Genomic DNA, 41,438 nt, shown 5'->3' with positions numbered 1-41,438 from the left:
CCCCTCGCATCTGGCACCCTTTCTTCTGCTTCTGCCCCTCCCCCCCCCCCCCCCCCCCCCCCCCCCCCCCCCCCCCCCCCCACCACCTAGACGTTCGGGGAGTAGTGCTCGGGTTTGCCCCGCTCCGAAAGCGGCGGAAGGTTCCTCGCGGGAGTCTCGACCAATGGCGCGTCCGGGGCCAGTTCGCCACGCTCCCGGCGCCAGCCCGCCCTGGCACGCGGGTGGTAGCGGCGGTCGCGCGGGACGAGTTTGAACGCCGCGTCGATCAGTTTCCCGAGCCGGCGGTGCCGCCGCTCGTCACGTTCGGTCCAGGTGTAGCCGAGCCGTTCGCGGATCGGCGGGTCGTAGAGGCCGACGGTCAGCCAGACGAAGTTCCGCGCCACGTGCCCGCGGACGAGGTGCCAGGCGAAGTCCGGCAACCAGGGCAGGAAATGCGGTTTGGCGATGTCCTGGATCTCGAGGACGTCGCGAGTAGCCTTGTTGTCCTCCAGCACGTCCTCGCACATGCGCTTCCAGTACAGCTGGAAGTCCTCCCACGACTCCGGCACGGGTCGCATGCTCATGCCGTACATCTCGTACCACTGGACGTGCTCGTCGAACAGCTTCCGCTTCTCGACCTCACCGATCCCGCCGCAGAAGTTGTCGGCGATGAGGATCGCGCTCACGAAGAACGTCGAATGCGCCCAGTAGAAGGTATCCGGGTTGAGCGCGTGATAGCGCCGCCCGCGTTCGTCGACACCCTTGATCCGATCGTGGTAGCCGCGCACCTCCAGCGCGGTCTGCCGGGCGCGTGGGCCGTCGTAGATCACTCCCCCGATCGGGTACAGCGAGCGGAACAGCCGTTGCCAGCGCTCCTCGAAGAACCGCGAATGCTCCTCGACGCCCGCGCCCAGCTCGGGGTGCATGTTCTGCATCGATCCGGCCCAGAGCGCGATGAGCAGCCCGCGCCAGTCGCCGAAGTACTTCCAGGTCAGCGAATCCGGTCCGAGCGGCCGCGGCTGTGTCATCCCCGGTCTCCTCACTGAGCTGGTTAAATTGACCACAACTGTTGTCAGGTTAAAGTTGACAACGGCCGTAGTCAACAAGAGGAGCCGATCATGGCCGGCCGGAGCTGGGCAGGCACGACCCTGGACGACCGCAAGGCCGCGCGGCGGGAACAACTCGTCGACGCGGGCCTCGACCTGCTCGGCACCCAAGGCAGCGCCGGGGTGAGCGTCCGCGCGGTGTGCCGCCACGCCAAGCTGACGGAGCGGTACTTCTACGAGAGCTTCACCGACCGCGAGGAACTGGTCGTCGCGGTCTACGAGCACATCGGCGAGCAGGCGCGGCAAGCCCTCGTCGACGCCGTCAGCGACACGGCCGAACCCGCCGAACGAGCGAAAGCCGCCGTCCGCGCCTTCGTCGAATTGATGCTCGACGATCCGCGCAAAGGCCGCGTGCTCCTGCTCGCGCCGATCACCGATCCCGCGCTGACCACACGCGGGATCGCGCTCCTCCCCTCCTTCGCCGAACTGGTCAGCGGGCAGCTGTCCCACGGTGACGCGGCCGAACGGCAGATGACGTCGATCGGGCTGGTCGGCGCGCTGAGCAACGTGTTCATCGCCTACCTCGACGGCTCGCTCAAGGTGAGCCGCGAGCGCCTGATCGACCACTGCGTCCGCCTCGTCCTCGGGGCCGACCGTCAACCCTGACCGCGTTCGGCGACCAGCTGCAGGGCGATGTCGATGATCATGTCCTCCTGACCGCCCACGTATTTCGCGGCGCCGACGCGATAGAGGATTTCGTGTGCGGGGACGTCGTATCGCTCGGCGGCGCGTTCCGCGTGCAAAAGGAAACTCGAGTACACCCCGGCGAATCCCTGCACGATCGACGAGCGGTCCATCACCGGCAGCCGCGTGATGTAGGGCTTCACGACGTTCTCGGCCGCGTCCATCAGCACGTCCTTGTCGACGCCCGTACGGATCCCGAGCCGCTCGAACGTCGCCGCGAGGACCTCGGTCGGCGAGTTTCCCGCACCAGCGCCGAGCGCCACGAGCGAACCGTCGATCTGCCGCGCGCCCGCCCGGTAGGCGAGCATCGAGTTCGCGACGCCGAAGCTCAAGTTCTGGTGTCCGTGATAGCCGACCTGCGCCTGGTCCCCGAATTCCGCCACCAGCGCGGCGACGCGTTCGCCCGCGTCCTCCAGGATCAAGGCCCCGGCCGAGTCGACGACATAGACGCACTGGCAGCCGGCGTCGACCATGATCCGGCCCTGTTTCGCCAGTGCCTCGGGCGTGGACATATGGGACAGCATCAGAAATCCGACCGTTTCCAGCCCGAGGTCGCGTGCCGCGCCGAAATGCTGGACGGACACGTCGGCCTCGGTGCAATGGGTCGCGATCCGGACCGCGCCCGCGCCGAGGTCGGCCGCCACCCTCAGGTCACCGACCGTGCCGAGGCCGGGCAGCAGCAGTACCGCGATCTTCGCGTGGCTTGCCTCGTTGACCGCCGCGGCGATCAGCTTCCGTTCGTCCACAAGGGAGAAGCCGTAGTTGAACGTCGAGCCGCCGAGACCGTCGCCGTGGCTGACCTCGATCAGCGAGACCCCGGCGCCGTCCAGTGCCCGGACGGTGTCGCGTACGTTCTTCTCGGTGAACTGATGCGCCATCGCGTGGCTGCCGTCGCGCAGGCTCGTGTCGACCAGCCGGACCTCACGGTTCACGTCGTCCCAGCTCATGCCGCCACCTCCTGAGTGGCCAGCAGATCGCCGACCCGGGCGGCCGCGGCCGTCATGATGTCGAGGTTCCCGGCGTACTTCGGCAGGAAGTCACCGTTCCCGGCGACCTCGAGGAACACCGCGACCCGCGCCCGCCCGCTCCAGCCCGGCCGAGGAGGGTCGTATTGGGGATCCGCCTTGAGCGTGTAACCCGGCACGTAACCCTGAACGGTCTCGACCATGCGGTGGATGGATTCGCTCACCACGTCGAAGTCGGCGTCCGGGTCGATCGCGCAGAACACCGTGTCGCGCATGATCATCGGCGGTTCGACCGGATTGATGATGATGATCGCCTTGCCGCGGCTCGCTCCTCCGACGAGTTCGATCCCGCGCGCCGTCGTCGCGGTGAACTCGTCGATGTTCGCCCGAGTGCCCGGCCCGGCCGAACGCGACGAAACGGACGCGACGATCTCTGCGTAGGGCACCGGCGTCACCCGGGACACCGCGTGCACGATCGGGATCGTGGCCTGACCACCGCAGGTGATGAGGTTGACGTTCGGCACGTCCAGCCGTTCGGGCAGGCCAACCGCGGGGCAGGTGAACGGGCCGATCGCGGCCGGCGTCAGGTCGATCGCGCGGATCCCGGCGGTGGCGTAGCGCGGCGCGTTGGCCAGATGTGCCTTCGCCGAGGTCGCTTCGAAGACCAGGTCCGGCAGTTCGTCGCGCGACAGCAGCCAGTCGACGCCACCGGCGGAGGTCTCCAATCCCAGCTCGGCGGCCTTGGCCAGCCCGTCCGAGTCCGGGTCCACGCCGACCATGTACCGCACCTCGACGTGTTCGCTGCGCCTGAGCTTCGCGAGCAGGTCGGTGCCGATGTTCCCGGGACCGACGATCGCGGCCACCGCTTTCCGTTGCGCCATACCAGGTGACGCTCCCCGAGCGGATAGGGCACACTCAACCCATGCGTGCCGCTGGGCGGAACGACGACCCGGAACGAACCGGAACGGACGGCCTCGTCGCCGCCCGGATCTCCGCGCTGCTGTCGGCCTTCCGTCCCGGCGACGACGCGCTCGGCGTTTCCGAACTGGCGCGGCGGACCGGACTGGCGAAGTCGACCGTCCACCGGCTCACCGGGCATCTGGTCGCGACCGGCCTGCTCGAACGCGAGGACACGACACTGCGGCTCGGGCTAAAACTGTTCGAGATAGGCCAGCTGGCGGTCCGGCGCCGCGGGCTGGTCGAGGCGGCGCGGCCGTATCTCGCCGATCTCCGCGAGGCGACCAGGAACACCGTGCACCTGGCGGTCCTGGAAGGCAACGAAGTCGTCTATCTCGACATCCTGCGAGGACCCGACGCGCCGTCACTGCCGTCGCGGATCGGCGGTCGTTTTCCCGCGCACGCCACCGGTGTCGGCAAGGCGATCCTCGCGTTCTCGCCGGAATCCGTGGTGACACAAGTGATCGACGCCGGGTTGCCGCGGATCAGCGTGCGGACGATCACCGCCGCCGGCCTGCTGCGCCGTCAGCTCACCAAGATCCACGCTGAAGGAATCGCGTTCGAACGCGAGGAATCCGGCGTCGGTGTCGTGTGCGCGGCGAGCCCGCTGCTCGACGCGCAGGGGGTGGCGGTGGCGGCGTTGTCGATCTCCGGCTGGGCGAATCGCATGCACACCAACCGGGTCGCGCCCGCGGTGCGGACCGCCGCTTTGGCGTTGTCGCGCACGCTCTGAAGGCTTAGGCGAGAAGCCCTCGCCCGACCAGTTCCGGCCGCACGCCTTCGCCGAACCAGTACGCCTCCGCCAGAAGCGCCGGTGGCTCGCCTCCCGCGCATTTAGCCCCGGCGCATTTAGTCCTCTGAACGCGGAAACGGTGGCGCGGTGGAGGTAGGTCCAGGCGGGCGGTAGGTCCGGCTCAGGGCTTCCGATGAGCGTGCCCACGGCGGGGTCGTGAGTGGCGATTCGGGTTAGAACACGATTTGCCACTCACGACCCCCGTGCCACTCCCCGCATTCAGAGGACTAAATGCGGCGATGGGGAAGGCTCAGCCGCCGAACATCAGCCGCCATTCCTCCAGCGACTTGGGCCGGTACACGAAGTTCGTGTCCTTCACCCGCGAAAGGTTCGCCGACGGCTCGGCCGAGTACTGGTGACCCGGGTAGACGACCGGATCCCCGTCCAGCCCCGCCAGCCATTGCAGGCTCCGGTAGATCGCGTCCGCGTCACCGCCGGGGAAATCGGTCCGGCCGCAGCCTTCGAGGAACAGCGTGTCACCGGAGACCAGCCGCCCGTCGACCAGGAAGCACTGGCTGCCGGGCGTGTGTCCCGGCGTGTGCAGCAGCCGGATCGGCACGGCGCCGACCTCGAGGACCTCGTCGTGTTCGTGCGAGCGCAGATCGGTCTCCGAGACGCCGGTGATCCGGCGGACCCATTCGGCTTCGGCGGTATTGACGTGGATCGGTACCTGGACGCGCTCCAGCAGCTCCGCGATCCCCGGCAGCGAGAAGCCCATCATCTCGCCGCCGACGTGGTCTGGGTGATGATGGGTCGCGAGCACGCCGGTCAGCCGCATACCGTCGGCTTCCAGCAGGTCGAGCAGATCGCCGACGGCGTACGCCGGGTCGACGATGACGGCCTCGTTCGTCTCCCGGTCGCCGATCAGATAGGCGAAGTTGACCATCTGTGTCGCGACCGGATCCCCCACCGCGAAGTCACGGCCCGCGAGCAATTGCCGGAAGTACAGCCTGTCAGCCATGCGCACACCTTACGGCGCTACTCGCCCGTGGTTCCGTCGGCCAGCTCCCGCAGGATGTCCAGATGCCCGACGTGCCGCGCGGTCTCCTGAACGACGTGCGCGAGCACCCAGCGGACGGTGAACTCCCCCGAGCGGCGCGCCCGGTCGTCCGGCGAGACCCCGGCCAGCGACGACTCCGAGAGCGCCCACTCGGCGCGGTACGCCTCGACGACCGAACGCGGGTCGTCGTCCTCGGTCAGGTTCCAGCTCGGATCCGGTGAGCCGTCCCACAGCGAAGGCAGCTCGGCGCCGCCCGCTTCGATCGAGAGCCACCAGCGCTCCACGGCGGTCAAATGCTTGAGCAGTCCCAGCGCGCTCATCCGCTGGGACGCCGGCAGCGGCGTCGCGGCCGCCTGCTCCCTGGTCAGCCCGGCGACCTTGTTCACCGCGGTGGCGCGGAGGAAGCGCAGGAAGTCCCACTGGATCCCGGCTTCGTCCTCGGCGATCCCGTCCGGCCAGGCTCGCGCCACCGGCTCGGCGGCACTCGAACTCGTGTTCGACATATGGCCACTGTACACAGCGGAACGGGTCTAGGCTGATGATCCATGTGGTGGGGATTGGTTTGCGCGTTCTTCGCGGCCTGTGCGTACGGCGTCGCTTCGGTGATGCAAGCGATCGCCGCGAAAGCGACCTCGGGCACCGAGGACCGCGTCGATCCCCGGCTGCTCATGCGGGTGTTGCGGCAGTGGAAGTTCGTCGCGGGTCTGGCGCTGGACGTGATCGGGTTCGTCGCCCAACTCGCCGCCCTGCGGGTGCTGCCGCTGTTCGTGGTCCAGGCGGCGTTGGCGGGAAGCCTCGCCGTGACCGCGGTCGCGGCGAGGACGCTCGGTGTCCGGTTGGGACGTCGCGAGTGGACGGCGGTCGCGGTCGTCTGCGCCGGGCTCGCGTTGCTCGGCATGTCGGCGGAGAGCGAGGGCTCGTCGGCGACCGGCCCGGGTTTCCGGCTCGTGCTGATCGGCGCGGTGGTCGTACTCGGCACGGCGGGGATGTTCGCCGGCCGCGCGCCGCGGCGGATCCGGACACCGGCGCTGGGCCTGATCGCGGGACTGTGCTTCGGCGTGGTCGCCCTTTCCGGCCGCGTGCTCACCAGCCTCGCCCCGCTGGAGCTGCTGACCGACCCCGCCGTCTACACCTTGGTCGTGGCGGGCGCGCTGGCGATGTTGTTCTACGCCACCGCGTTGCAACGCGGCAGTGTCACCACCTCGACCGCGATGATGGTGATCGGCGAGACCGTCTTCCCTTCCCTGATCGGAATTCTCGTGCTGGGCGACACCACGCGACCGGGGTTCGCGGCCCTGGCGGCGGTCGGGTTCGTGCTCGCGGTGTCGGCGGCGCTGGCGCTGGCCCGCTTCGGCGAGCCCGCGCCGATCGAACCGGTCAGCGCGCAGCTCGGCTGATCCCGCGCCGGGACACCAGCAGCCAGGCCAGGTACAGCCCGCCGATCGCCCCGGTCACCAGGCCGACGGGCAGACCGGCGAGGAGCTGCTGGGTGATCAGATCGCTCGTCACCAGCAGGAGCATGCCCATCAGCGCGGCCGCGGCGAGCCCTGGTCCCGAAGACCGCGTCAGCCGCTTCGCCAGCTGAGGCGCGGCGAGCGCCAGGAACGCGATCGGGCCGGTGGCGGCCGTGGCGATGGAGCACAGCCCGACGCTGACCCCGAGGAGCACGATCCGGCTCCGCTGCACCGGCACGCCCAGTCCCTTGGCGGAGTCGTCACCCATCTCCAGCAGGGAAAGTCTTCTGCCGTAGACCAAGGCGGGCGGGAGCAGGACGGCGATGGCGATCGCGACCGGGACGACGTGCTCCCAGCCGCGTCCGTTGAGCCCGCCGACCAGCCATGCCTGCGCCGCCAGGCCGTCCTGCCAGGCGGCCCTGGTGATCAGGTACGAGTTGAAGGCGAGGAGCATCGCGTTCACCCCGATGCCGACGAGGATCAGCCGGAACGTGTGCACGCCGCCGTTCAGCGCGAGCAGCGCGATCAAGGCCGCGGTGACGACGCCGCCGACCAGCGCACCGAACGACACCTGAAGCATGCCGCCGTGCACCACGATGATCGTCAGCAGTGCCCCCGCGGCGGCGCCTTGGGTGAAGCCGATGAAATCGGGACTGCCCAAGGGATTCCCGGACAGGCTCTGCAGGATCGCGCCGCTGACCGCGAGCGCGCCGCCGACCAGCAACGCGGTCAGCAGCCGCGGCAGCCGCAGGGTGGTCACGATGAACTCGGTGCTCCGGTCGCCGAAGCCGAACAGCGTCTGGATGACCTCACCGACGGACAACGGGTAGTCGCCGGTGGTCATGCTGACCGCGCCGACGAAGAACACGGCCACGGCCAGCAGCGTGACGACGACCGCCGCCCGCGGGGTGACACGCAGGGACAGTCCGCCGCCCGGAGTGCGCAGGACGCGGGTGCTCATCGGTGGGCGCTCCTTGATCGCGGTCACAGGCGGGCCGGCTTCCGGCGGCGGCAGAGCGCGATGAACACCGGCGCGCCGAGGAACGCGACCACGATGCCGGCCTGCAGTTCCTCCGGCGGGTTCAGCACGCGGCCGACGACGTCGGCGCCGATCAGCGCGATCGGCGCGAGCAGCATCGAGTACGGCAGGACCCAGCGCTGGTCCGGACCGACCAGCATGCGCGCGGCGTGCGGCACGGCGAGCCCGAGGAACAGGACCGGCCCGATGGCCGCGGTACCCGCGCCGCAGAGCAGGGTCACCACGATGGCGCCCAGCACCCGGGTGCGGCCGACGTGGGCGCCGAGTGCCCTGCCGGTCTGGTCACCGAGCGCGAGGACGTTGAGCGGCCGGGCGAGCAGCAGCGCGATGACCGCGCCGACCGCCACGAACGGCGAGATCTGCCAGAACACATCCCATTTGCGGCCGCTGAGCGAACCGACGTTCCAGAAGCGGAACTGGTTGAACGTCTCCGGCATCAGCAGCAGGATCCCGACAATGTAGGCCTGGAGCACCGCCATCACGGCAGAACCCGCGAGCACGAGCCGGTCCGGGGTGGCGCTGCGGCCCGCCGAGCCGAGGACGTACACCACGACCGACGCGATCGCCGCCCCGGCGAAGGCGAACCAGATGTAGCCGAGTACACCGGTGACCCCGACGAACGCGATGCCCGACACGACCGCGGCCGAGGCACCGGTGTTGACCCCGAGCAGGCCGGGGTCGGCGAGCGGGTTCCGGGTGAGCGCCTGCATCACCGCGCCCGCCAGGCCCAGCGCCACGCCGACGACCACGCCCAGCAGGGTCCGCGGGATGCGGAGGTCGTGGATGATCACCGCTTCGGTCGAGCCGTCGTTGTGCCACAGCACCGTCCAGGTGGAGGTGAACGGGATGCTCTTCGACCCCACCCAGATACCGAGCAGGAACACCAGCGCCAGCAAGGCGAGCCCGAGCACCAGACCGCCCGCGCGGAACGTCCGGGCCGCCGCGCTGGGCGGGGACGACGTGGCGGGCGCGCGTTCGGTGACGACCACGAAACCTCCTTCGAGTGAGGCGAGGCTAACCGAACGCCGGAGTTCACCTCAATGAGCTACTTACTTAGACTAGCCTTACCTACCCCCGAACTACGGAGGCGCCGGTGTCCGCAACGGCCACCACCAGCCGGAGCGTCCTGCGCCAGGCCATCTCCGGGCAGCGGCGTCGAGTCACGCTCGCTGCCGTGCTCGCCGTCGGACACCAAGGCGGTGAAGCACTCGTCCCGGTGATCATCGGGGTGGTGATCGACCAGGCGGTCGCCGGCGGTTCCGTGGGCACGCTCGTGTTCTGGCTCGCCGTGCTCGGCGTGGTCTTCGCGGGACTGTCCTACAGCTACCGGTTCGCCGCGCGCGCGGCCGAAGGCGCCTCGCTGCGGGCGGCGCACGACCTCCGCATCGCGATCAGCCGTCGCGTCCTGCATCCCGGCGGCGGCGCCGAAAACGGCAAGCTGGCGGGTGAACTGGTCAACATCGGCACCAGCGACGCGCAGCGCGTCGGGGTGGTGAACGCGGCGCTGCCGTTCGGGGTCGCCGCGCTCGCCGGGGTACTGGTCAGCGCCGTGGCCCTGGTGCGCATCTCGCTTCCGCTGGGACTCCTCGTGCTCCTGGGCACGCCGCCGCTGCTGTACCTGGCGCATCTCATCGGCAAGCCGCTGGAACGCCGCAGCGAGGCCGAGCAGGAGCGTTCCGCGCACGCTTCGGGGGTCGCCACGGATCTGGTCTCCGGCCTGCGGGTGCTCAAGGGCATCGGCGCCGAACCGGCCGCCGTCGCCCGCTATCGCGACACCAGCCAGAACTCGCTCAAGGCGACCTTGCGCGCCGCGCGGGCGAAGGCCTGGCACGACGGCGCGGTGCTCGCGCTGACCGGCGTCTTCATCGCGGTCGTCGCCCTCGTCGGCGGGCGGCTCGCGGCGTCGGGATCGATCAGCGTCGGCGACCTCGTCGCCGCGGTGGGGCTCGCTCAATTCCTGCTTACCCCGTTCCTGATCTTCTCGTGGGTCAACGGAGAACTGGCGCAGGGCCGCGCGTCGGCGTCCCGGGTCGCCGACCTGCTGGCCATGCCGGTGACGGTCGAACCGGGTGACGGCGAACTCCCGTCCCCCGCCGGCGGGAACGTCAAGTTCACCGAGGTCTCGTACCGCGGCCTCCGCGGGGTCGACCTCGACATCCCGGCCGGACAGCTGATCGGTGTCGTCGCCGCCGATCCGGCCGCCGCGACCGATCTGCTCGACTGCCTCGGCCGGGCAAGCGATCCCGCCGAGGGCAAGGTCCACGTCGACGGTGTCGACCTGTCCACTGTGGACCCTGAACGGGTACGGGAGGTCGTCCTGGTCGCCGCGCACGACGCGGACCTGTTCGAAGGAACGCTGGCGGAGAACGTCCACGCCGGTGGCCGCGAATCCGGTGAGGCGCTGGCCGCGTCGGCGGCGGACGAGGTCGCGGCGGCACTGCCGGAGGGCACCGCGACCGCGGTCACCGAACGCGGGCGTTCCCTCTCCGGCGGGCAGCGGCAACGGGTCGCGCTCGCCCGTGCGCTCGCCGCGGACGCGCCGGTGCTCGTCGTCCACGACCCGACGACGGCGGTGGACACGGTGACCGAGGCGAAGATCGCCGCCGGGCTCGCCCGGCTACGACGAGGACGGACCACGATCCTGGTGACCACGAGCCCCGCCCTGCTCGCCGTGACGGACCGCGTCGTCGTCCTCGACGGCGGCCGGATCATCGGCGAGGGCGGCCACGCCGAACTCGCCCGCGACCGCGCCGACTACCGCGCGGCCGTGCTGTCATGACCCGCCAACTGCTCCCCACCGCCGACGGCAGGCGGATCCGCGCCGTCCTCGGTGAACTGCTCCGCACCTCGAAGGCCCGTGCCGCCGGCGCGCTGGCGATGCTCGTCGCCGCGACCGCGATCGGATTGCTCACCGCTCGCCTGCTCGGCCATATCGTCGACCTGGTCATCGAAAAACGGCCCGCGACCGAACTGACCACCCCCGTGGTGGCGCTGGTCCTGGTCGCCGTCGGGCAGGCGATCGCGACGGCGCTGGGTGTTTCGCTGACCGCGAAGCTCGGCGAAACGCTGCTGGCGGAACTGCGTGAGCGGTTCGTCGACCGAGCGCTCGGTCTCCCGCTGGAACAGGTCGAACGCGCGGGTTCCGGCGACCTGACCGCGCGCGTCACCAACGACGTCGCGGTGGTCGCGAGGGCGGTCCGCGAGGCCCTGCCCGAACTGGGCCGCTCGGTGCTCACCATCGTGCTGACCCTCGGCGCGCTCGCCGTCCTCGATTGGCGGTTCCTCCTGGCCGCGCTGCTGGCGACGCCGATCCAGCTGCACACCGTGCGCTGGTACGTCCGCAACGCCGTGCCGTTGTACGCGAAACAGCGGATCGCGACCGGTTCGCAGCAGCAGCAACTGCTCGACACGATCGGCGGCGCGAAGACCGTTCGGGCGTTCCGGCTCGCCGACGCCCATGTGGAGCGGGTCCGGCAGCGGTCCGAGGGTGCGATGGACCTGATGCTGCGCGGTGTCCGGCTGATGACGAAGTTCTTCGCCCGGCTCAACCTGGCCGAGTTCGTGGGGCTCTCGGCCGTGCTCGCGGCCGGTTTTCTACTGGTGGGCGCCGACGCGGTGACCGTCGGCGCGGCGACGGCGGCGGCGTTGTACTTCCACAGCCTGTTCGGTCCGATCAACAGCGCGCTGGCGCTGGTGGACGACGCGCAAGCGGCCGCCGCGAGCCTCGCCCGGTTGATCGGCGTCGCCGACCTGCCCGCCCCGCGCGAACCCGAGCTGCCCGCGAAACCCGTTGACGCGTCAGTGAAGGCGGCAGGCCTCTGTCATTCCTATGTCGACGGACACCCGGTGCTGCGGGACGTCGACCTCAGCCTCTCCCCCGGTGAACGGGTCGCGCTGGTCGGCGCGAGCGGGGCCGGGAAGACGACGCTGGCCAAGCTGATCGCCGGGATCCACACCCCGGACTCCGGGACGATCGCCGTCGGCGGGGTTCCGCTCGACGAGCTCGGGCCGTCCGCCACCCGGCAGGCCGTCGCGCTGATCAGCCAGGAGGTGCACGTCTTCGCCGGTTCGCTGGCGGACGACCTCCGGCTCGCCCGTCCCGGCGCGACCGACGCGGAGTTGTTGGCGGCATTGGAAAAAGTCGGCGCGCGCGGCTGGGCCGAGGCGCTGGACGAAGCTCTCGCGACCGTCGTCGGCGAAGGCGGGCACCAGCTGACCGTCACCCAATCCCAGCAGCTGGCGCTGGCCAGGCTGGTCCTCGCGGACCCGCTGATCGCGATCCTCGACGAAGCCACCGCCGAGGCCGGGAGCGCGGGCGCGAAAACCCTCGAAGCCGCCGCGGCCGCCGCATTGGAAGGCCGGACCGGTCTCGTCGTCGCGCACCGGCTGACGCAGGCCGCGGCGTCGGACCGTGTCGTCGTACTCGACGCGGGTGCGATCGTCGAAAGCGGGACACACGACGAACTCGTGGCCTCCGGTGGTCAGTACGCAACGCTTTGGGCGGCCTGGTCGGACAACCGTTCACGGACGTGACCCGGGACGCACCGTCACCGGTTGCAATCGGCCCATCGTCGTCTTAGGTTAGCCAAACCTGATTCTCGATCAACCCGGCCTTTCTCCGGACCGCTGATCACGAAGGACGGACGATGGCCCGAATCCCCACTCTCTCCGCCGTGCGCGGGCGCCTGAAGACCGCCGGCCTGCTGGCGTCCACTCTGGTGCTGGCCGCCTCGCTCACCGCGTGCGGAGGGGGCGGCGAGTCGGCCACGCCGGCCGCGCAGAACTCCGCCGGCTCCGCGGTGGACGCGAACGCGTTCCCGACGACGATCGAGCACAAGTACGGCAGCACCACCATCACCCAGGAGCCCAAGCGCGTCGTCACGGTCGGTCTGACCGAACAGGACGCGTTGCTCGCACTCGGCGTGGTCCCGGTCGGTGTCACCGAGTGGCTGGGCAAGTTCCCCGGGACCATCGGCCCGTGGGCGACCGACAAGCTCGCCGGCGCCGCGCTGCCCGAGGTCCTCAAGGACGTGGACGGGCCACAGTACGAGAAGATCGCCGCGCTCAAGCCGGATCTGATCATCGCGCTGTACTCCGGGCTCACCAAGGAGCAGTACGACAAGCTGAGCCGGCTCGGCGCCCCGGTCGTCGCGCAGCCCAAAGAGTACAACGACTACGGCATCCCCTGGAACGAGGCGACCAAGAAGGTCGGCCAGGCCGTCGGACGCGCCACGAAGGCGAACGAGCTGGTCAAGGGCGTCGAGGACAAGTTCGCCCAGGCTCGCAAGGAGCACCCGGAGTTCGCGGGCAAGTCGGCCCTGATGGCGTCGACCTACGAAGGCTATTTCGTCTACGGCAGCCAGGACGGGCGCTCGCACATCCTCGAATCGCTGGGCTTCAAGCTGCCCGCCGACCTCGACGCCGCCATCGGTGACAAGTTCGGCAAGAGCCTCAGCGCCGAGCGGACCGACCTGCTCGACCGCGACGCGCTCGTGTGGCTCATCGACACCCCGGCCAAGGCGCAGGAGATCCTCGGCAAGGACGCGCTCTACAGCGGCCTGAAGGTGTCGAAGGAAAAGCGCGAGGTCTTCATCGAGAACGAGGGCACCTATGGCAGCGCGGTCTCCTTCGTGACCGTGCTCAGCCTGCCGTACGTGATCGACCGGATCGTCCCGCAGCTCGCCGCCGCGGTCGACGGTGACCCGAAGTCCGAGGTCAAACCGACCGGCTGAGCCGTTCCCCGACGGAAAGGGACTTCTCTCGGCTGATCCGGGTACATGAAGGCCCCCTTCCTCGCGCCTGACGCAAGGAAGGGGGCCCTTCATGTACTTATCCCGTCACTAGCGGCGCTCACGAACCCCAAAAAGTGTGCAGCGGAACGGTGATCTGCTTCAGCCAGGTCTTCGTGGTGAAGTCCCGGGCCTTGACGACCACCGAGACCGGCGAGACCTCGACCTGCAGCCCCTGGTTGAACGCGCCGCCGAGGGACACTTCCCCGCCTTTGCCGTCATCCGTCCAGCCGGTCTGCACCGCGGCGGTGTTGACGACGGTGAACCCTTCGAGATTGCCGGTGCCCGGGACCACCCGGCGGACCACCCAGTCCGACAGATTGAGATCCCAGTGCGTGTGCCCGGAGAAGAGGAACACGTCCCGGTGGCGGCCGAGGATCGAAAGCAGCCTGTCGGGCTGGAGGTAATCGGACCGGTAAAGCTTGTTGTGCGTGCCGGAAACGGTGTTGGGCAGCGGATGATGCGTCAGCACCATCACCGGTTTGCGCCGGTTCGACCAGTACCGGAGGCGCTGTTCGAGCCAGGTGAACTGCCGGTCGCTGATCCAGACCTCGTCCCACAGTTTGGGGTCGTGGTACTTCGCGTACTGCTCGGTTCCGAGACAGAGCACCGGCACACCGCCGAACGACGTTTCGGAGTAGACGGTGTTGCGGCCCGCGAACCGGTAGAAGCTGCGGAAGAGGGAGTCCTCGGTCGTCCCGTTGGGCCAGGTCTCCTGGGCGAGGGTGTCGGGATCCCGCCATTTCGGGACGTAGAACTCGTGGTTGCCGATGGCCCACGCGACCTCGCGCGGATGCGGGTGCTTGTCGAAGGTCGAGCGAAGCTGGGCGTACTCGAAGTCGTAGCCGCGTGGGGTGAGATCCCCCGCGATACCGAGTCCCGCACTGCCCGGGTTGATCGCATGCAGGTCGTCGAGCGCCTTGCCGAAGTCGGTGAGGTCACCCTGGATGTCGCTGAGGACGTTGAAGCGGACGACTGGCCAGTGCGGCCCCCACTTCGCTTGCCCCTGGGGTTGCGCCTCCGCCTCGCCTGGCAGCATCGCTGCCCCTGCCGCCGCGCCACCGGCGGCCACCATGAACGCTCTTCGATCCATAACCCGAACGCTACTCACGTTTTATGGCCGAATTTCGTCGCGATTCTGAACATCGCAAGTCCGTGCAGGCCCCCTTGAGGCGAACTCGCGTGATTGGAGACCGCACACGCGTGACGGGAGACGGAACTCGCGTGCTTGGAGACGGAACTCGCGTGATGGGAAGGCGAACTCTCCACATCCGGCGGAGACACGCGAGATCCGGCTCCAGACACGCATGATCCGGCCGGAGACACGCGTGTTCCGGCTCCAGACACACGTGACCGCAGGACCGCGAACCGGCCAAGGGGCCTTCACGGACCGAAGCGGGTCAGGACTCCATGGCCTTGATGAGCGAAGCGGGGCGCAGGTCGGTCCAGTTGGTCTCGACGTACTCGAGGCACTCCGGGCGCGAGGCCGGGCCGAACTTCGTGGTCCAGCCGGCCGGGACCTCGACGAACTCGGGCCACAGGCTGTGCTGTCCCTCGTCGTTGACCAGCACCAGGTACGTGCCGTCGGGGTTCTCGAACGGGTTCGTCATTCCTTGTTCTCCTTCTGTACAGCCGGTGAATCCGCCCGGCGGTTGAGCGCGTCGAGCGCGAGGAACCAGCCCTCCGCCAGCTCCCGCACCGACTCTTCGGTCAGCACGGCCGCCGGCCAGGACCAGTGTGCGCCCAGTACGGGGCCGCCGGGGCGGTCCTCGGTCAGGACGTTGATCGTCAGCGCGTGCGAGACGGGCATCTCGTCGTCCGCGCCGAGTTCGGCGGCTTCGGCCTCCGCCGCGTACGACCAGTCGGTCGCCTCGGGGACGCCGATCCGGCCCAGGTAGTTGAACTCGATCTGCGGCTTCGCGAACTTGGCGAGTTCAGGACCGGTACGCGGGTCGAGATACCGGAGCAGACCGTGCCCGATCCCGCCGTCCGGCAGCCCGTCGAGGTGCTTCCGGACCCGAGCGAGCGCGGCATCGGCGGCGACTCCGCCCGCGAACGCGTCGTCCAGGTCGAGGTCGCCGAGGTCCAGGCACACCGGGACGACGGTGGTGAACCAGCCGACCGTCCGTGAAAGATCCGCGCCACCGGCGAGTTCCTCCTCGCGGCCGTGCCCCTCGACGTCGACCAGCACCGCCTGTCCCCCGTCCTGGCGCCACCGGGCGACGGCGAGCGCGAGGCCGGTGAGCAGGACGTCGTTGATGGTCGCACGGGACAGCAGCGGGGCCGTCCGTTCGGCGGGCAGGGTCAGCGACACCTTCTTCACGGTTTCCTGCACATCCCGCGCGGGGTCGAGCGGCCGGTCCAGCGGAAGCGGATCCCCACCGCCCAGTACGGACTTCCACCGGCCGAGTTCGCCCTTCCGGTCCTGCGTGGACAACGCTTGCGACCACCGCCGGAACGACCTGTCCACCGGGGACAGTCCAGGCGCCCCGCCGAGAGCGACCGCGTCCCACGCGGAAGCGAGATCCGGCAACAGGATCCGCCACGAAACACCGTCGACAGCCAGGTGATGGATCATCAGCAGCAACCGGCCGGGTCCCGACGCTCCCGCGTCGAACCAGGTCGCGCTCACCATCACGCCGGCGTCCGGCGAGAGCCTGGCGCGAGTCGCTGGACACCGGCCGGGTACAGCTCGCCCGCCACGCCGTCGGGCACCGGGCGGAGGCAGCCGTCGAGGACGTGCACCCGGGTGTTCCACACCGGACGTCCGATGGGGACGGACGCACCTTCGAAACCGCCGGCATCGAAGAAGGTCACGTCCACGGCGGCCTCGGTCGGGCCGTAGAGGTTGTGCAGCGGGACACCGGTGAGCGACCGCCAGCGGGTGGCGATCTCGCCGGTCAGCGCCTCGCCGCTGGAGAACACCTGACGCAACGAGCCGAGGTCGCCGGTGACCTCGTCGCTACCCAGGAACGCGGCGAGCATGGACGGCACGAAGTGCAACGTGGTGATCCCCTGCTCTCGGATCACCCGCGCGAGATACGCCGGGTCGCGGTGGCCGTCCGGTTCGGCCAGCACCACCGTCGCGCCTTCGCACAGCGCCCAGAAGAATTCCCACACGGACACGTCGAAACTCGACGGCGTCTTCTGCAGCACCCGGTCCGAGGCCGTGAGGCGGTACTCGTGCTGCATCCACGCGAGCCGGTTGACGATCGCGCGATGCGTGACGGCCACGCCCTTCGGCCGCCCGGTCGATCCGGAGGTGTAAATCAGGTACGCGGTGTTGTCGGGTCCGGCGGGCACACCCCGGACGTCGTCGGCGGCGGGTTCGCCGGTCACGGAAACCTGCGTCAGCCCGGCGACGACAGGGATCCGCGCGGCCGCCCCGGGTTCGGAGAGCACGAGCCGCGCACCGGAATCGGCCAGCATGTATTCGAGCCGGTCGGCCGGATAGTCGAGGTCGATCGGCAGGTACGCGGCCCCGGCCTTGAGGATCCCCAGCAGGGCGACCATCAGCTCGGCCGACCTCGGCACCGCCACGGCCACGACCTCTTCGGGACCGGCACCGAGGGAACGCAGCCTGCCTGCCAGGTTCTCCGCCTGGGAGTCGAGGTCGGCATAGGACAGTTCGGTGTCCTTGAACCGGACGGCCGTCGCGGACGGTGTCTTGGCGGCCTGCTCGGCGATGGCCTCGGCCAGCGTGCGCTCGGGCACCGGATGCGAGGTCGCGTTGAGTTCGGCCAGACGGCCGCGTTCGGCGGGCGAAAGGAGGTCGAGGGCGGCGACCGGCAGCCCCGGGTTCGCGGTCAGCGTCTCCAGCAGCCGGGCGAACCGTTCCGCGAGCTGCCCGGCCGCGACCGCGTCGACCCGGGCGGCGTCGAATTTGAGGCTGAACTCCAGGTCTTCACCCGGTGTCGCGATCACCGCGACCGGGAAGTGCACCGCGTCGGTCACTTCGATGCCGGTGAGGCGGACGGTTGCGGACACGCGTTCTTCGTCACGCGGGAAGTTCTCGACGACCACGAGGGTGTCGAACAATTCTTCCTGCCCGGCACCGGCGATCCGCTGCAGTTCGCCGAGGCCGAGATGCCGGTGCTCCAGCAACGCTGCCTGCTCGTCCTGCAGCCGCCGCAGCACGGCGGCGACGGTTTCGGAGGCGGACCAGCGCAGCCGCACCGGCACCGTGTTGATGTACAGGCCGACCGCCGACTCGAGACCGGCGGCACCGCTGTCGCGGCCGGAGACCGTGCTGCCGAACAGCACGTCGTCGCGGCCGGTGAGCCCGCCGAGCAGGAGTCCCCAGGCGCCGTGCAGGACGTTGCCGAGGGTGAGTCCGTGTGCGCGTGCCATGGCGGTCAGCTCCGCCGTCGCCCGCTCGCCGAGGCTCAGGTGCAGCCGCGACGGCTGTCGCTCAACCGTTTCCCGGCCTTCGCTCAGCCGGGTGGGTTCGTCCACTCCGGACAACGCCGCACGCCACGCTTCGCGCGAAGCCTCGTGATCGCGCGCCGAAAGCCGACGCAGGTGGTCCGTGCGGGTGCCGGGCTCCGGGAGCGGAGTGCCCGTTCCCGCGTATCCCGCCAGCAGTTCGCGGAGCAGCACCACGACCGACCAGCCGTCGGCGATGATGTGGTGGAAGGTGAGCGCCAGCTTGGCGCGATCTTCCCCGAGCCGGGTGAAGGTCGCCCGCAGCAGAGGTGGCCGGGCGAAGTCGAACCGGCGCGCGCGATCGGCCTGGAAGGCTTCCGCGGCGTCATCGGCGGCCACCTCCCGCCAGGGCAGTTCGGCGTGCCGGGTCACCGTCTGGACCACCTGACCGCCATCGAACTGCCGGAAGCCCGACCGCAGCGACGAGTACCGGTCCAGCAGCGACTGGGCCGATCGGCGCAGCGCGTCGGCGTCGACGTCCCCTCCGAGGTCGAGCACCTCCTGCACCGTGTAGATGTCGGCCGCCGTGCCGCCTTCGAACTCCGCGTGGAAGAAGAATCCTTCCTGCAACGGCGTGACCGGCAGGACGTCGGCGTACTCGGCGAGCGTCGTGCGTTCGGCGTCGGTCAGCTCCAGCAACGGCTTGTCGTCCACAGTGGACTCAATGGACTCGGCGGACACGGCGGACACGGCGGACACGGCTTCGGCGCAGGCGGCGAGTGCCTCGGGAGTCCGGTGCTGGAACACCTGGCGCGGCGTGATGGCGAGACCGTGTTCCGCCGCGCCCAGCACCAGCCGGATGGACAGAATGCTGTCGCCGCCGAGGGAGAAGAAGTCGTCATCCGCCCCGGCCGAGTCCAGCCCGAGAACCCGCGCGACGACGTCGCACAGGATCCGTTCCCGCTCGGTGCGCGGCGCGCGGCCGGTGGCGGCGGCACCGAAGTCCGGCAGGGGCAACGAGGTGCGGTCCAGCTTGCCGTTCGGCATGATCGGCAGCCGGTCGAGTCCCACGAAGGCCGACGGCACCATGTAGTGCGGCAGCGCCGATTCCGCGTGGCTCCGCAACTTCTTGAGCAGCGACGGCGACCTGTTCTCCTCCAGGACGACATAGGCCACCAGGCGCCGGTCCCCCGGCTTGACCTCGCGCGGCACGACGGCGATCCGCTCGACCCCGGCGTATTCGGCGAGCGCGGACTCGATCTCACCGGGTTCGATCCGGAACCCGCGGATCTTGACCTGATGATCGGTACGGCCGAGGAAGTCCAGGTTCCCGTCCGCACGCCAGCGGACCCGGTCACCGGTGCGGTACATGCGCTCGCCGCCGCCGGCGAAGGGATCCGCGACGAAACGTTCCGCCGTCAGCCCCGGACGTCCGGCGTATCCCCGCGCGAGACCGCGTCCACCGACGTACAACTCCCCTTCGACGCCGACCGGGACCGACCGCAACGCCGTGTCGAGGACGTAGCAGCGGGTGTTCGGGTCCGGTCTGCCGATCGGGATGGGCCCGGCCCAACCCGGATCGGCCGCCCACAAAGTCGAGTTCACCGTTGCCTCGGTCAGCCCATACGCGGCGACGACGGTCAGGTCTTCCGCCCAGCGCGCGATCAGTTCCGGCGGGACGGTCTCGGTGCCGACGATCAGCACCGCGCCCTTCGGCAGTTCGCACTCCGGCGGCAGCGCCGCGACCAGTGACGGCGGCAGGATCATGTGCGTCGCCGCTTTATCGGCGATGTAGCCGGTCAGTTCGACCCCCGCGACCCGGCGGTGCGACGGCACCACGATCAGCGTTCCGCCGACGCACAGGGACATGACCAGATCCCAGACCGTCACGTCGAATCCGGTCGAGGCGAACTGCACCACCCGGCTGTCCTGGCCGATGCCGATTCGCTCGGTGGCCGTGCTGATCAGACTGCCGATCCCGTCGTGGGACAGGACCACGCCTTTCGGCTTCCCCGTCGAACCCGAGGTGTAGATGACGTACGCGGCCTGGTTCAGCGAGATCCCGACGACGTCCACAGTGGACGCATCCAAGGCGGCGAGTTCGGCGGTGATCGCCGGATCGTCGAGAAGGACCCGCTCGACGTCCACACTGGACGGCAGCTGTGCGGATTCGTCCTTGGTGGACACGACGATCCTTGCGCTTGCGTGGGAAAGCATGTACGCGAGGCGATCCTCGGGATGATCGAGATCGAGCGGGAGGTACGCGGCCCCGGCCTTCATGACGGCGATGAGCGCGACGACGAGGTCGGCCGAACGCGGCATCGCCACGGCGACGACGTCCTCGTCACCGACACCGCGTCGCCGCAGCAGCCGGGCGAGCCGGTTGGCGGCGGCGTCGAGCTCGGCGTAGGTCAGCCGGACGACCTCGGCCTCCGGTTTCCGTGCCATCACCCGGTCGAACGCCTCGGGCCAGGACACCTCCGGCGAGTCCGCAAGGGCGGTCCCGAACTCCAGCACCCCGGCCCGTTCCTCCGCCGAGAGCAGATCGATCGCGGCCAACGGCAGTTCCGGGCCCTCCACCAGGGCGTCCAGTACCGCGGCGAACCGGCGGCGGTGCTCGGCGAGTTCGTCGTCGGACGAGACCGCCGCGTCGGCGTCGAAGTCGAAGCGGAGCCCACGTCCCTCGCCAGCGTCGTAAACGGCGATGGCGACGTCGCTGATCGGACCGAGTTCGAGGTTGTGCACGGTGGCGCTGGCGTCGCCGAACGTGAGTTCGCCGTCCACGGCCAGGTAGTTCACGCTCAGCCCGACGAGTTCGTGCACCCCGCCGCTCGCGCCGAGTTCGCGGGCGAGGTCCTCACCGCGGTATCGGCTGTGCTCCAGCAATGCGGAGACCTTTTCCGCGACCTGGGCGACCAGCCGCGCCGGTGTGGTCTCGGGCCGCACGGTCAGCCGCAGCGGCAGGACGTTGGACACCATGCCCGGCCGCTCACGCAGGGCGCGGGTAGTGCGCGCGGTGACCGGGAGACCGAGGACGAGGTCTTCGGCACCGGTCACCCGGTGGGCGTAGGCCGCCACCGCGGCGATCGCGACGCGGGACAGTCTCGTTCCGGCGTCCAACGCGAACTTCCGCACCGTCCCGGTCTTCGCCGCGGACAGCTCCCACGAGTGCCGTCGCAGCCGGACCTGCCCGGACGACGCGCGGCCGAGCAGCCGCACCGGATTCGGCCTGCCCGCGAGTTCGCCCAGCCAGTAGGCGCGGTCGGCTTGTCCGTCGTATTCTGCCTCGACGAACCCCGAAAGCGGCCAGGAAACTTCGTCGGCGGTGCCCGGATAGAGCGCCGCGGCGCGGCGGGTCAGGACGGCCTGCCCGTACGCGTCCATCACCAGATGGTGGTAACGCTGGAACCAGCGGACCCGGTCCCCGGCCAGCACCAGCAGCGTGTGCGCGGTCAGCGGCCCCCGGGTGAGATCGGCGACCACGGCCAGTTCGGCTCGCGCCCACTCGTCAGCCGCCCGCTCCGGATCCGGCTCACCGGTGAAGTCGAGGACGGCGACCTCACCGGGAGCGGCCGGGCGCTGGACCGGCGTGTCGCCCTCCAGCCCGACCGTGACATGCAGGCACTCCGCCTCCGCGACCGCCCGCCGAACGGCCTCACCCAGCCGGGCGATGTCGACGTCGCCGCGAAGCTCCGTGACCCAGCCGATCGTGTAGACCGGATCGGCCGGGTCGAGCTGCTGGGCGAGCCAGATCCCCTGCTGTGCCGGGGTCAGGGGAAAGCCGCGGTTCATCGGAGTTTGCCTCCACCGTTCAAGAGCGTGACGTCGTAAGCGAGTCAGGCTGGCCCGGACCCGCTGACCGCGTACTCGGGCCGGGAGGCGTCCGCGACTCGCCTGTCCACAATGGATTGGAGGATCTCCCCGACCCGGACGGCGGTGTTGGACAGTAGTGACGACGTGATGCCGTGCGTGTGCTCCGTGCCGCCCTGCAGGTAGATCCCACCGTCGAGCGGCGGTTCGGTGATGATCCGGTAGTCGCGTTCGACGCGGAGCCTGCCCTCGGCGTCACGCGTGCAGGCGGAGGCGAGCTCACCGAGCAACGGCGTCGGGTCCGCCTGGCTGTACCCGGTGGCGTACACGACGAAATCTGCGTCGATCGTGGTCCGCTCCCCGGTCTCCAGCGCCTCGATGGTGACCCGCACTTCGGAGCCCGTGTCGATGACCTCGGTGGGCCGGGAGACGTTGATCAGCTTCAGGCGTTCGATCCCCTGCACCTTCTCGCGGTAGACGCGGCGGTACAGCTCGTCGATCAGGTCGATGTCCACGGCCGAGTAGTTGGTCGCGCCGTGGTAGCGCATCAGGCGTTCCTTGACCTGTTCCGGCGCCGCGTAGAACCGCCCCACCGCTTCGGGGTCGAAGATGCGGTTGGCGAACGCGCTGTCGTCGGCCGGGCTGTAGCCGTAGCGCGCGAACACCGCGCACACCTCGGCCCGGGGGAAGCGGTCGTGCAGCAGCGCGCTGACCTCGGCCGCGCTCTGACCGGCGCCGACGACGACGAATCGGCGCGGCTCCTCGACGGCCATCGCCTCGAGCCGGTGCAGCAGTTCGCTGTTGTGCCAGATCCGTGTGCCCGGCGTCACACCTTCGGGAAGGTTCGGCCGCAGGCCGGTGCCCATCACCAGGTTGCGGGCGCGCAGGTTCACCAGTTCTCCGCCGGTGCGGGCGTGGACGTCGAAGAACACGATCTCGTCGCCGTCGACGATCGGCGTCACCGAAAGCACCTCGGTGCCGTAGGAAACCAGGTCGTCGACCTTTTCCGCCGCCCATTCGAAGTAGTCGTGGAACTCGATCCGCAACGGGAACAGGTTCTTGTGGTTGATGAAATCGACCAGCCGGTCCTTGCTGTGCAGGTACGACAGGAAGCTGAACGAACTCGTCGGGTTCCGCATCGTCGCCAGGTCCTTGAGGAAGGAGACCTGCATCGTGGCGTTGTCGATCAACATCCCGCGATGCCAGCCGAAACAAGGCTGCCGCTCGAGGAAGTGGGCAGTGACCGTCTCCGTTCCGGACGCGCCGTTGTGCTCGGTGACGGCGATGGCGAGCGCCAGGTTGGAAGGCCCGAACCCGATCCCGACCACGTCGTAGACCGGAACCCGTTCACCGACCACTGCTCGTGCCATCTTGAACCCCTAGCGCGGCTCAGCCGCATCTCGGTACTCGCAACAAAGACCAGGGAACCCTAACCTAAGTTAGGTGAGGCTCAACTAGTACTTTCAGTGGTGATGTTCATCCCTCGACCAGGAGGAGGCCGGTCCCATGCGGGTCGCCATGTTCGGATACCAGACCTGGGGACACCGCACCCTGCGGGCGTTGATCGACGCGGGTCACGATGTCGCCCTCGTCGTCACCCACCCGAAAAGTGATCACGCCTACGAGAAGATCTGGTCCGATTCGGTCGCGGATCTCGCCGAGGCCAACGGGATCCGCGCGCTGCTGCGCCAGCGTCCCGACGACGCCGAACTGCTGGCGGAGCTGAAGGAAGCCGATCTCGACCTGATCGTCGCCAACAACTGGCGCACCTGGCTGCCGCCCGAGATCTTCGAAATGCCGCGCCACGGCACGCTGAACGTCCACGACTCGCTGCTGCCCGCGTACGCCGGCTTCTCGCCGCTGATCTGGGCGCTCATCAACGGCGAGAAGGAAGTGGGCCTGACCGCCCACATGATGGACGCCGACCTCGACGCGGGCGACATCGTGCTGCAGCGGTCCGTTCCCGTCGGCCCGAAGGACACGACGACCGACCTCTTCCACCGGACGGTCGACCTCATCGCGCCGATCACCACCGAGGCGATCGAGCTCATCGCGAGCGGGGACTACACACCGGTCAAACAGGACAGGTCTAAGGCCAGCTTCTTCCACAAGCGCGCCCTCGAAGACAGTCTCATCGACTGGTCCTGGCCCGCCGACGAGATCGAGCGGCTGGTGCGCGCGCAGTCCGACCCGTACCCCAACGCCTTCACCTACCACCGCGGCAAGCAACTGCGCGTCGTGCGCTCCTCGGTGTCGGTAGGTCGCTACGGCGGAACCCCCGGGCGGATCTTCATCCGGGAGGGTGAAGGTGTCGTCATCGTCGCCGGGCCGGAAGCCCGCCGCGGCCGTTCGCACGGTCTCGTCATCGAGCGCGTCCGGACCGAGGACGGCACCGAACTGGCCGCGAACGACTACTTCCGCACCATGGGCGGATACCTCACCACCCGGCCCTGACCTCGTCGGGTCTCGGCGCGCGTGTCGTCCGTCCAGTCACGCGAACCCGCCGGTCGGTATAGATCCGGAACGCCACCTCGAGCCTGAGGAGCACCACCAGCCACGACAGCGCGTGAGGCCCCCGTCCCCACGTACATGAAGGCCCCCTTCCTTGCGCCTAGGTACAGGAAGGGGGCCTTCATGTACCTCACCCTGGCATCAGGCAAGTGAACGCCGCAGGTTACGCCACCCGATGTACCGCCGAGCGGGAGCCACTGGCCGCCGCCACCGTTCGGCGTCAGGATGGGCCCGTGACCGAGATCGTTTTCGACGAGAGCACCCGTTCCTGGCTCATCCGCATGGCGGCCACGAGCTACGCGCTCAGACTGACCGAGGACGACACCCCCGCCCACGTCCACTGGGGCCCCGCGCTCACGGCGGACCAGGTCGCCGACCTCCTCCCCCGGACCATGACGCGCTGGGATTCCTTCAACGATCCCAACGAGGGTCTGGACGAACTCGCCGTAGACGGCGGCACCCGGTACTGGACCCCCGCCCTCCAGGTCCGGTTCGCCGACGGGACCCGCGCCCTCGAATGGCGGTACGTCTCCCACGACATCGACGGCGGACGGCTGCTCGTCCATTTCCGCGATCGCCACTACCCCTTGCGCGTCACGCTCGGCTACCGCGTCCCGGACGGCACCGACGTCGTCGAACGCTGGACCGAACTCGCCCACGAAGACACCGAAGGCACCGAAGGCCCGATCGAGATCATCCGCGCCGACTCGGCGACATGGGCCGTGCCGGTCCGGCCGGACTACCGGATCAGCCACGTCGTCGGCGGGTGGGCCGCGGAGAGCCGGCTGCTCCGGGAGCCGGTGCCCCATGGCGAAACCACGTTCGGCAGCAGGCGCGGCATCACCAGCCACCATGCCAACCCGTGGGTGATGCTCGACGACGGCGAAGCGACCGAACGGCACGGTGAGGTCTACAGCACGGCGCTCGCGTGGAGCGGTTCGTGGCGGATCACCACCACCCGCTCGTCCGCCGGCCGCCTCACCGTGACCGGCGGCTCCGGCCAGGACGGCGTCGTCCCCCGGCTCGCCCCCGGCGACACGCTCACCACGCCGGTCTTCGCCGGGTTGTACACCGAAGGCGGATTCGGCGCCGCGAGCCGGGCCTGGCACGCGTACACACTCGGCCATGTCCTGCCGTATCCCGGCGAATTCCGGCCGGTGCTCTACAACTCCTGGGAGGCCACCGGTTTCGACGTCACCGAAGACGGACAGTGGAAGCTGGCGGAGAAAGCGGCGGCCCTCGGTGTCGAACTGTTCGTGATGGACGACGGCTGGTTCGGCGCCAGGAACGGCGACCACGCCGGTCTCGGCGACTGGCACGTCAACCGCCACAAGTTCCCGAACGGTCTGGAACCGCTGATCGGCGAAGTGCACCGGCTCGGCATGAAGTTCGGGCTCTGGGTCGAACCCGAGATGGTCAACCCGGACAGCGACCTGTACCGCGCGCATCCGGACTGGGTCCTGCACCATCCACAAAGGACTCGCTCGGAGCTGCGAAACCAGCTGGTGCTCAATTTCGCCCGCCCGGACGTCGCCGAATGGGCGTTCGGCACGCTCGACTCCCTCGTCGGCGTGCACGGGATCGACTTCCTGAAATGGGACATGAATCGCCCGTTCAGTGAAGCGGGCTGGCCCGCCGACGCCGATCCGGATCGGCTGTGGGTGGAGCACACCGAAGCGGTCTACGCGATCATGGACCGCCTTCGCGCCCGCCATCCCGGGCTGCGGATCGAAGCGTGCAGCGGTGGTGGTGGCCGGATCGATCTCGGGATCATGGCCAGGACGGACCAGGTCTGGACCTCCGACAACACCGACGCGCTCGACAGGCTCGTCATCCAGCACGGCTACGGGCAGGTGTACCCGGCGCGCGCGATGTCGGCGTGGGTCACCGACGACCCCAACTTCGTCACCCGCCGATCCACGCCGCTGCGCTTCCGATTCCACGTCGCGATGGCCGGCGTACTCGGTATCGGCGGCGACATCGTCAAGTGGTCCGAGGAGGAACTCGGGTACGCCCGTGGGCAGATCGCGTTGTACAAGGAGATCCGGCCGGTCGTCCAGCACGGCGAGCTCTACCGTCTCGTGCCGCCGACCGGTGACGGCGTCTCCGCGCTGCAGTACGTGGCGGCCGGCGGCGGGCGCGCGGTCGTGTTCGTGTTCCGGCAAGCGGCACATTTCCACATTCCCGAACGACCGGTCCGGCTCGACGGTCTCGACCCCGCCGCCCGCTACCGCGACGAGGACACCGGGAAGGTGTGGCACGGCGCCTCGCTCCTGGCACACGGCCTGTTCCCGGGTCTGCCGGACGGCGATTTCGCCAGTGTGGTGATTCGAATGACCAAGCTGTAAGCGGCCGATAGATCAGATGTATCGCCCATTTTGGGCAGCGTAAGGCACTGCTTGCTGCTTGACATCCCCTTAGACATCCGATCGAATGCCGTCGTATATGAGACGCCGTGCATTGCCGCAAGAAGGGTGACTGGGGCATGAGAAGGTCCTTCGCGTGGGGCGTGGCACTACTCCTCGCCGCGAGCCTGACCGGCTGCACCGTGGGTGGCGGCACGAGCGGTTCCGGCAGCGAGATCTCGTTCCTGACCTTCGAGACGCCGAACCTTCCACCGTCCTATTGGGACTCCGCCATCAAACGCGTCACGGACCGCAATCCGGGCCTCAGCGTGAAGAAGCTGGTCGCCCCGTCGACCGATCGCACCGGCTACGCCAAGCAACTGCTGCAGTCCGGCCAGTTCCCCGACGTCGCGATCGCCGTCGACTCGGCCGGTTTCGCCGAATCGGGCAACCTCTACGCGTGGACGCCCGGGGAACTCAAGGACTTCCAGTTCCCCGGCGCCAACCCGATCAAGGGCGGGCACCACCAGCTGCCCGCCAACACCCAGACCATCCCGCCGATCTACTACAACAAGAAGCTCTTCGCCGACGCCGGGATCACGTCGGCACCGAAGACCTGGGCGGAACTGCTCGGCGCGTCGGAGAAGCTGAAGGCGAACGGGATCACCCCGTTCACCATCGGCGGCGGCAAGGAAGGCTTCCCGTCCGCGATGCTGCTGGACGGCCTGGTCAGCGTCGAGGTCTACGGCAAGACACCGGACTGGCTTTCCCAGCGGCGGGCCGACAAGGTCAAGTTCAGCGACCCGGCCTTCCAGCAGGCGTTCGGCAAGTTCGCCGAGCTGGTGGCCAAGGCCTACATCGACAAGACGCAGGTCTCGCGGGACTACTCGGCGACCGAGGCGGCCTTCCTCAACGGCGAAGGCGCGATGTACCCGATGGGCAACTGGTTCGCCGCCAGTGCCGACACCAAGAAGCCGTCCTTCGAGATCGGTGTCTTCAACTTCCCTTCCGAGGACGGGAAACTCGTCGTGCCCGCCTATACCGGCGGCGGCATCATCGTCAACGCGAAGTCCCCGAAACTCGACGCGGCAAGGAAGTTCGCGCTCGCGTTCCAGCTCGACAAGGAACAGATCGACGCTTCGGTCAAAGCCGACGGGCTGTTCCCCGCGATCAAGGGTTACACGCCGCCCCCCGACGTCGGCCCGGTCTTCAAGGCGGGCTACGAACTCTACAAGGAAGCCGTCGCGAAGAACGCCGTCGTCAACGCGTTCAGCTGGGAAACGGCGGACGACGGGCTCCTGCCGGGGATGAAGGCCAAGGTCTACCAGGCCGCGCAGGACGTCATCACCGGCCGCAAGACGGTGTCCGACGCGTGCGCGTTCCTGGACACCGAGTGGGCGAAGGCGCGCTGACACCAAGATGGGGAGGAAACCGATCCTGCCGCGGATGTGGCATTTCGCCTCGTTCGGCGCACCTGGTGTCGTCATCTATCTCTGCTTCGTCATGGCGCCGATCCTCATCAGCTTCGGCTACAGCCTGACGAACCACAATCCGTTCGATCCGCCCTCGGAATTCGTGGGTCTCGAGAACTACCGGCTGCTGTTCCAGGACGAGCAGTTCCTGACCGCGCTCCGGGTCACCACGGTCCTGACCGTGATCGTCGTGTTCGTGCCGAACGTGCTCGGACTCGGCGTCGCCCTGCTGCTCGATCGGAAAGGCTGGCTGTACAACGCTTTGCGGAGCGTGTTCTTCACACCCGTGATCCTCAGCTCGGTCGTGGTCAGCGTCATCTGGACGAAGCTGCTCGACGACCGGGGGCCCGTCAACGACGCGCTCCGTGCCCTCGGCGTCGAGCATCCGCCTGGCTGGCTTTCGGACCCGGATCTCGCGCTGTACTCGCTCGCTTCGATCGTGTGCTGGCAGATGCTGGGGTTCTGCGTGGTCGTGTACCTCGCGGGGCTGCAAGGGGTGCCCGCCGAACTGCTGGAGGCGGCGGAAATCGACGGCGCCGGACCGGTCCGGCGGTTCCGCGCGGTGACCTGGCCGCTGCTCGCGCCGTCACTGACGATCAACACCGTCGTCCTGCTGATCTCGGCGTTCAAGACCTACGACCACGTCAAGGTGGTCACCAACGGCGGGCCGGGTTCGGGGACCACCGCCACCATCGCGTTCGACGTCCTCGCCACCGGCATCGACGCGAACCACGTCGGCTACGCGTCCGCGATGGCCGTGGTGATGCTGGTGATCGTGGCGACGCTGACCACGATCGTGCTGCGGTTCCTGCGGCGGCGGGAGGTCGATCTGTGACCACGAAGGCCGGTTCGTGGCTGCGGCCCGCCACGGCGATCCTGGTGAGCGCGATCTTCTTCGTGCCGCTGTACTACGTGCTCGTCAACGTGTTCAAACCCGGCGATCGGATCGCCGAGGAGCCGGCGTCGGTCCCGCTGCCACCGACGCCTGGCAACATCCACGCCGTGCTCACCCGGCCCGACGGCCTGTTCTGGGTGAGCCTGGCGAACAGCATGCTCGTCACGCTGCTGTCGATCCTCGTGCTGACCGTGCTTTCGGCGATGCTCGGGCACTACCTGGCGCGCTCGGACCGCCGATGGACCAAGGTGCTCACGCTGATCCTGTTGGCGGGTTTGATGATCCCGCCCCAGGTGATCCTGATCCCGGTCACCGAGGTGCTGCGGCTGACCGGTTTGATGGCGACGCTGCAAGGCTTGGTGCTGTTCAACGTCGGTTACTACGTGCCGTTCGGCGTCTTCGTGTTCACCGGGTTCATCCGCGGGGTGCCGGTGGAACTCGAGGAGGCCGCCCGGCTCGACGGGGCGAGCAGGACACAGGTGTTCTGGCGGATCGTGTTCCCGCTGCTGCGCCCGGCCACGGCGAGTGTGCTGATCTTCCTCGGGGTGTGGATCTGGAACGATTTCATCGACCCGTTGATCATCCTCGGTCCCAGCCAGGGCACCACGATCACCACCGGGATCTACCGCTCGATCGGGCAGTACCAGACGGATCTCGGCAGTGTGTTCGCGCTGATGTTCCTGGCCACGCTGCCGGTGCTGATCTTCTACCTGGCGTTGCAGAAGCAGTTCGTGAAGGGGCTCACCGGAGGGGCCACCAAGGGCTGACCCCGCCGCATTCAGTCCTCTGAATGCTCCACGGTGGCGCGTTCCCCCGGCGCCTGGGGCCGGTGCGCATGCCGCGAAAGCCACTTTCGGGACATCAGGCGTCGCGAAAGTGGCTTTCGCAACCTTCTACCACCGCATTCAGTCCTCTGAATGCTCAGAGCTCGGTGACCTTCCCGTCGGCCACTTCCAGCCGCCGCGTCGTCGCCACCGCGTCCAGCATCCGCCGGTCGTGTGTCACCAGCAGCAGCGTCCCCGGATACTCCGACAGCGCCGACTCCAGCTGCTCGATCGCGGGCAGGTCGAGGTGGTTCGTCGGCTCGTCAAGCACCAGCAGGTTCACCCCGCGCGCCTGCAGCAGCGCCAGCGCCGACCGGGTCCGCTCCCCCGGCGACAACGTGGCCGCCGACCGGAGGACGTGCGACGCCTTGAGCCCGAACTTCGCCAGCAGTGTCCGAACGTCGGCGTCGGCGAGTTCCGGTACCTCACGGGCGAACGCCTCGACGAGCGGAAGGTCGCCGAGGAACAGCTTCCGTGCCTGGTCGACCTCGCCGACCACGACACCGGAGCCGAGCGACGCGGCACCTTCGTCGACCTGCACCCGCCCCAGCAGGGCTGCGAGCAGCGTCGACTTCCCGGCGCCGTTGGCACCGGTGATCGCGACCTTGTCCGCCCAGTCGATCTGCAGGTCCACCGGGCCGAGGGTGAACCCGCCCCGCCGCACCACCGCGCCACGCAGGGTCGCCACGACCGCGCCCGCCCTGGGCGCCGCGGCGATCTCCATCCGCAGCTCCCATTCCTTGCGCGGTTCCTCGACGACGTCGAGCCGCTCGATCATGCGGTCGGTCTGGCGGGCCTTCGACGCCTGCTTCTCCGTTGCCTCGCTCCGGAACTTGCGGCCCACCTTGTCGTTGTCGGTGGCCTTGCGCCGGGCGTTCTTGACGCCCTTTTCCATCCACGAACGCTGCATCGCGCCTCGTGCTTCGAGTGAGGCCTTGGTGTTCGCGAACTCGTCGTACTCCTCACGGGCGTGCCGCCGAGCGACGGCGCGTTCCTCCAGATAGGACTCGTATCCGCCGCCGTAGGTCCGCACTTGCTGCTGCGCGTAGTCGAGTTCGACGACGCGGTCCACGGTGCGGGCGAGGAATTCCCGGTCGTGGCTGACCAGCACGGTCCCGGCGCGCAGCCCGGTCACGAACCGCTCGAGCCGTTCCAGGCCGTCGAGGTCGAGGTCGTTGGTCGGCTCGTCGAGCAGGAAGATGTCGTATCGGCTCAGCAGCAGCGAGGCCATCCCCGCCCGGGCCGCCTGCCCGCCGGACAGCGACAGCATCGGCTGGTCGAGGTTGACGGTGAGCCCGAGGTCCGCGACGACCTCGCCCGCACGGTCGTCCAGGTCGGCTCCGCCGAGCGCGAGCCAGCGGTCGAGGGCCAGACCGTAAGCGTCGTCCGCGCCGGGCGCGCCCGCGGTGAGCGCTTCGGTGGCGGCGTCGAGTTCGGCTTGCGCCGCGGTGACTCCGGTGCGGCGCGAGAGGAACGCGCGGACGGACTCACCCTCGCGGCGTTCCGGCTCCTGCGGGAGGTGGCCGACAGTGGCCGTCGGCGGGTTCAGCCGGACGCTGCCCTCCTCCGGCGGTACGAGGCCGCCGAGGGTCTTCAGCAGAGTCGACTTGCCCGCGCCGTTGACGCCGACGAGGCCGATCACTTCGCCCGGGGCGACGACCAGGTCGAGACCGGAGAACAGCAGGCGGTCGCCGTGGCCGGCGGCGAGATCCTTGGCAACGAGTGTGGCGCTCATGAGATCGGTAAGTCTACGGGGACCGATTGAACACCTCGTGGTCCCTCGGAAGAGTGGCAAGTATCCAAGCGATCACGGAACGTGGGTAACCTGGTTGTTCTTCTGGACCCGAACGAATTCCCGAGCATTGAGGTCGGTGACAGCCAATGGCGGATTCCGCCACCCAGGTCCCCGTCGTCCACCAGCAGAAAGGCGGTACCCGTAGGCCGACGTTGAGCAGGCGACGGGAAGTCAGTCATGCCAGCGCGCGATCCCTGTTGATGACGATCCTCGGCGAGTTCGTCCTGCCCCGTGACCGGCCGATCTGGACGTCGACGCTGGTCGAGGCGCTGCGGGTGCTGGACATCGAGGAGAAATCCGCACGACAGGCGCTCGCCCGTTCCTCCGCCGAGGGCTGGGTCGTCTCCGAACGCGTCGGACGAAGAGTGCGCTGGTCGCTCACTCCACCAGGCAGACGCCTCCTGACCGAAGGCGCGGAACGGATCTACGCCTTCGGCAACGAGGAGAAGGCCTGGGACGGCCGCTGGCTGATGTTGATCGTGTCGGTCCCCGAAGCGAAACGGGACCTCCGGCACCGGCTGCGCACGCGTCTGACGTGGGCGGGATTCGGCTCGCCGGTGGCGGGCGTCTGGGTCAGCCCGGATCTCAGCCGCCAGCGGGAAGCCCAGCAGATCGTGCAGGAACTCGGCCTCGACGCGCAGGCGATGTCGTTCACCGCCGCCTACGGCGACGTCGGCGACCAGGAGACGATGGTCGCGCGGTCCTGGGATCTCAGCGAACTGAAAGACCGCTACGAAGACTTCATCGACCGCTTCACCGGTTTGCGTCCTTCAGGTGAGCGTGGCGTCCTGCGCGCGCAGACCGAACTCGTCCACGAATGGCGCAGCTTCCCGTTCCTCGATCCGCGCCTTCCGCTGAAACTCCTTCCCGACGGTTGGAGTGGCGTGCGCGCGGCGGGCCTCTTCCACCGCAAACACGTCGAATGGCGACCAGAAGCACAGGCGCAATGGGACGAACTCGCGGACTCCTCCGGCTAGGGTCACGGAAAACGATCTAGCGGAGGGAACTCGTTTTGGCCACCTCGATCCGCCTCGACCGCGAGGGCGACATCGCCGTCCTGACCATCGCTTCGCCGCCGCTGAACCTCTACACCGCGGAACTCCAGCAGGAACTGGGCGAGGCGATCGGCGAACTGGAGGCCACGCCGCCGCGCGCGGCGCTGCTCCGGGCCGAGGGGAAGATCGTCAGCGGCGGCGTCGACGTCTCCCTGTTCGACGCCCAGGCGAGCGCGGCCGAAGCGAAGGTGCTCTTCGACGAGATGCTGGCGATCCCCGACCGGATCGCCGCCCTCCCGTTCCCCACCGTGTTCGCCGCCCACGGTCTGTGCTTGACCTGGGCCTTCGAGGTGGCTGTCGCCTGCGACATCATTCTCGCGAGCGAGAAGGCCAAGTTCGGCCTGGTCGAACGCGTCGTCGGCCTGACCCCGACCATGGGCGGCACGCAGCGGCTCGCCGCCCGCGCCGGCGTCGGCCGCGCCAAGGAGTTCGTGATGACCGGCGCGACCTACGACGCCGCGACGCTCGAACGCTGGAACGTGGTGAACCGGGTGTTCCCGATCGACGGCTTCGACGAGGCCGTGCGCGTCTTCACGACCGACCTCGCGCAGGGGCCGACAAAGGCGCACGCGGCCACCAAGAAGGTCCTCGAGCACTACGAGCACGGCGGCGTCGCCGAGGCGAACGAGCACATCACGACGATCGCCGCCGGTCTCTTCGACACCGAGGACCTGCGCGGCGCGGTGAAGTCGTTCCTCGCCGACGGCCCCGGCAAGGCGACCTTCACCGGCCGCTGATCCGCTACGGCCGTTGGCCGACCGCGTCCACCACGCCGGACGCGGTCACCGCCGTCCCATTCCCGCCCAGGTACAGGAACGTGTCAGTGGCGAAGACGATCATGTACGGTTTCGCCACCTTGGGGTCGTCCTCCGGCCTGAGCGGCCAGGTGATGCCCACACCGGGCCTGCCGGCCCCGTCCTTGGCGTGTTCGACGGCGCGCAGGCCGGGCACCTTGGCCGCCGCGCCGAACAGGGCCGCCCGAACGGCGGGCGGAAGGTGGTTTTCGTTCGCCAGCGCGAGGATGTCCTTGCCCATCGCGTTGTAGTCGCCCTTCTCACCGCTGTGGTCGGCGTTGTCGGCATTGAGGTAGGCGAACATCGCGTCCGCGTCGGTGGGAAGATCCGCCCGGTAGTGGGGCCGCGGCGTGCACGGCTCTGTGACGCCCTTGAGCGGCTCTTCGCCCTTGTACACCTGCGCTCGCCCGTTCCGGCAACCCGGAACCGGGAAAGTACTGCGGTCCGCCATCTTGATCAACCCGTCACGGGTGCCGTCCGCCGAAAGCCACGATTCCCGCTCACCGTCGGCCTGCTTGGTCTTCGTGTAGACGAACTGGTCCGGTTTCGGCGGCGTGTCCGGTGTTTTCAGCGCGGCCGCGGCGGCGCCGCGCAGCACGGCCACGGGATCCGCGGTGGCCGTGGGCGGTTCCAGTCCTGCGGGGGCGAGCGCCACGACGGCGGTGATGGCCGCGGCCAGGCCCGCCGCCCCCACCCCGGTCCAGACCCAGCGCCGCCGGTTCTTCAGCGGCACCACGTTTTCCGGCACGGCGGCGGCGATCTCGGTCATCAATCGCGTGCGCGCCGGGCTGAGTACACCGGATTCCGCGAGTGGCACCGAGCCGGTCCGCTCGGCGATCAGGTTCAGCTCATCCATGGTTGGCGATCTCCTTCGCAGTCGTGGTTTCCGGACGCCCCAGCGCCTCACGGACTTTCCGGCGGGCGCGGTTGAGCCGCGAGCGGACGGTGCCGAGCGGGATGGCCAGCGCCGCGGCCACCTCCTCGTAGCTCAGGCCTTCCCCCGCGAACAGCGTGAGGGTGTCCCTGTCGCCGTCGGCTAGTTCCGCCAGCGCGGAGTCCAGCAGCTTTCCCATCGCCTCGGCGGTCACCTGGTCGGCTACGCGCTCGGCATGCCCTTCTTGCTCGGGCGGCGGACCGAGGGCTTCCCGCAGTTTCAGCTCCCTGACCTCGTCCCGGCGCCGCTGTGCCACCAGGTTGGTCGCGATGCCGTAAAGCCACGGCCGGGCGTCGCGGCGCTCGGTGTCATATCCCTCACGCTTGCGGAAAGCCACCAGGAACGTCTCCCCCAGCGCGTCCTCCGCGGCGGCGGGACCGATGCGTCTGACCAGATAGCGGTGGATATGCGCCGCATGCCGGTCGAAGATCGCGGAAAACCACTCCGGCCGCGTCACCGACCTCGCGATCAGCTCCGCGTCTTCCGAATCCTCCGGATCCGCCCTGGATGAGTACATTTGCCACCCTTCACCGTTCGTCAGTGTCACTTGTTGTCCGCATCCGGTGCCGAATGGGTTCACGACCGACGAATCGGTCTAGACCTTTTATGCGAGCCGCGCTACATTCAAGTGTGGTCTAGACCACACCGCGCCAGTTCAGAGCAGGTCGATCTCGCCGCCTCTTTTGGAGAGAACCGCCATGAGACGCACCGGAAAACGCCTATTCAGCGCACTCACCGTGACACTCCTCGCCGCCGGGCTCCTGGTGGCCGCAGGCCAGCCGGCCTTGGCGGCGGGCCGCCTCCGCGCCGCCTTCACCTTGACCGGAACCACCGGTGAGTACACCGTCACCAACCCCAGCAGCGAAACCGTCGCCGACTGGTCCATCACCTTCACCGTCCCCGCCGGCGTCACCGCCACCAGCGGCTCACACGCCACCGTCTCCCAGTCGGGCAACCAGGTCACCCTCAGCCCGGCGTTCTACATCAAATCGCTCGCGCCGGGCCGCTCGACCTATCCCTACAGCCCGTCGTTCCGGCTCAGTTCGGCCGTCAACCCGACCACGTGCCGGATCGACGACGCGAACTGCGACGGTTCGGGCGACACACCGCCGTCGACCCCGGCCAACCTGCGCCTCGTGGCGAAGACGACCACGACCGCCGCATTGGCCTGGAACGCGTCGGCACCGGGCTCGCTGCCCGTCGCCGGCTACGACGTCTACCAAGGCGCCACGCTGGCGGCCTCGGTCACCGGCACCGAAGCGAGGATCACCGGGCTGACGCCGAACACGGCCTACAGCTTCACCGTCGTCGCCAAGGACCGGAAGGACGCCAAGTCGCCGCCCACCCCGGCGCTGGCGGTGACCACCAACAACCCGGGCGACGACACCCAGGCGCCGACCGCGCCGCCGAACCTCCGCTCGACCGCGGTCACGTCGAGCTCCGTCGCACTGGCGTGGAACGCGTCCACGGACAACACCGGCGTCGTCTCCTACGACGTCTACCGCGGTACGAGCCTCGCCACGACGGTGACCGGGACGACCGCGACGGTGAGCGGGCTTTCACCGTCCACTTCGTATTCTTTCACGGTCAAAGCCCGCGACGGGTACGACAACGTCTCCGCGGCGAGCGCCGCCGTCAGCGCTCGCACCGGTGACATCGTGAACGGGTACGCCCGGGTCGGCTACTTCGTCCAGTGGGGCATCTACGGCCGCCAGTTCTTCGTCAAGAACATGGTGACCAACGGATCGGCCGCCAAGCTGACCCATCTGCTCTACGCCTTCGGGAACATCGACCCGGTCAACCACACCTGCCTCTCCGGCGTCACCAAGGGAACGACGCCCAACCCGCAGGACCCGAACCAGGGTGACGGCGCGGGCGACGCGGAAGCCGACTACTCGCGGCCGATGTCCGCGGCCCAGTCCGTCGACGGTGTCGGCGACACCGGCTGGGAAACGCTGCGCGGCAACTTCAACCAGCTGAAGAAGCTCAAGGCCAAGTACCCCAACCTGAAGATACTCATCTCGTTGGGCGGGTGGACCTATTCGAAGTACTTCTCCGATGTCGCGGCCACCCCCGCGGCGCGGCAGAAGTTCGTCGCGTCGTGCATCGACACCTACCTGAAGGGCAACGTCAAGGCGTACGGCGGCGCGGGCGGTCCGGGAACGGCCGCGGGCATCTTCGACGGCATCGACATCGACTGGGAGTGGCCGGGCAGCCCCGACGGGCACCCCGGCAACCACTGGAGCGCCAACGACAAGACGAACCTGACCGCTCTGCTGGCCGAGTTCCGCACGCAGATGGACGCCTACGGCGCGACCACCGGCAAGCGGTACGAACTGCAGGCGTTCACCCCCGCCGACCCGGCGAAGGTGAAGGGCGGCTGGGAGATCCCGAAGATCTTCGACTACCTCGACGTCGCGAACGTGCAGGGTTACGACTTCCACGGCTCGGGCAGCGACAACTCGTGGGAGCCGAATCGCACCGGCCACCAGGGAAACCTCTACGCCGACGCGGACGATCCGTACAACTTCAAGTTCAGTGTCGAATCGGCGATCAACGCCTACACCGAGGCCGGGGCCAATCCACGGAAACTGACCCTCGGGCTCGCCTTCTACGGGAGAGGCTGGCAAGGGGTCGCGGACGGCGGCAAGAAGGGCGAATGGCAGAGCGCGACAGGAGCGGCGCCGGGCCAGTTCCCCGAGGAAGCAGGTACTCGTGGCTACGCGAATCTCTTGGCCAGTGTCCCCAATTGTGCCGTCCAGCACGACACCGCGGCAGTGGCCACGTCGTGCTACACCGGCAACGGCGGGCAATGGTGGACCTTCGACGACGCCTGGTCCATCCAGCAGAAGGTCGCCTGGCTCAAGACCAGAGGACTGCTCGGAGTCATGGCCTGGGAGATGTCGGGTGACACCGGATCCCTCATGACCACAGTGGACAACTCACTGAAGTGACGGTCCCCGGGGTGCCGGTGTTCGTCACCGGCACCCCGGCACCGCCCACGGCAACTGCTCTGGAGCCCTGGCACGGACCACACGTACGTCGCCTGGTCCGCGGTGCTGAAAGATCACACGAACAGCAACGCTCCTCCGCAGTCGGCGTGGGCGGCCTCCTCATGGCCGAGGCCGCCATCGCGAACTTCGCCGAGACCACCCGCATCCAGGGCCAGGATCTCTACCCCGAGATCGCCGACCGACTCCGCGAAGGCCTCGGCTCCCACGCGAAGTACCAGATGGGCGCGGCCGTCCCGTCGTGGCTGTGCGGCGGCAGCCTAAAGCTCGGCCTCGGACCGATCACCGAAGTCGGCTACAACCCCCACACCCGTCTCGGGCACACCATGAGCAACACCGAGGCCCTCACCCTGCGCCAGCGCCCGGCGGGCACCAACAACCTGTTCGCCTCCTGGCAGACCCTCACCCACGCCGGCAACCCACAGTGACCCCGTGCGGGCCGTCCGAATGCGGCAGGGCGGCCCGCACGGTCCGTTTTCCCAGCTCAGACACACAGTGACCCCTGGTTGAAAGCAGCTGTGTGTGACCCGCTAAAGTACTCACATCGCACTCCACGGAGCGCGGGTCCGGGCTGTGGCGCAGTTTGGTAGCGCACTTGACTGGGGGTCAAGGGGTCGCAGGTTCGAATCCTGTCAGCCCGACGGACGAAGCGGGTTTCCGCAGCTCACCAGCTGTGGAAACCCGCTTTTTCATGTGGTCAGAGGTGTCGTTCCGGTTCAGCACAGCGCTCGGTGACACCTAGACTGGAGGCTCTCCTCATGACCACGTATTTGACCAAACAGGGTTTACCACGCCCGAAGGACGACGTGTGGCGCTCCTACGTCGAGGAGTGGGATCGCAGTCTCCGCGCGGCGAACCGCCCGCACACCACCCGGTACAACTATCAGCTCGCCGTCACCCAGCTGTCGGACTTCCTCGGCGGACCGGAACTCCCGGAGTTCCTCACGAGGATGGACATGCCCGCCGACGACGACAGCGACGCCGCCCAGGACCCCACTGATGTGAGCCGTAAGCATGTCGAGTGGTACATCGCCCGGCTGATCGACACCCGCTCCGCCTCCACCGCGCTGAACAAGTACAAGGGTGTCCAGCTTCTTCAACTACCTCGTCGAAGGCGACGAGATGGACCGCCACCCCATGGACAAGCTCAGTCAGGTTGCCACACCCACGAAGCTCATCCCGGTTCTCTCCGGCGACGAGATAGCGAGCCTGTTGGAGACATGCCGGGGGAGACAACCTGGATCTTGAACGGACGGGATTCTTGTCCGCGGAAAGGGAGACCGACAGCGCTTCGTGCCCTTCGGTAAACGCGCAGGACAGGCTATAAGCCGTTATCTTCGCGCGAGGTCTCGCCATCCGGCGGCAGACCTTCCTGACTTGTTTCTCGCCGAGCGAGGGCGCAAAGCCTTCAAGCCTAATGACATCAAGATCATGTTACGCCGTCGCGGAAACGCAGCCAGCACCGCATCGACTCGCACGTGAACTGGCTGGCTCGGTCACATACCGGGCACCTGAAGTCCGCGGCCCGCTCCCCCCGATTGACCACCAGATTCCGCGCCTACCGCGCAGTCCACGCGCCGTCCGGGTTGCTCGTCATACCGAACCCGTGGACAACGCGACTGCCGACCGCTAATACAAAGAACACGTAGATCCTTTTCAACGTGACCGCGCGGTCCTCATGGAAGAAGTCACACGCCAGCATCATCGACGCCCGCACCCGAAGAAACTGCCGCCAGATCGTATCGATGCACTGCGTCGGCGCCGACGGATCCGCAGCTGCATCAAAACGCGGCAGACCGCGAAGCACCCACACGATGTCCGCCCCTGCGCAGCTCACCCTGAATCCTCATACCCTCAAGTGGGTGCTACCGGGCGGTCCGCTCGATCAACACCATAACAGCGTCATCCAGGGACGGGCGACGTTTCGGGTATGTCCACCTTTCTCGCCACGAGACGACGATGCCACCGCAGAACCGTGCCCGGCGTCAACAACCGGTGCACACCCCCATCTTCTTCGGCGACAACCGAATGAGCGCAGCGACACCACACGGTCTGCCCGGTCCACCCGAAGGCGCGGAACTGCTTCGTGTTCCCTTCCCGGCGGTTTCGGTACAAACGACCCAGCTCGACGGCGTCGCTCTTTGAATCACGCACCACCAATTAGGTTAAGTGAGCGTATTGGGGACGTTCTTATGCGGACCGAAGTAACCTATGCACACTTTTCCCGTCTCCCTCGACGGAAGGAAATAAATTCGCGGAGCGAGCATTCCGCCACCTTCGGCGACCTTCAAGTGAGCCTCCATGTAGATTCTTCCCAAAGGGTCCACCTCTCGGTCGACCGGGAATACCCTCTTGGCGCGCAGACGATCACTCCGATTCACCGATTCGCTTTCGACCATGGCCAGCTTCTTCGGACTCGCGGGCCACGCATAGGGGCTATGGGAGTTCACGCACCAAGTCCAAAAGGATCCTGGATGCTCCGCGCCTGTCAGCGCCTGTCCATACGCGTGAAGTGCCCGGAAGCCACGCCACGAGGTCTCGCCCCAAGCCCGCGCCTCGACTGCCGTGTCTATATCATCGAGATCCTTGCACGCATCGTCTGGGAAGCTTAGAAAATCGGTTAAGTACTCCTGTGCATACAAGGCGGCCTCGCTTGGCGATTCGGCGTTGCCCGGAAAGCGGTGGCTCTCCAGTTTCGCGACCGCAGCCGACTGGTCCTCCCACAGTTCGCGACCTACCAGCCTCAGCTTCTTCCGTGCCAGTTCGAGGTCCGCACGCAACCGGTTGTTCTCTTCTTCGAGCTGCTGCTGCTCTTCTACGACACTGAGGTACTTCTGGTCCAGCGCTACCAGACTCCCCCGCTGATCTGCGATCTCCGCTTCGGCCAGCTCCAGAAGCTCTTGCAGCTCCTTGGGTTTGCCTGAACGCGCCGAATCGAGAAGATCGGCTGCCGCGTCGTAGCTGTCCGGCGGCCGACGAGCCCCTGCGCGCAACGCGATGGCCCGGCTGACCAGTCTTCCGGCGGCGTACCGGTATCGCAGGAACCGGGCGGGCACCGTGTAACGATGCCGCCATCCTTCGTCGACAGCAGGATCCACACCGGGGAGATAGATCCGGAACGCTCCGTCACGAACCTCGTAGGTACTGCCGACGATTTCGTTGAAATACCGGGTTCCCTCCTCGTCGAGCCGGCACACGAGCGCGAGCCCCGCGGTCATCGTCGCGACCCGCGTGATCGCTTCGCTGAACCTCTCCGCCACGGACACACCCTGTGGCAGATCTCTGACCTGAAACCCGACAGGCAAAGCCGAGAAAACCACGAGCGGCACATCTCGCTCGATATCCGTAACCAGCTCGGCCAGCGCCTCCGCGCCAGGCTCGCCTGAGAAAGCGGCAGGCTCTGATGTCAGCGGCACCCCTTGACGGTGAGGGGCACAGCCACCGAGCAGGAGAGGCGGAACGAATTTCGGTGCCGCAATGGTGACGTTCTCAAGAAGGTCGTCGGCGACCGCTTCGACATCCAGCCATACCCAGCCGCTGACTTCCCTCCCCTTGGAAACTTCTTCCCAGCTGCGAACAGAGGTCGTCCAGCGCGAACCCTCCTTGTTCGTTTCGACAAACGTTGCCCGAAGGGCAGTACCGACCGGCGCCCCCGCGCCATCCACACGCTCCAAACGGACCCGCATGGCTCCGTCAGGTGTCGTCGCGTCGAGCTCCGTTCCCGAGAGTTGTTCACTACTTTTCTGTTTTACCCACACTGAGAAGGCGCTTTGAACACGTGAGACCAGCTCTGGTCCACGGTCATTCCAGATCGCACGATAGAGAATCGTCACCTGTTCACCTCCACCATCCGGCGCCTTG

General features: G+C 68.3%; 33 protein-coding genes and 1 tRNA gene (1 of these 34 only partly in view). 16 read left to right on the top strand and 18 right to left on the bottom strand.

Annotation, left to right across the window (positions count from 1 at the left end):
- Positions 1–86: 86 nt before the first annotated feature.
- Positions 87–1,007, bottom strand: coding sequence for an oxygenase MpaB family protein (locus tag ACZ6DT_RS21390; RefSeq protein ID WP_465597848.1), 921 nt, complete (start codon positions 1,005–1,007; stop codon positions 87–89).
- A 90-nt stretch (positions 1,008–1,097) separates the two neighbouring features.
- Between ACZ6DT_RS21390 and ACZ6DT_RS21385 the strand changes: the two genes are divergently transcribed.
- The gene (locus ACZ6DT_RS21385) at positions 1,098–1,691 is read left to right on the top strand and encodes a TetR/AcrR family transcriptional regulator (RefSeq protein WP_396561767.1); all 594 of its coding nucleotides are present in this window, start codon (positions 1,098–1,100) and stop codon (positions 1,689–1,691) included.
- Here ACZ6DT_RS21385 and dmpG read toward each other — a convergent pair.
- Positions 1,682–2,716 carry a 4-hydroxy-2-oxovalerate aldolase gene (dmpG, locus tag ACZ6DT_RS21380; RefSeq protein ID WP_465597845.1) on the bottom strand — a complete coding sequence of 345 codons (1,035 nt, stop codon included), beginning with the start codon at positions 2,714–2,716 and terminating at the stop codon, positions 1,682–1,684. The genes ACZ6DT_RS21385 and dmpG overlap by 10 nt on opposite strands.
- Positions 2,713–3,615, bottom strand: coding sequence for an acetaldehyde dehydrogenase (acetylating) (locus ACZ6DT_RS21375; RefSeq protein ID WP_465597842.1), 903 nt, complete (start codon positions 3,613–3,615; stop codon positions 2,713–2,715). The genes dmpG and ACZ6DT_RS21375 overlap by 4 nt, the downstream gene beginning before the upstream one ends.
- A gap of 41 nt (positions 3,616–3,656) precedes the next feature.
- Here ACZ6DT_RS21375 and ACZ6DT_RS21370 point away from each other — a divergent pair, with 41 nt between their 5' ends.
- Positions 3,657–4,424 (top strand): IclR family transcriptional regulator, encoded by a 768-nt coding sequence (locus ACZ6DT_RS21370; RefSeq protein ID WP_465597839.1) that lies wholly within the window; start codon positions 3,657–3,659, stop codon positions 4,422–4,424.
- 310 nt (positions 4,425–4,734) lie between these two features.
- On the opposite strand, the gene ACZ6DT_RS21365 is transcribed toward ACZ6DT_RS21370, so the two are convergent.
- Both ACZ6DT_RS21365 and ACZ6DT_RS21360 read right to left on the bottom strand, forming a co-directional pair.
- A complete protein-coding gene (locus ACZ6DT_RS21365) occupies positions 4,735–5,445 on the bottom strand; it encodes an MBL fold metallo-hydrolase (RefSeq protein ID WP_465597836.1) in 711 nt (236 codons plus the stop codon).
- Positions 5,446–5,462: 17 nt separating this feature from the next.
- Entirely contained in the window at positions 5,463–5,987 is a 525-nt protein-coding gene (locus tag ACZ6DT_RS21360; RefSeq protein WP_465597833.1) for a DinB family protein, read from the bottom strand.
- Positions 5,988–6,029: 42 nt separating this feature from the next.
- Here ACZ6DT_RS21360 and ACZ6DT_RS21355 point away from each other — a divergent pair, with 42 nt between their 5' ends.
- Complete coding sequence (locus tag ACZ6DT_RS21355; protein ID WP_465597830.1) at positions 6,030–6,881, top strand: DMT family transporter; 852 nt, start codon at positions 6,030–6,032, stop codon at positions 6,879–6,881.
- On the opposite strand, the gene ACZ6DT_RS21350 is transcribed toward ACZ6DT_RS21355, so the two are convergent.
- On the bottom strand, positions 6,862–7,899 hold the full coding sequence (locus ACZ6DT_RS21350) for a FecCD family ABC transporter permease (RefSeq protein ID WP_465597828.1): 1,038 nt from the start codon (positions 7,897–7,899) through the stop codon (positions 6,862–6,864). The genes ACZ6DT_RS21355 and ACZ6DT_RS21350 overlap by 20 nt on opposite strands.
- Positions 7,900–7,922: 23 nt before the next feature.
- Positions 7,923–8,966, bottom strand: coding sequence for a FecCD family ABC transporter permease (locus tag ACZ6DT_RS21345; protein WP_465597825.1), 1,044 nt, complete (start codon positions 8,964–8,966; stop codon positions 7,923–7,925).
- A 104-nt stretch (positions 8,967–9,070) separates the two neighbouring features.
- Here ACZ6DT_RS21345 and ACZ6DT_RS21340 point away from each other — a divergent pair, with 104 nt between their 5' ends.
- The 3 genes from ACZ6DT_RS21340 (at position 9,071) to ACZ6DT_RS21330 (ending at position 13,709) form a co-directional block, all read left to right on the top strand.
- Entirely contained in the window at positions 9,071–10,756 is a 1,686-nt protein-coding gene (locus ACZ6DT_RS21340; RefSeq protein WP_465597822.1) for an ABC transporter ATP-binding protein, read from the top strand.
- The gene (locus tag ACZ6DT_RS21335) at positions 10,753–12,510 is read left to right on the top strand and encodes an ABC transporter ATP-binding protein (RefSeq protein ID WP_465597819.1); all 1,758 of its coding nucleotides are present in this window, start codon (positions 10,753–10,755) and stop codon (positions 12,508–12,510) included. Before ACZ6DT_RS21340 ends, ACZ6DT_RS21335 begins: the two co-directional genes overlap by 4 nt.
- 113 nt (positions 12,511–12,623) lie before the next feature.
- Positions 12,624–13,709, top strand: a complete 1,086-nt coding sequence (locus tag ACZ6DT_RS21330) for an iron-siderophore ABC transporter substrate-binding protein (RefSeq protein ID WP_465597816.1) — start codon at positions 12,624–12,626, stop codon at positions 13,707–13,709.
- Between the two features lie 118 nt (positions 13,710–13,827).
- On the opposite strand, the gene ACZ6DT_RS21325 is transcribed toward ACZ6DT_RS21330, so the two are convergent.
- The 5 genes from ACZ6DT_RS21325 to ACZ6DT_RS21305 form a co-directional block, all read right to left on the bottom strand.
- Positions 13,828–14,859: a DUF4073 domain-containing protein gene (locus ACZ6DT_RS21325; protein ID WP_465597813.1), complete on the bottom strand. Its 1,032-nt coding sequence runs from the start codon at positions 14,857–14,859 to the stop codon at positions 13,828–13,830.
- A gap of 307 nt (positions 14,860–15,166) precedes the next feature.
- Complete coding sequence (locus tag ACZ6DT_RS21320) at positions 15,167–15,376, bottom strand: MbtH family protein (RefSeq protein WP_409495448.1); 210 nt, start codon at positions 15,374–15,376, stop codon at positions 15,167–15,169.
- Positions 15,373–16,401, bottom strand: coding sequence for a condensation domain-containing protein (locus ACZ6DT_RS21315; RefSeq protein WP_465597809.1), 1,029 nt, complete (start codon positions 16,399–16,401; stop codon positions 15,373–15,375). Before ACZ6DT_RS21315 ends, ACZ6DT_RS21320 begins: the two co-directional genes overlap by 4 nt.
- Positions 16,401–21,923: an amino acid adenylation domain-containing protein gene (locus ACZ6DT_RS21310; RefSeq protein WP_465597806.1), complete on the bottom strand. Its 5,523-nt coding sequence runs from the start codon at positions 21,921–21,923 to the stop codon at positions 16,401–16,403. Before ACZ6DT_RS21310 ends, ACZ6DT_RS21315 begins: the two co-directional genes overlap by 1 nt.
- A gap of 44 nt (positions 21,924–21,967) precedes the next feature.
- Positions 21,968–23,311, bottom strand: a complete 1,344-nt coding sequence (locus ACZ6DT_RS21305) for a lysine N(6)-hydroxylase/L-ornithine N(5)-oxygenase family protein (protein WP_465597803.1) — start codon at positions 23,309–23,311, stop codon at positions 21,968–21,970.
- Positions 23,312–23,447: 136 nt separating this feature from the next.
- On the opposite strand from ACZ6DT_RS21305, the gene ACZ6DT_RS21300 reads away from it, so the two are divergent.
- From ACZ6DT_RS21300 to ACZ6DT_RS21280, 5 genes are all read left to right on the top strand, one after another.
- On the top strand, positions 23,448–24,395 hold the full coding sequence (locus ACZ6DT_RS21300; RefSeq protein WP_465597800.1) for a methionyl-tRNA formyltransferase: 948 nt from the start codon (positions 23,448–23,450) through the stop codon (positions 24,393–24,395).
- A gap of 290 nt (positions 24,396–24,685) precedes the next feature.
- Positions 24,686–26,800: an alpha-galactosidase gene (locus ACZ6DT_RS21295; protein ID WP_465597797.1), complete on the top strand. Its 2,115-nt coding sequence runs from the start codon at positions 24,686–24,688 to the stop codon at positions 26,798–26,800.
- A gap of 137 nt (positions 26,801–26,937) precedes the next feature.
- Positions 26,938–28,209 carry an ABC transporter substrate-binding protein gene (locus ACZ6DT_RS21290; RefSeq protein ID WP_465597794.1) on the top strand — a complete coding sequence of 424 codons (1,272 nt, stop codon included), beginning with the start codon at positions 26,938–26,940 and terminating at the stop codon, positions 28,207–28,209.
- A gap of 7 nt (positions 28,210–28,216) precedes the next feature.
- Positions 28,217–29,104, top strand: a complete 888-nt coding sequence (locus tag ACZ6DT_RS21285; RefSeq protein ID WP_465597791.1) for a carbohydrate ABC transporter permease — start codon at positions 28,217–28,219, stop codon at positions 29,102–29,104.
- The gene (locus tag ACZ6DT_RS21280; protein ID WP_465597788.1) at positions 29,101–29,931 is read left to right on the top strand and encodes a carbohydrate ABC transporter permease; all 831 of its coding nucleotides are present in this window, start codon (positions 29,101–29,103) and stop codon (positions 29,929–29,931) included. Before ACZ6DT_RS21285 ends, ACZ6DT_RS21280 begins: the two co-directional genes overlap by 4 nt.
- Before the next feature lie 154 nt (positions 29,932–30,085).
- On the opposite strand, the gene ACZ6DT_RS21275 is transcribed toward ACZ6DT_RS21280, so the two are convergent.
- Positions 30,086–31,723, bottom strand: a complete 1,638-nt coding sequence (locus tag ACZ6DT_RS21275; RefSeq protein ID WP_465597785.1) for an ABC-F family ATP-binding cassette domain-containing protein — start codon at positions 31,721–31,723, stop codon at positions 30,086–30,088.
- A 146-nt stretch (positions 31,724–31,869) separates the two neighbouring features.
- Here ACZ6DT_RS21275 and ACZ6DT_RS21270 point away from each other — a divergent pair, with 146 nt between their 5' ends.
- On the top strand, positions 31,870–32,760 hold the full coding sequence (locus ACZ6DT_RS21270; protein ID WP_465597782.1) for a PaaX family transcriptional regulator: 891 nt from the start codon (positions 31,870–31,872) through the stop codon (positions 32,758–32,760).
- Positions 32,761–32,795: 35 nt separating this feature from the next.
- Positions 32,796–33,575 carry an enoyl-CoA hydratase/isomerase family protein gene (locus ACZ6DT_RS21265; protein WP_465597779.1) on the top strand — a complete coding sequence of 260 codons (780 nt, stop codon included), beginning with the start codon at positions 32,796–32,798 and terminating at the stop codon, positions 33,573–33,575.
- A gap of 4 nt (positions 33,576–33,579) precedes the next feature.
- Here the strand turns inward: ACZ6DT_RS21265 and ACZ6DT_RS21260 are convergent, their stop codons facing one another.
- Both ACZ6DT_RS21260 and ACZ6DT_RS21255 read right to left on the bottom strand, forming a co-directional pair.
- Complete coding sequence (locus tag ACZ6DT_RS21260; protein WP_465597776.1) at positions 33,580–34,488, bottom strand: CU044_5270 family protein; 909 nt, start codon at positions 34,486–34,488, stop codon at positions 33,580–33,582.
- On the bottom strand, positions 34,481–35,083 hold the full coding sequence (locus ACZ6DT_RS21255) for an RNA polymerase sigma factor (RefSeq protein ID WP_465597773.1): 603 nt from the start codon (positions 35,081–35,083) through the stop codon (positions 34,481–34,483). Before ACZ6DT_RS21255 ends, ACZ6DT_RS21260 begins: the two co-directional genes overlap by 8 nt.
- Positions 35,084–35,303: 220 nt before the next feature.
- Here ACZ6DT_RS21255 and ACZ6DT_RS21250 point away from each other — a divergent pair, with 220 nt between their 5' ends.
- The 3 genes from ACZ6DT_RS21250 (at position 35,304) to ACZ6DT_RS21240 (ending at position 38,218) form a co-directional block, all read left to right on the top strand.
- Positions 35,304–37,520 (top strand): glycosyl hydrolase family 18 protein, encoded by a 2,217-nt coding sequence (locus ACZ6DT_RS21250; RefSeq protein ID WP_465597927.1) that lies wholly within the window; start codon positions 35,304–35,306, stop codon positions 37,518–37,520.
- Between the two features lie 11 nt (positions 37,521–37,531).
- Entirely contained in the window at positions 37,532–38,005 is a 474-nt protein-coding gene (locus tag ACZ6DT_RS21245; protein ID WP_465597770.1) for a hypothetical protein, read from the top strand.
- Between the two features lie 139 nt (positions 38,006–38,144).
- Positions 38,145–38,218 (top strand) — tRNA-Pro (locus ACZ6DT_RS21240).
- Between the two features lie 144 nt (positions 38,219–38,362).
- Here ACZ6DT_RS21240 and ACZ6DT_RS21235 read toward each other — a convergent pair.
- The 3 genes from ACZ6DT_RS21235 to ACZ6DT_RS21225 all read right to left on the bottom strand — a co-directional run.
- Entirely contained in the window at positions 38,363–38,677 is a 315-nt protein-coding gene (locus ACZ6DT_RS21235) for a hypothetical protein (RefSeq protein WP_465597767.1), read from the bottom strand.
- 458 nt (positions 38,678–39,135) lie between these two features.
- Complete coding sequence (locus tag ACZ6DT_RS21230; protein ID WP_465597764.1) at positions 39,136–39,414, bottom strand: hypothetical protein; 279 nt, start codon at positions 39,412–39,414, stop codon at positions 39,136–39,138.
- Between the two features lie 328 nt (positions 39,415–39,742).
- Positions 39,743–41,438, bottom strand: the 3' portion of a protein-coding gene (locus ACZ6DT_RS21225; RefSeq protein ID WP_465597761.1) for a hypothetical protein. The gene runs 5 nt beyond the window's last position; 1,696 of the gene's 1,701 nt are visible here — the last part of the coding sequence; its start codon lies beyond the right edge, outside the window — the gene reads right to left on this strand; its stop codon occupies positions 39,743–39,745.

The organism is Amycolatopsis sp. NPDC041971, assembly GCF_055588925.1.
The sequence above is the reverse complement of the archived record's forward strand: the minus strand, read 5'-3'. Positions and strand labels throughout refer to the sequence as shown.

Bases quoted from the DNA above. Each gene is read 5' to 3' on its own strand.
- ACZ6DT_RS21390 (WP_465597848.1), bottom strand. From the start codon at position 1,007: ATGACACAGCCGCGGCCGCTCGGACCGGATTCGCTGACCTGGAAGTAC.
- ACZ6DT_RS21385 (WP_396561767.1), top strand. From the start codon at position 1,098: ATGGCCGGCCGGAGCTGGGCAGGCACGACCCTGGACGACCGCAAGGCC.
- dmpG (WP_465597845.1), bottom strand. From the start codon at position 2,716: ATGAGCTGGGACGACGTGAACCGTGAGGTCCGGCTGGTCGACACGAGC.
- ACZ6DT_RS21375 (WP_465597842.1), bottom strand. From the start codon at position 3,615: ATGGCGCAACGGAAAGCGGTGGCCGCGATCGTCGGTCCCGGGAACATC.
- ACZ6DT_RS21370 (WP_465597839.1), top strand. From the start codon at position 3,657: ATGCGTGCCGCTGGGCGGAACGACGACCCGGAACGAACCGGAACGGAC.
- ACZ6DT_RS21365 (WP_465597836.1), bottom strand. From the start codon at position 5,445: ATGGCTGACAGGCTGTACTTCCGGCAATTGCTCGCGGGCCGTGACTTC.
- ACZ6DT_RS21360 (WP_465597833.1), bottom strand. From the start codon at position 5,987: ATGTCGAACACGAGTTCGAGTGCCGCCGAGCCGGTGGCGCGAGCCTGG.
- ACZ6DT_RS21355 (WP_465597830.1), top strand. From the start codon at position 6,030: ATGTGGTGGGGATTGGTTTGCGCGTTCTTCGCGGCCTGTGCGTACGGC.
- ACZ6DT_RS21350 (WP_465597828.1), bottom strand. From the start codon at position 7,899: ATGAGCACCCGCGTCCTGCGCACTCCGGGCGGCGGACTGTCCCTGCGT.
- ACZ6DT_RS21335 (WP_465597819.1), top strand. From the start codon at position 10,753: ATGACCCGCCAACTGCTCCCCACCGCCGACGGCAGGCGGATCCGCGCC.
- ACZ6DT_RS21330 (WP_465597816.1), top strand. From the start codon at position 12,624: ATGGCCCGAATCCCCACTCTCTCCGCCGTGCGCGGGCGCCTGAAGACC.
- ACZ6DT_RS21325 (WP_465597813.1), bottom strand. From the start codon at position 14,859: ATGGATCGAAGAGCGTTCATGGTGGCCGCCGGTGGCGCGGCGGCAGGG.
- ACZ6DT_RS21320 (WP_409495448.1), bottom strand. From the start codon at position 15,376: ATGACGAACCCGTTCGAGAACCCCGACGGCACGTACCTGGTGCTGGTC.
- ACZ6DT_RS21315 (WP_465597809.1), bottom strand. From the start codon at position 16,401: ATGGTGAGCGCGACCTGGTTCGACGCGGGAGCGTCGGGACCCGGCCGG.
- ACZ6DT_RS21310 (WP_465597806.1), bottom strand. From the start codon at position 21,923: ATGAACCGCGGCTTTCCCCTGACCCCGGCACAGCAGGGGATCTGGCTC.
- ACZ6DT_RS21305 (WP_465597803.1), bottom strand. From the start codon at position 23,311: ATGGCACGAGCAGTGGTCGGTGAACGGGTTCCGGTCTACGACGTGGTC.
- ACZ6DT_RS21300 (WP_465597800.1), top strand. From the start codon at position 23,448: ATGCGGGTCGCCATGTTCGGATACCAGACCTGGGGACACCGCACCCTG.
- ACZ6DT_RS21290 (WP_465597794.1), top strand. From the start codon at position 26,938: ATGAGAAGGTCCTTCGCGTGGGGCGTGGCACTACTCCTCGCCGCGAGC.
- ACZ6DT_RS21285 (WP_465597791.1), top strand. From the start codon at position 28,217: ATGGGGAGGAAACCGATCCTGCCGCGGATGTGGCATTTCGCCTCGTTC.
- ACZ6DT_RS21275 (WP_465597785.1), bottom strand. From the start codon at position 31,723: ATGAGCGCCACACTCGTTGCCAAGGATCTCGCCGCCGGCCACGGCGAC.
- ACZ6DT_RS21270 (WP_465597782.1), top strand. From the start codon at position 31,870: ATGGCGGATTCCGCCACCCAGGTCCCCGTCGTCCACCAGCAGAAAGGC.
- ACZ6DT_RS21260 (WP_465597776.1), bottom strand. From the start codon at position 34,488: ATGGATGAGCTGAACCTGATCGCCGAGCGGACCGGCTCGGTGCCACTC.
- ACZ6DT_RS21255 (WP_465597773.1), bottom strand. From the start codon at position 35,083: ATGTACTCATCCAGGGCGGATCCGGAGGATTCGGAAGACGCGGAGCTG.